The following is a 56,380-nucleotide window of genomic DNA, read 5'->3' on the forward strand; positions in this document are numbered from 1 at the left end:
AGATATTCCAGTGCACAGCCAATAATTGGCCGAGGACCGGGGCGTGCAAAATCTTTGATATGCAAAAAGACTCGCTCTTTTTCAGCATCATCTGGCTGAATAAAGCCATAACCTTTTTCGTCGAACCATTCGACTAATCGCCCCTGATCTCGCATCTTTATTCCTTATCCTTTTACATGGCTTAAACGATCTTGCATCATTGCTCGCATTTCTAGCGGATCTTTTTGCAAAATGTCGTCGCCTGTACGTCCTTCTTCTTTATTTTTTTGAGCAACTTGCAAACGCATCGACCAAAAACGGCACGCCGCCATTGCCAAGAATACATCTAAACATTCAAGTTCATCTGAAGTAAGCGCACGAACTTTTTGATATGCCTCTAAGTAAGCTGCTACTTTCTCTGAGTTTAAATGCGCTGCTGGATATTCGGTACAAAAATCATTGATGGTAATCGCAATATCAAACAGTAATTCATCTTGATTGAGCTCGTAAAAATCTAAAATACCTTGTAATTGCTCACCTTCAAACAATGTATTGTCTCGGAACAAATCTGAATGAATAAAACCTGTTGGTCGATTTGAATACTGCGCTGTTTTAGCATTAAATGCTTGATAGACCTGCTCAAGTAAAGTTTGGTCTTCTTGAGTCATATTTGGTTTAAGCTGTTCTGCAACGCCTGTCCAGTATTGATGATCACGTCTATATTCACGCTCAAGCGGAAAATCTTGCAAAGCGACATGCAGTTTTGCCTGTGCGTCTGCAATTGCGGCAACTTGTGCGACTGTGGTTTGCATGGGATGATGCCCCATTAAACGTGGAGCAATTTGTGCAGGTTTTTCTGCAATAACATGAACCGCTTGTCCGCTATGTTTTAACGGCACAGCAACGGGTACATCATGAGTCCCCAATTGTTCAAGAACTGGAATCAGTTCACCCGCCCCTTGAGCATCTAGCTCTTCAAATACAGTAAGTACATATTGTTTGCGGTTTACATCAACCAGAAAATAATTGGTGTTTTGAATACCTCCCTGAATTGGGTTCAGCTCCAACACCTCTAATCCATAAGGTGCAGCAAAGGCGCGAACTTCATCTAAACTCAACGGGGTATAAACCGACATGGAAAACCTGCAAAAAACATCTGTGAAGTTTGATAGAATACCTCTTCCCTCCATGAAGGTGTAGCGCCTGTGTAGGAACTTTCACCAACGGCGATTATTTTTGGAAAAAGCTATGCTTGCTAAACGTATTATTCCTTGCCTAGACGTTGATAACGGACGCGTAGTTAAAGGCGTTCAATTCCTCGATATTCGTGATGCTGGCGACCCTGTTGAAGTGGCACGTCGCTATAACGAACAAGGTGCAGATGAAATTACTTTCTTAGACATTACCGCTACACATCATGGACGCGATACCACTTACCGTACTGTTGAGCGTATGGCCGAGACTGTATTTGTGCCATTAACTGTCGGTGGTGGTGTACGTAAAGTTGAAGATATTCGTTCGTTATTAAATGCAGGTGCGGATAAAGTGAGTATTAACTCAGCAGCCGTATTTAATCCTGAATTTGTTCAAGAAGCTTCACAGCACTTTGGCGCACAATGTATTGTGGTTGCGATTGATGCCAAAAAGACTGGCGACAATAAATGGGAAATCTTTACCCACGGTGGCCGTAAACCAACCGGTATCGATGCGATTGAATGGGCCGTAAAAATGGCTGACTTCGGTGCGGGTGAGTTACTCATTACCAGTATGGATGCCGACGGTACTAAAGCAGGTTACGATATTGCTTTAATGCGCGCTATTAATGACCGCGTTACCGTTCCAACGATTGCTTCAGGCGGTGTAGGTAACTTACAACACCTTGCAGACGGTATTTTACAAGGTGGCGCCGATGCAGTATTGGCAGCAAGTATTTTCCACTTTGGACAATATACAATTCCAGAAGCTAAACAATATTTAGCTGAACAAGGCATCGAAATGCGCTTGTAAGTTTATTGATATTTAAAGGGGCGATATGCCCCTTTATTTTTTATGCGGCACCGTCTACAACATTCAGATCACCGATGAGTTTAGGCTTTTCTTTTTTCTCGACCCATTTTGCAGGAAAGATTTTTTCTACAGCTTGAGATAAAGGTTTAGCAATCACTGTTGGTAACCATATGCCTAAAGGATTTTGTTCTTTTAAATCTGCCGAAGACACCACACGTGTTCCCATCACATAATCAAACCAAGGCTTGGTCACACACCAATTGGCATCTTGATTAGAGTTCATGTGGTGATCGTAATGCCATGGAATTTTACGCTTTGCCCATTCAGGCTCCAGATGTGCACGGCGATGAATATAATAATAATTTCCAGCACTGTACCAAGCTGCGAGTGCCATACCTTTTGAAAACGGGTAAAAAATAGCGCTTGAAACCGTTGCCACCACGGCTAGTGAAATTAACTCATTTTTAGTCCGCCAATTTCCAACACCTTCCACATAACAATCATCATGAAATTGCTGTTTACGTACTTCACGATGATGTGCCCAATGTGACTCCATGCTTTTTGGCACAGGGCTATATCTCGGTTGTCCAGCACGATGTACCCCATGCAAAATATATTTATGAGCTACCCATTCAAATGCGTTAGCAACCGCAATTCCAGCAATAAACCCTTTTAACATCGCTTTACTCCTTTTTCTTTTTATTCAGAATATAAAATTCGATATGCTATGTATTGACCAGAATTTATGGTTTCATTGACAAATCACGACAAGAAAGAGGTGGTCAGGGATGCCACAACTAAAAAATTATACGGGTTCGGTCTATGGAGGACTCGGACACCTATTAAAAGCTTACTGCGAAGCCAATCAGTTAGCAGTACCAGAGCAATTAGAACAAATTCAAAATCTGGAACGCTTTGACTATGTGGTTTGGCGTGATTTATTAGAAGTCATCTATAAATTAAACCCCAAGCCGGGATTAGGCCTAGAAATTGCCAAATATGTACAACCCAAACACTTAGGAATTATTGCCTACCTTGCACTCTCTTGCGATAACTTAGGCGAAGCTTTAATTCGTTATCATGACTTTCATCGTCTAATTTATGACGGAAGTCCGTTAGTGGTTGAGCTATATGGGCAATATGCTTCTATTCGCTGGGAAGCGACTGAGTTGCACCCTACCCAGCTTACCGATGAAATTGCCATTGCTCTGGTGATCCAATTCTTACGCCTTTTTATGTCTCACCAAGATGTGCATTTGCATGAAGTACATTTTTTAAATGCCCCACCTAAAAACATCAGGGTTTATGAACAATACTTTCAATGTCCGGTCCGTTTTAATCAGCCCCGTACCCAATTACTCATTCCAAGTTCTGAAATTAGTAAGCCTCTGAGCAGTGCTGACCACACGCTACAACAATTACTGGTTCAACAAGCCCAAGCGCTTTTAGAACAATTACCAAATTCGACACAACTTGATCAACGCTTACAGCACTCAATTTTGACTGGGTTACAAAAGGATCAATATCAAATTGAATATATTTCAACTCAGCTAGGCCTTTCTGTTCGACAACTCCAACGTCATTTGCAACAACAAAACACCACCTTTCAGGAACGTGTTCAGCAAGTACGGTTTATGCTCGCAACCGAGTATTTAAAAGATCCGCATTTAAGCTTACAAGAGATTGCTCTTTTGCTTTGTTATTCAGAACAAAGTGCTTTTCAAAGAGCTTTTAAGCATTGGACTAGTCAAACACCACAACAATGGCGAGATCAATTTTCAGACAAAGAATAACCAACCAAAACTTACAAATCTTTTCTTGATTAAAACAACACTGAAAACAAAAATTTCATATAGTCACATGCTTCAAATTTATGTGACGCAATTCACATTAATTAAAATAGATTAAATAAATGAGTAATCAAAATGAATAAATATTTTGCTGAATTTCTAGGTACGTTTTGGCTAGTCTTTGGTGGTTGTGGTAGCGCAGTATTAGCCGCAGCTTTCCCTGAACTTGGTATTGGCTTTGCAGGTGTAGCCCTTGCCTTTGGTTTAACCGTACTCACAGGTGCCTATGCTCTAGGGCATATCTCAGGTGGACATTTTAATCCCGCGGTAAGTGTTGGCCTTTGGGTCGGCGGCCGCTTCGATGTTAAAGATTTGATTCCCTATATTATTGCTCAAGTGGTCGGTGCGACTGCTGCGGCATTTGTTCTTTACATTATTGCTCAAGGTCAAGCTGGCTTTAGCGGTGTTGGTGGTTTTGCTTCAAATGGTTTCGGTGATTTATCACCAAACAAGTTTGGCTTAGGTTCTGCTTTCATTATTGAAGTGGTACTTACAGCTTTCTTCTTAATCATTATTTTAGGATCAACACATGGTCGTGCACCTGCTGGCTTCGCCCCTATTGCTATTGGTTTAGGCTTAACGCTTATTCACTTAATCAGTATTCCAGTCACGAACACTTCTGTGAACCCTGCACGTAGTACAGGCGTTGCGTTCTTTGCTGAAACTGCTGCTTTAAGTCAGTTGTGGTTGTTCTGGGTGGCGCCGATTTTGGGTGCTGTGATTGGTGCACTTATTTATAAGGTGGTTGCTGGGGATAAGGATTAATTCTTTATATCTATAGCTTCAATATGCTATCGCGGTGGGTGACATGGATGTCACCTGTTGAGCAGGGGTACATGGATGTACCCTCTGATCAACAAAGCCTTTTGTTTACTTTTGGGCTTTCAAAAGTAAGAAATGTCTATACAAACTCAATAAGACCTAACTTGGCATTAAAGACTGTATGGCAGCATGGCCATGCTAAACATCACACATAGAATGCATAAATTATAAAAACGGATTATTAATTTCTTGTTCAGCTGGACGTTCAATTTTCTCAGGCAATTCTTCTTTTTCCAAAGCCGCAACCACATCGTTTAAAAAGCTCTGTAAAGCTTTGGCTTGTTCTAACCCGACTTTGTCTTTGGTAATTTGCAAGTTGCCATAAATGCTGACGCAATCGATATCATTTTCTAATGTTAAATCTTCAATTGAAGATGACTCTGTACCCTTTTCAAATGGCTTAAACATAGGTGTTATCTCGTTGTTATATTTTCACAGTGTAATACGACCAATTTAAAAAAAATCAATCAAAATTAAAAGTGCCGACAAAATTAGAAATGCTCCCATCAAGATATTAAAATATTTCAAACGGTTGCCATGATTAAGCACCACCGAAAATTTATCACCACATAGTCCCCAAAAGAACAAACATGCATAGCAAGTGAAAAAATAAATAATGATAAAGATAGGTAAAGACTGCGGATTTTCAATGCTTGTAAACATGGTAATACCCGATACACAAGCTAACCATGCTTTTGGATTGAGCCACTGTAGTAAAAAGCCATCTTTAAAATTGGGGATAATAATATTGTCTACAGGAGCACTTGAAATAGAGATGTTGGTAGCCGAGAGAATAATTTTTATACCGATATAACAAACAAATAGCGTTCCACAAATCGCAAGGATTTTTAATACGATCGGAAACTGAGTTAATAAACTCTGAAGCCCAAATGCCATAAAAATTAATAGTAAAGTAAAACCAATAGTGGCGCCTGAAATATAGGGAAGCGACCTTTTTAAACCATGATTTAAACTGGTCGATAAAATGACGGTATTTACGGGACCGGGGGTAATAGACATTGCAAATGAAAAAAGAAACATCGAGGCAAACATTGTTATTGTCCTTATTAAAATAAAATGAGTATACAGATCTGTATACTCATTTTATTGTATGAATTTAAGACAATGCAATAACTACTATAAAATTGCTTACTTCAATATTTGCAAGAAATAGTTCACCAAGGCTTCAACCAGTTGCTTCACAATAGCTTGGCGTGTTTCTTCATCGATGCTTGGAACTTTTGCTTCCATCGCTTCTGAAGAGCCACTTTTTTGCTTTTTAAACTGGTCTTGTAACGCTTTAATTTGATCAGCGTTTAAGTCCTGCTCACATTGGCTCTCACCATCCCAATGTAAATAGTCTAACTTCTGATTTGGCTTAACCGACGTTGCTGTTAAAGGTAGACGATAGACATTACGCTTTTGCTGCTCAGTTAACTGTGGAAACAGATTAACGCCTAAGCGTTCTTCAAGGTAGCAAACACTCACGACTTTCACTTGCAGAGAGTTATTGTTGGGTGCGTAATAAGCCCCAATAGCACCCGTTTTTGGTATATATACCGCTTTATAAACGGCTGTTGGAACAATTACACCCTGCCCAATCGTTTTAAGGCGTTTGCCCTCAAAAACAGGGCCGGTAACAACATAAACATCTTGTTTTTGCTTGGTCGCAAGGGCGCGTGTGGCTTCTTCAAGTTTACGCCAGACTTCTTGGTTATTTTTAGGCGCTTGCGGCACCATATTACTTAACGAAAAGCTATCGGACTGTGAGCTCTTATTTGGCATATCGCCATTCGGTGCCATATGCCCACGGTCATAGCCTGAACCACGATAGTCACTTAACAGTGCCCGATGCTTTTGATCAACACGAGTTTCTTCATGAAAGTTATCTTCACGCTTAATTTTGACACTCAAACGTTCTGCATTTAAATGCTCAGCCGACCATAACGGCGTTTTAGAGATGCCTGAATACAAAACGTTAAAGCCGTTAAAGCACAGCGGATAACTGTCTTTTTTTAAACTTTCTTTATTTAAAGCAGGAGGAACTTCACGATAGAACTGATTTAAACAAGTCGAGTTAGTACTTAAAGGTGAAAACCACTGCGAAATCTTTTCACTACCAAAAGCAATTGCAAAACTTCCCGCAGCAATACAAGCAAGAATAATCTTGCCAAAATGCTCACTTAGAGAAAAAGAGTTTGTACCTTTACTACGTTTTTTACTTGCCATGTTTCTATCAATACCACTGTCCACACGCAGCTTAACAACCCTGCTTTTTTAAGTATATCTCTTATCTTTCAAATGGTTAAAACATGGTCATCTTTTTTGTAACTCCATTCCCCATTACGTAACAATCTGTTGGAATTATGAGAGGCTTTGGCTATTCAATTACGCCAATTGCGTATCTTTCGTTGAAAAGCACTGATTGCTTATGACATGGTTAGCTCCACAAATTTGGATAAAAATATAATCGGAGTCCACTTAATGATCCATTCAAAGATTATTGGTATTGGCGTAATCACGGGATTATGTAGTATGGCAGCTTTGGCTGAGCCAGCAGTCCAGCCAGGAGATACTTTAGAAAGTTTGTCTAAAGTGAAAGTTACGACAACGGTAAATGGCCAACCTGGTTCCATTAGCGATTTAGTCAATAGCGGACAAGTACAACAAGTTTCTGCTGCACCGACAAATGCAGCGCCTACCAGTGCTCCTATTCCGGCAGATGTTCCACCAGCACCTCCAGCAGGCGGTGAAATAGCACCTCCAGCACCAATTGATGCAGTGCCACCTGCACCAGACCAAGCGTCTCCAGCGCCACAAGATCCGAATGCTGCACCATCTGCGGCAGATTCAACTCAGTCGGCAGACCCGATGGCAAAAGATGGTGCTTTGCCAGCAGATGCACCTGTTCAAGCTCAATAATTTGAGCCATAAAAAAACCAAGACATTTGTCTTGGTTTTTTTATACATCAATATTTTATATCTCGATTTGACTACCTAACTCAACCACACGGTTGGTTGGAATTTGATAGAAATCACTCACCGGACTGGTATTACGCTGCATAGAGATAAACAGTTTCTCTCTCCATGGAGACATACCGTCGCCCACCGAATGAACAATACGATCGCGGGAAATAAAGAAGCTAATATGCATTAAGTCATATTCAAGACCTAACTGCTCGTAAGCTTGCATGAGTGCTTTTGGTACATTCATTTCATCTTTAAAGCCGTAGAAAATCTTAATACGGAAGAAATGTTCAGCTAAGGTTTCTGTTGAAATACGGTCTTCTGGTTCGACAAAAGGTACATCCTCAATCACTACAGTGACCAAGATATTGCGCTGATGCAGCACTTTATTATGCTTAATGTTATGCAACATAGCATGTGGTACGACGTTCGGTGTACCTGTCATAAAGACGGCATCACCCGGAACCCAGTGCACGCTATTACCAATACTTTTCACAAACAAATCGAGTGATAACGTATCGTGTTCGAGCTTGGCAAAAGTGAGCTCACGACCACGTTTCCATGTCATTAAGATGGTCACTGCAATCGCACCAATCAGTAATGGCACCCAACCGCCCGACAAGATTTTAAGTGAAGTTGCACCTACCAATACCGACTCTAAAACAAAGAATGGAATAATGAGGAGTAGCACTTTTGGCATGCTCCACTTCCAAGCTGAATAGATGAACACAGCAACCAGAATCGTGTCACACAGCATAGTCAAGGTTACAGCGAGACCATAAGCACTTGCCAAGTTTGAGCTGGTTTTGAAAATCAAAATTAAGATAATAATTGCGATTAAAAGTAACCAGTTTAAGAAAGGAACATAAATCTGGCCTTCTTCAGACTCAGAGGTATGTTTAATACTTAAACGTGGTAAATAACCCAATTGAATCGCTTGACGTGCAAGTGAAAACACCCCAGAAATTACAGCTTGAGAGGCAATTACGGTTGCCATGGTCGCCATAATAATCATTGGGTAAAGTGCCCACTGTGGCACCAATAAATAGAACGGGTTTTGAATCGCCGCTGGGTCTCTGAGCAACAATGCACCCTGTCCTGCGTAGTTTAAAACCAAACACGGCAACACTACAAAGAACCATGCTAGACGAATCGGAATTGGTCCGAAATGTCCCATATCGGCATAAAGCGCTTCACCACCAGTAACTGTTAACACCACAGCACCCATCACGAAAAAGGTCATTAGGGGTTGGTGGTAGATAAACTGAATCGCCCAATGCGGACTAAACATGCCTAACACCACAGGGGTTTGAATGACGCTGTGAAGACCTAATAATCCTAAAGATAAGAACCACACCATCGTAATCGGGCCAAAAAACTTACCGACAAAGGCCGTACCGTGTTTTTGTACCAAAAACAACGCGATGATAATGGTAATCGCAATTGGCATGATGAACGGGTCAAACACATCGGTTGCAATAGACAAACCTTCGACTGCCGAGAGTACCGAAATGGCTGGGGTAATAATACCGTCACCAAAAAACAGCGATGCACCAATAAAGCCAATGGCAATCATGTAGATTTTTTTGTTATCGGCAATTTTGGCTTTACGTAAGTTCAATGCGAGTAAGGCCATAATTCCGCCTTCGCCATTGTTGTCTGCACGCATGACGATGGCGACATACTTAATACTGATGATCAGCATTAAGCACCAAAAAATAATGGATAAAATTCCTAATACGTTTTCAGGCTTAATTCCCAACCCATGCGCTGCATGGAAGGACTCTTTTAAGGCGTAGAGTGGACTTGTTCCAATATCTCCAAAGACCACCCCAAGAGCTGCCAAAGCCGTGGCAGGCAAGGTTGCTTTTTTGGCCGTATTTTGCATTGTGTAATTAAACCAACATGATTTTTATCGCAATCTTATCACCTCTATTATTTTTTTTCTGTAAAGCTCATCTTAAATCTTGGCAGAACAAGATTTTTTAGTTACTATCGCACGCCTTGGTGAGGTGTCCGAGTGGCTTAAGGAGCACGCCTGGAAAGTGTGTATACGTTTGCGCGTATCGAGGGTTCGAATCCCTCTCTCACCGCCAGAATTAAAAAAAGACCTAAGTCATTTTGATTTAGGTCTTTTTTATTTAGCTAAAAAAAATCAATCTAATCAACTATAAGTAACTTCGCACCATTCAGGCTAAAAGACTGATGTGGCTCAGAGTTATCTCCGACTTGATAACTCATGCCTGAAGTTAAAGTAAATGTTCGCCCGTCTTTCAATCTACTTTCTAACTCACCGTCTAGGCAAAATAAAATATGTCCTTTTTCACACCAATGGTCTGCTAAATAATTTGCTGAGTACTCTACAAGCCTTACCCTAATTTTATTTTTTTCTTCACCAAAAAATTGGGTTTTCCAATAAGCTTTTCCAGTTTCACCGCTATATTCAGTGACTTCAATTTCTTCCCAGTTTGTAATTTGAAATGGAAAAGGTGCGATATTCATAATTTTTCCAAAGACGTATTATTGTATTTTCAACTTATAGACAAAATTGGTTTTTGCAAATGATTTAAAAATAATTATTTATTAGGCCCCACTACCTAACTCAGTAACGAGCCAATTAGATTTTGGATCCTTTTTTACAACAGTTACAAACACAATATAGGTTCCCGCAGGGTTACCAGCAAGATCTGCATGTACTGTTTTTATCTTTATGACGAGTAAAATCATTTTATAAAATTGTTGATAATAATCAGGTCTATTTTTTGCTGATTCGTAACGAACTTTTAGCACTTCTAGAACTTTTGAATCTTTATAAATTTGGGGTATTTCAGCATTTCGAATATTTAAGTTCTCGCCTAACCAAACATATTTATATGCTGTAGCTGCATCTCCATTAGAAAGTGAATTAAAAAAGGAAATAGCAGCTCGACTTGCTTGTTCTTTTTCAACGTTAGCGTTTTTCTCGTATGATTTAAAGGCTGCAAACAAACATAATCCAGCAAGAAGTAGTCCGATAGTTATAAAAATTCTAGACTTTGGCATTTGGCTTCCTTTCTAATTTTTTAAAATGTCATGTTAAAAAATAGTCAGATCAAAATTAAGTTATAGAAAGACCCAAATCGTTTTGATTTAGGCCTTTTTTATTTGAAATAAAATTTAGACTTCTCTAAACAACCTTAATCTAAAATGAACACTTCTAATGACTCTACATAAGGCAAAATAAGATATTCATGCTTAGATAAATGCTGTTCTAATTGGGTATGAGTCGATTGATTGAATTGATAAAATTCACTCAATTCTTTAAACAATTGAGTAGTTTTATTTGCATCGAATTTTGGTGTTTTAATAAAGTATAATAAGCTTGCACCTAAGCCAACATACTCTAAGCCATAGTTCTGATCTAAATGCTGAATTAAGCTAAAAGACTCAAAAGGATTCAAATCACAAGTAAAGTATCCATTGAGGCATGCTGCAAATTTTTGAGTTTCATTTTTACTGTTTACTAACTTTACTTGAATAACGTCATCTAAAATTTTTTCGGGTTCAGCATTAATCTGTAGCAGAGTCGATTGATCTTCATCACAATAACTAATTTTTTGAGGCAAGTTATTAAAGTCTATATAATTTTCTGGCTTTAATAATTGTTCAATATGATGTTGAAGTTCTAAAGGTCGAGTATTATCCCAACTTGCTTCACTGTCATCTTGAGTTAGTTCTGAAGCATCGAAGTAAAGACCATCTCCCATTGAAGCATGCATGGAAGTGTATTGGCATTGTCCAATATCTTCTAAAAGTAATAATACTTTTTTAGGTAAATGCTTCTGCTTAATTTCTGAATATAAGTTAAGAACATCCTTCCATGAGTTTACTTTACTCATTGTTGCGTAGCATATTAATTCATGAGCATCATCAGTTATAAGGGAATTTTCTTTTTCTTTAATACGAAGAATAGTCATAAGTTTTTAAATTAAATCTATATTTAGCTGATATTTATATCATAAATAAATCGTATATTTAACTTAAAAACCCTAACCCAAATCTTTAAAAAATATTCAATATTAAAGACCCAAACCCTCACGTTTAGGTCTTCCCATCTATAACTTACTCAGACAACGCTAATAACTTCTGAACATACTGCGCCGCATTATCCGCTATGTCTTGTTGAGTCGGCACATCGTCATCTTCTGATGGGTTTGTGTCTATACCATAAAATGCATGAAGCGGTTGATAGTCCGCACCCACATATAAAGCCGTTAGCTTAAATGGAGTAAAAATCTGCTCTAAAGAAAGGTTATATCCACCATACTCTGAATAAACTTTTTCTTGCACACCCGCAGATAAAGCCAACATAAACTTTTTATTTTTAAGTTTATCGCCTGTTGAACCATACCCCCACCCATAAGTCACAACTTCATCAATCCATTGTTTCAATAGCGGTGGACAGTTAAACCAATACACTGGAAATTGAAAGACTAAATTTTCGTGTTCTTCTACAAGCGCTTGTTCTTTGGCAACATCAATCACCCCATCTGGGTAGGCTTGATAAATTTGATGAACTGTAAATTGGTCTGGGTGTTTTTCTAATTCCTCTACCCATCTTTTATTTACAACAGATTGGTCTATGTGAGGATGGGTAACAATGACTAATGTCTTTTTCATTATGAAAACACTCTTATCGGAAAGTTGATAAATCGATTATAGAAGTGTGCTTTCCTAAATATAAGTACGGTAATTTATGTTATATACTATACTAAAAGATAGTGTAGATTTTAAAAATGACTGAGTGCATTCCTTCATATACACCATTAGAAGATACGGGTTTTGGCTATACCCTTTCTTTGATTAATGGCAAATATAAAATGATTATTATGTATTGGCTGTATGAAAAAAATGTCATGCGTTTTAATGAGATGCAACGCTGCATTGGCAATATTTCGTTTAGAACACTTAGTAATACACTTAAAGAATTGGAAAGAGATGGGCTGATTACTCGTAAGGAATATCCTCAAATTCCGCCAAAGGTTGAGTATCGCCTTTCAGAAAGAGGACAGTCTTTGATTCCTTTGTTAGATATGATGTGCGATTGGGGCGAGCGTAATAAGCCGTCTTAGTTTTATGACTTGAAGTGATACTAAATATGAGAAATGAATTAAGAGAAATTTTTATTAAGGGATGCGACGATAAGATTGAAAAGAAGGGAGATAATGTCGGTCTATCTTTTTATGCTTTTTTTAAAAATAAGAATGATAACCCTGAGCTACTGATGGAAGCAGCCCATTGGTGGATTATGTTGCATAAGCTGGACCACTTCGAGAAGGCAGTTAAGATTAAAAAGTTGGTTTTGAGTGAACAATAAAAGTTAGAGGAAAAGACTATTCAGAAAGAGGATAGTCTTTTATTCCTTCTTAAATAAATTGATTACCTTATTTATCTTCAACTGTATGAACTTCTTGACTTTTCAAACTATTTTTATCAAAAATATCAGTTCTCTCTTTATATTTTTGAGCCGTTCTTCCACTCTTATCTCTTGGTATATGCAGAAGAGTAAGAGGGATATGACGAATATAATAATCATGATTAGTCCCGCTATGTTTAGCTTTAGAGAAGAAACGTGAATTATCTAACTCACAATCGCTTAACTCTATTCCAGCATATGTTTCTTGAAGATAAGCCTTCCAATTTTCTATGACTGTACTTTCATTCGTTTGTTCGGATTCAGGCTTTATATAAATAAACATTCCTCCATGGTTATTCTTTTTTTCGCCTTTTGAATAGCGTTCTGTCAATTGTAAATAGCCTTCATTAAGGTAACTATTACTTGACCAAATTTTCGCCTCAGCTAACCATTTATACTTTTCAGTTCTTACGGTTATATCAACATTCCCATTAATATCAGAGTCTTTTTCAACATGATAAATTCTGCGTCCTTTCAGATAAAGCCAAATACTTGAACTAATTTGGGTTTCACTGAGTGACAAATGTTTTTCAACATCTTCCAAAATGCAAGAACAAGCTATATCAACATCTTCGTATAGCTGACTCAGAAAATCTTCGTAGCTACAACTCTCTAGCCATGTAACCTGAAGAGACCTAGCTAAAATTAAAGGATTGGACAAATCAAATGGTAAAATACTAGTCATCATCCTTCTTCCTTAGTCTGATTAGATACATTGAAGATAACTTTTCCTTTTTCAGAAAGTTCAAAGTATGGTGTAATCATCTGATTAAATTGACTTTTTGAAATTTCTTTACCATTTAAAGGATTAAAGAACTCATTGAAGTTATAAGCTTGTTCAATAGTTTGATTATCTATGACAATCCATTGTTGTCTAGAATCATCAAAAATTCTAAATCTTTGTATCAAAAGCGAAAATGGATATCTAACAAGTATATAGACAGCTTCTATAAATTTTTCTAATTGAGTTTCCTCTGCTCCGCTAATATTATAAAAGTAATTAAAACTTAGAAAGCCCTTTAACGAGGTCTTTTCTTCCTTAATTAGTTTAGTAATTATATTGAAAACAAAGTAATTTATTTGTTCATCATCTTCAGATGATTCTAAGATACTATTCAAGCTTTCTAGACTCGGATTTTTAAACCAAGTGACTAAGGCCTCTTCTTTCTTGCTATTCATAGCCTATACTCATAATTTTTCAATTATTCGTTCAATTCCATATTCAAAGCTTTCTAAAGATAAAGCATCATCAATTAAAGCTTCATAAATAGGATTCAATGGACTTGCATTATATAATTTTAATGGCAATCGAATTGTTAATGTTACATTTATAGGATCAACTTTTTCCTTATAATTTTTACATATACCAAAATAATCTAATTTTTCCTTTTGATTACCAGTTTTGTAAAAGTTATCGTCTCTTACATCTTCAAGTGATGAAACTTTTGTAGAGTGGTTAAATTTTTGATTTGAACTAGAAAATTGATGTTCAACAATACGTCCTAATTTTTCATTTTCGAATTTAGGCAATGCTGGTTTCAAATCTAATGCTTTTAATTCTGTAGGATGTATTCCTAAGTAAGTGGCAAGCATTACTGTTAAATTAGCATAATCTTTATTTCTCTGGGCCTTGTCCAATAAGGAAGATAAATCTTGCCCTAATACAACTATTGAATTTTTATAATCTACTTTAATAAAATCAAAAGCTGTGACCCAAACCTTAGTATAAGTAATTATTTTAAAAATTTCATTTTTTTGATGAAGATGTAAAACCCCACCAATTTCATTCATTCGGTTTTCGTCTGTAACCTCTTGACGTTCATAGTAATTCCTATCAATATCAAAGTAATAATATATAGAATCATCCGTTTCTAAACTAGTTTTAAAGTGATAGCTTCTATTAACCTCATTATTATCTAAAAGAGTAAAATCTTCTTTCTCATAACTCAAAAAATTAAGAGAAGAATCTAAGGTAGTTTGTATAGTATTAAGCTCAGAAGAGTTAAGACGGAATATAGTAATTCTTTTATTTCCAAATTTAATATAATTATTTAATATTTCATTTAATTCTAAAAAAGTATTTTTTATATTTTTTTCATTAATTTCACTTTCCTCGAGAGATCTAATTTTATTTATAAATCTTGGATAACCATTACCTGTAAGGCCATTTTTTCTTAAGGTATCAGCTGCAATTGTATAAGAAAACTCTCTTTTAGCTAGCTCCTTTAATACATTAATTAGTTGTTCTTTTTTTTCTTCAAAACTTATCATAATAGCTAACCAATCCTGTAAATTTTTTTATTATATATATTTTAAAAAACTCAATCAATTAGCAGAATTAATAATTTCATCTTAACATTAATTTTAGTATGCTTATTTATTAAGGATAAAGAATTTAGAAAAAATAAATTAATATTTTTAAGATATTCTTACCCTACTTAAAAAGCCCAACTCTCGTCAGGCCTTTTCCCCCATCAAACCCAACTTAAAAAATAGTCGAGCAACGCATCCCTTTCATCGGTGTTATTGGTCCCTAAAAGCTGAACCATCGCACCATCAATCACAAATAAAAACATGTGTGCATCTTCAACTGTAGAGGCAGACTTTACGGTTAAAAGCAGTTTATGAATTTCTTTAATGAACCATTTTCGGTAGTCAATGACTAGTTTATAGGCCACTGGATAGATCTTTTCAATTTCAAAAATGGCTTTAAATGGCAACCGATAAAAGCCATCTAAATTTGCATGTAAAAGGTAAATTTTCTTGAGTTTATCGAATGCCATGAGTTCACGGTACGAATGAATAATTGAAAACACCTCATGTTTTAATGCATCTATTTGAAAAGTTAAGCTCATCTGAATGAGCCTTTCTTTGGAGTGAAAATAGTTATAAAAAGTGGCTTTGGGGATTTTGGCTTCCTCAATAATTCGATCTATCCCGATGTAAAACCCATTTTGATTAAATAAATCTTTTGCTGCGTGGAGCACGCTTAATGCTCTAAATGATGCTTCTAAATTTGGCATTTTTATACCGTTTAAAATAATTTTTTGTTGTATGTAAAAGAGATAGAAATGCCGTCACTCTTAAATTGAGCGCTAAAAACAGGCATGCGAAAACGACACAAAAATGGTGTGTTCGCCTATCTCAGGTTTTATTGTTGCTATGATTTTTTAGTCGTAATGACCTATGGCTTAAAACCTAGAGTCGGTTAAACCGTTTTAAAGACCAGTGCGATATAGACGTAAAGATTTTGGCAAAGGTTGCCAATGAGAGAGATGAATTAGTACGCATAACGGCGAACTCCTTTTGATTAAAAAGAGTCTTACCAATTACTGCTAAATAATGGTGGCAAGACTAGAAGGGTTAGCAGACTGGTACAAAAGGAAACCAGCACACCCGAAGGTGTCCCTCCTAGCCTCACCATAAAGGCGTGACTTAAGAGAACGCACAAAAACCAAAACAGCATTGTTGTGCGCCTTTTGTAGACGGTCTGCTAAAACCGACTGGCAATGTAGGCCAGCAGGCAAAGGATAATCCGCGCGTTTTTGAGTGTCAATGTAAGGTTGAATAGAAATTGGTTAAATAATTTTTGTTTTCATTCAATTAGATATTTAAGCTAAACAGTCATTCAACTTAAATTTAAAGATATCACGATAATAGTAAAAATGTAGGATAGTGAATTATGATTGAGTTCATCATTTAAATGAGTAATTAATAATGATAATAAAGGGACCTCCCACCAGTTCAGAAGAATATCAACTTATCTTTCAATGGCTTAATGAACAGTTTTATTATTCTATTGGGGCAATGGCTTTTCTTAATCAAACACAAGCTATCGATGCCGAATGGCAACTCTTACGGTTGTATCACCCACAGAACTCCAAGCAACTTTTAGGAGTCGCGGTCATCCTTGCTGGAGGCACCTGTTTCTGGGTTCCAGCAGAGAAATCTTCATCTGGAGCATTGCTCTCTACATCAATTTTAGAGCTTCAACCGCGTCGGATTGTAACGACCGCAATTGGACGAGACTTACTACATGCCGAGATCAAACAAAAAGGACGCCTTTTACGAGAATATGATCAATGGATAATGGTCTGTTCACGCCAATTTTCTCAAGCTCAAGGCCGCTTGGCTGAACTCTCGGACATTTCCCGTCTTAACGAATATCAACATCAATACAATAAAGAGCGCTCAGTGAATGAAGCACCTGATTGGGAATCTCTGATTCAACAACAAAAAATTATTGTGCTTGAAGCAGACGACCAAATCGTTTCCGTTGTACGTTTGGGAATAGAAACCGATCGACTCGTTTCTATTGGCGGCACATATACCTTCCCTGCTTATCGCCGAAAAGGTTTTGCCGAACGCATCTTACAATTCGCGGTCAATCGAATCGTTGCAACTGGACGGATTGCCCACTTAATTGTCGACATCGATAACACCCCCGCGGTTACGCTTTACCGCCAAATGGGCTTCGAATGCATCGAGTCTTCTTACATTGGTTACCCAGAGTATTTATAAAAAATTATTCATTTTCAAAACTGTTTAAATGAACAGATTGATCACGCTATAAATAAAAGCTACAGTAAATAAAGTTTGAATTTTATAACTTTAAATAAATTGATAACGCATGCAGGCAAAGACATGGAAACCATACATGATTTTTATCGCCGCTTTTCTTTAACCAGAGATAGCGATTACTCGGTTCCATCGACTTCGTTTGGACATTTTAACGTGTTTCAACGCGATGCCTGCTCGTTTCTCACGCCTTATAGCCGCCGCGATTATTATAAAATTTCACTGGTTTTAGGCACAGGTGACCTTCACTACGCCAACCGCTGGATTCGGGTAGACCGCCCTGCTTTACTGTTTTCAAACCCGATGGTGCCATATGCATGGGAAATTAATTCGCCCGAACAGGCAGGCTGGTTTTGTCTATTTACCGAAGAGTTTGTAAACCAAGAATCAAGACAAAGCTTTTTAAAAGACTCACCGCTGTTTAAAGTCGACGGCGACCCACTATATTTTTTAAACGACCAACAGGTTGATGAAATTTCATTTATTTTCAAAAAGATGATGACTGAAATAAATTCAGACTACATTCATAAATACAACGTTTTAAGAAACTATTTGCACCTGATTGTGCATGAAGCTATGAAAATGCAACCGACCCAACAGTTTGAAAAACATAGTAATGCTGCGGTTCGAATTTGCCATTTATTCTTTGAATTATTAGAGCGCCAGTTCCCAATAGACTCACCCCATTTCCAGCTTAAACTCAAAACTGCAAATGACTATGCCTATGGTCTGTCAGTGCACGTTAACCATTTAAACCGAGCTGTAAAAGAAGCCACAGGTAAAACCACGTCTGAACATATTAGCTCGCGTATTACGCAAGAAGCCAAAGCACTGCTACAACACACCAGTTGGAATATTTCCGAAATTGCCTATAGCTTAGGCTTTGAATATTCAGCGTATTTCACCAATTTCTTTAAGAAAAATACAGGCTTTTCGCCTAAAAAGTTCCGTGAAGACTGTGTGGCCTAAAAACAGATTGTTTGAATTTTATAATTATTGGTTTGAATGTTATACGTCAGTTTGAGCCAAAGCATTTTATAGTTTTCCTACTCAAGTGATTTTGCAAAAAAGAGTATGAAAAATGAAATATAGAACTTTAGGACAAACAGGCGAAAAAGTATCAGCACTTGGTTTAGGTTGCATGGGAATGAGCTTTGCCTATGGTGCCTCAGACGACACACAAAGCATTGCAACCCTAGAAAAAGCCTTAGACCTCGGCATTAACTTTTGGGACACCGCCGACATGTACGGCAACGGCGCAAATGAAGTTTTGCTATCAAAAGTTTTAGAAAAACACCGCGACAAAGTATTTTTGGCAACCAAATTTGGCTTCCGCTACAAAGAAGATAACCTCAACCCACAAAACTCTTTAGAGTCTTATATCGACGGCTCTCCAGAGTGGATTAAAGTTGCGGTCGAAAACAGTTTAAAACGCTTAAATACAGACGTGATTGATTTGTATTATGCGCACCGCATTGACCCGAATATTCCAGTTGAAGACACCATTGGCGCAATGGCGGACTTGGTCAAACAGGGTAAAGTTCGCTATTTAGGACTCAGTGAAGCATCGGCTGAAACCATTCGTAAAGCGCATGCGATTCACCCGATTGCAGCGGTTCAACATGAATATTCGCTACTCACCCGCGAGTTTGAGCAAACCCATTTGCAAACCATTCGTGAGTTAGGCATTAGCCTTGTGCCGTATTCACCGCTATCACGTGGTTTAATTACCAACACGCTTGATGTGAGCAACCTAGACGAAAGTGATTTCCGTCGCCAGTTACCGCGTTATCAGGGCGATAACTGGAAAAATAACCAAAGCTTAGCGCAATCATTTAGCGAGTTTGCTCAAAGCAAAAACGCAACAGCGGCTCAACTGGCTTTGGCTTGGATTTTGGCGCAAGGTGAAGACATTATTCCAATTCCAGGTACGCGTAAAATCGAGCGACTTGTAGAAAATGCTGGCGCTGTAGACCTTGATTTAACAGCGGCAGATTTGGCAGAAATCGACGCAATTATTGCGAGATATCCAAACATGGGCGCACGCTATAACGCTGAGCAACTTGCTGCGGTCAATCATTAAAATATGAGCTATAAAAAAGTCCGACTTAGTGTCGGACTTTTTACTTTAGTCTTTGCTATAACTGCCCTGCTGGCGTCCATCGTTCCAAGTTACGTCTAACGATTTTTCAGAAATCGTCAGGCTTTCAGGAAATATACTTAAATTCTTTTTGAATTTAGAGTCTGGTTTTAAACCAATACAGTTGCCATTTTTCCACCATGTCCCTTCGGCATATTGGTCTAAAGCGCCATAAGCTAACATCCATTTAAACTTGCCGTCTGGCTGAAGTAAAAGTTCCGAACCAACTTCCATCACACCATTTAAATAATAGTGTCCACTCCAAGCCTGATCGGCTTGCTGAAATTTCACCTCTTTACATACGCTCGTTGGCTCTGCATAAATTTGAGAAGAAATCGCAATCATAGAAAGTAGTAGCAACCGTGCAAATATATTCATTATTTAATTCCCTATATTTTTAGTGTTATTTTCCAGACTCAACTTTTAAATAAGTTCCATCTGCATACACGTTGTGTCCAAAGCCACAACCCGAGTTACCCTCGTTTTGTTTGACCTGAATGAAGTTTCCTAATTTCGCATTGGTTTTAAAATCGAGCTGAATGCGGCAGTCTTGATCTTTATAGACTATTTGCTTTTTATTACTCGGCATTGTGGTACCAAACTCACCCATGTTCGGGCCGTAAATTAAGCTTCTAAGGCCCATATATAAACCAGCATAGCTGATCGCATATTGCCCCTTCTCACGGCTTACAGTGATGTGGTCCCATTCGCCAAAACCTGAGTAACGCACATATTCACCAGACAAGTCATTTGATGCTTTTGGTGCAGGTAATTGCTTAAGATTAAACTGGCTAGATTTTGATTTGTCATCGAGCATAAACCACGATCTTGCCCAAAGTGGCTGACCCAGTTTTGCATAGGCTAAACCCACGTTATTGTTAGCAACTTCAATATCTCGGTCAGTAAATTTAACCGTGGTTTCATCTGCATTGGCTTTACAAAACGCAGTCCAAGAAGCTTGATTCTGGAAATTTTCTAGGGCTTTTTTATATTGTTTTTGGTCGTAATTTTTCTTACCTAAGCTCGCGTATTGCTTCACTTTATTACAGCTTTGTTGTAGCTCTTGTGCAAAAGAAAATTCTGCATGAGTAACCGACAAAGCCGAAAGTGTCAGAACCGCGCACCCTGAAATAATAGATTTAATCATTTTTAAAATTCTTTAATAATTAACTAATTATATAATATGAGCTAGTTCGACAAATCACAATTCTCTGCAACAAAAGTCCATTACAATGCTAGTTAGCTTAGGCTCTTTTATCAGGCCATATAAAAAGGCCTGAACGTTTAAGTCCAAGCCTTTTGATTTTTAGAGTTTAGCCAAATCTCAACTAAGAAGACTCACTTAGACTCAAACTAGAATGATGATTTTGACAAATTGCGCTTTGTAAAATCTTCATACTATTTTTAATCGCATCTTCGACCTGTATTTGACTCTCTCCCATGAAATGAATTTTTGCAGGAATATTTTCATAACTAAAATTGTTATGGTCGCCACTTTCTTGAATTAACTGATATGTAATCGTTTCATTCTCTAATTCTTTAATGCCATTAAATAAAAAGCCAGAACTATACGGATTGGGCATCATCAGAAAACCAGTGATTTTCGTATTTACTGGCTCTAGCGGAATATTCATTGCCGCCTTAATCCACATTTCATATAAGTCCACTGACTCATTACGTAATGTAATGAACGGAATTTCCCCTCCACCAACTCGCCCGCCAACCTCTAAAAAGACCAGCTCACCTTTAGATTCAATAAATTCAAGATGAATCGCCTGATCTTTTAATTTTAAGAATTTACATACGTCTAAAGTAAATGTTTCTACTTTTTGAATAAACTCAGAATTATCAATCGTGACTGAGCCTAATGGCGCACCGTTTCTGAAGTCTAAACAGGTATTAATATATTTTGAGACTTTAAAGTAAGGCATTTTATTGTCAGAAATAATCGCATCGACGTGATAGATATCTCCCTCAATAAATTCCTCGACTTCGTAGCCTGCATAGGAAGACAAATGCGGAATATCTTGCAATTCACTGATTTTTATTACGCCTTCAGAAGCCGCACCTACCTGAGGTTTTAAAATAATCGCTGAGCCACTTTCTAGCAGAAATTTCTCAATGTCTTGGTGTGAAGACACTTCTGCATATTTAGGGTAACGGACAGTAGAATGAGCTAAAGCATCCTTCATTTTTTTCTTGTTACGGCACAACAAATTGTCTTCAACCGTTGCGCCCACAATATTCAATTCAGTTCGAATGCGAGCGGCAGCATCGAGGTCATATTCCGAGATGGCAATAACATAATCTATTGGCTTTTTTTCATAGATTTTTACGGCTTCTTTTAATACATCCTCTTCATTTAATTGTTCTAAACCCGCTATGTAGTAACAGTTTGAAGAGGTGATATAGCGCATGGTGTCTACTAATGAAATATAAGAGACATGCACGGCATCGTGATCTATATATTTATTAAAGTCAGACAATTCATCGTCATATCTATTGATGATTAATACATGTTTCATATGACTTTCACCTGCTCATGTATATGTGTGACTAAACTACGGATCTTATCTTCACTTTCAGAACGGAGAATGATGTAGCCTAATCGTGAGGTCCAATCATGGTTACACGCCAGTTCATCGTCTGCTTCGTAGTAGAAGTGATGGTGTACACATTCAGGTGCTTCTAACAGTTGCTCTAGCCCACTAAAACCTTTAAAAAGGCGGTGATTGCCTTGAGGAATAAAGGCAATTGCAGAGACGATATTTTTCTCTATTGAAGGTGAATATGGCAGGTCGAGATATTCACTCAGTACAGCTTGTGCGAGATCAAAATTAGTCGCCAGTTTAATTAACTCAACAATATTGTCACCCGGTAAACGTGCAGCTAACTCGATCGCTACGGCTTTTCCCTGAGGTGTTACTCGCAGTTCTAAGTGAAAAGGTCCGATGTTTAATTCTAAGGTTTGAATGACTTTTGCGGCATAACCAAAAACGTGTTCAGAAAATTGACCGTCATATTGATTACCCACAATATGCCCAATTTCGACAAAGTAAGGTTCAGGACCTAATAGCTTCTCTGTCAGTGAAGCGAAGGTTATCTTTCCATCTGTATGGACAATTCCTTCGACACTGTATTCCTTCCCTACAATGTATTCTTCAACAATTAAATCACCACTTGCATAGAAGCCAATATCATTAGGTTTAGATTTCCAGATCGCTTCAACTGTTCGTAAAAGCTCCTCAAAATCTGCAACTTTTTTAACAGACATACTGCCCGCCATATCAACCGGCTTCACTACAGCAGGAAACTTAAATCCTTGAGGTAAGCGAATCTCTTTACCCTGTGAAATCAAGGCATATTTAATATCGCTCAAGCCTGACTTGGTTAGCTTGTCACGAAATTTGAATTTATTTCGAACCGTTTGCGCTGTCGTATATTCAAGAGAGTTTTTAGCAAATGAATTGCCTAGCTGTGCTGCCATAGGTACGGCATATTCAACCCCCGGTAATATCGCTCTTACGGTCTTTAACTCATTAATTTTAGAGAGTTGGCTATGAAAATCACTGGTATCTATTTTTATTATCTCTTTTGCTTTTTGTCGCATTGTTCCATCAATGCTGCACTCTCCTTCGTCAGTAGAAAAAACATATAAATCTATACCTAATTCTTGAGCGGCATTTAAATAAGTGATGCCCGAAGAAATAGGTTCTATAACTACTACAGTCATTGTTACAGTCTCCGTTAGGGACCAAAACTTTCCAACTCACACAGAGGCTGATTTAAAATTTTATTAATTATTGGGGTAGAACCGACACCCACAGTTAACTCGTGAGAGTCCAAATAATTTGAAAAATCAAATCCATTATTCGTCCACGTACAAAACGGGATATTTATAATATTGACCTCAGCTTCAACTTGCTCTCGAAAAACATTGACGCAATGTTGATGGTAATGACTTAAAACTGACCGATTAATCGCATAGATATTCACTTTAGAAATAGGATTTTTTCGGATGAGATCCAATCCCCGAGTAAGTGCAGCACCCATACCACTTCCACCGCTTACAATATTAAGCGTAGATATGGCCTTCTCGTATTCAGGTTCTATATGATTATTCAGGTTATATTCTAATTGGTCACCAATCGCTAGCTTTTGAAATAAGTTAGAAAATATTCCATTTGGTCTTAATTTTATGTGCAAAACAAAAAAATCATAATTTTTCACACCCAGTGAAACCACAGAGTAACTTCGAATTAAAGATTCTGATGGGTGTTTGATATTTACAATTGCTTTAGAACTAAAGAAGGTCCTTTTAATTTTAAATGTGAGCTCAACAATATTTTCAGAAAGAAAATTTCTAGTTATTAATTGAGCCACACTAAAATTATTAACCAATGGTGCGATTTCGACATCGCTCTGAGCATAGCTAATACAAGGTAAGAACTCTTTATCTATGGCAACTTGGTTTCCCGATTCATATACGACTCCACCTTTTAGTTTACATCGACAAACTCGGCACACACCTTTTAAACAGCCTTTCATCACCGTGCTATCAGGCACTGCATTGATAAGAGGCTGCTCAGAATCAGCAATGAAAATATGCTCTTTAATGCGAACATTCACCATTGGCATATTCTAATTCCATTGCTATGAAAGGGTTTCAGCACGCACAGCCTGAAAATACTCTCCTACCATCGGAACAAAGCTATTGATATGCTTGATTGCAAGATCAAAGTCTTCTTGAGTTTTAATTACAGAAGAAAGCATATCTGTCATCATGCCGCTATGGTCTTCAGCTTCATCAAATGCAACATGCGAAGCTGCGCCCGATACAGCCTGATTCCCCATATGAACACCCGCTTTTTGCGTAATAAAATTATTAAATTTGTCGCCATAATATTCGAGGAACCAGTCCCAAACGACTGCTGGCAATGCACCAAATTTCTCTACACAAAAGTTTAAATACCCCATCAGTTTCCATGTTTCAGGAAATGCATTTTTTGAAATAATCTGATCTGAAGAATATCCATATTTAGTCAAGTCTTGACCAAACATTTCATCGTGTCCAAATTCATCATATAAATAATATGAAAGCTGTTTTGCAGCAGAGATATTATTGATTGCTGCAACGCGTACAGCATTTGCATCTAACTCATTATTCATATGAATGCGAATAACGCACTCTAAAATATGTCGTTTATAATATTTTTCATCGAACCAGTCTTCATTATGAAATTTATGCATAATTTCATCTTTTTTAAACTCGCTATGCATAGCATGATCAACCGCACTTTCTAATTTTTTCAGACTTTCCTGTGAAAAAAACACGTTTTATCTCCGTTATATTTAAATTATTATCCAAGTATTAAATACTTATTTAGCTAGAATTAAGATTATTATTAATCAAACTTAAAACAAGCAAATATTATGTTTAAATATATTTTATAAAATGTCAACAAAATATTATTTTTTAGATTTTCTAACTAAAAGAAGTATTATTAATCAAAAATAAAAGTAATAAATTTAATTAACAATTAAGCAACAATATTGTTTAAACAAAAAAATTAATTCCAATTAATATTCACCACCAACAAATTTTAAATAACTTACACTTCATGGAAAAGAAGGAATTTAACAGGGCTATATTATTACAAAAAATAATGTAGAATCCTTGTGGCTAAATATATGGAAGTATTATAAAAGTGAATAATTTAATTATCGGAACCCTATTTGCGCTCTGTGCAGCTGCACTCAATGCCTCTATTGGTGTGATTAGTAAATTACTCATGCATAGTGGTTTAAACCCACAAGATATTGCCTTTTTAAAAACCATTATTGCCTTTTTCTTTTTAAGTGTTTTTTTATTTAAAGTCCCTGTTCGCCAGAAGATTGCATACATAAGTAGCACTCCAAGCAAGCTCAGTGTTTTTGCTCAAATTGCGATATGTGCCTTTTTAGGCATTTTCTCTCTATTCTTTTTCGAGACCATTGCCTACAACCACGGTGCTGCGGCCAATGTGGTCGTGGTATTAATGGCTTCAGCAGCTATTTCAGCTTTATTTTTTGGCAGATTAGTTTTAAAAGAAAGTATTTATATTCATTCAATTATTGGAACATTATTAGCTGTAACGGGTATTAGTGTAATTTCATGGAAAGGTGAAAATAGTTTATTAATGCTTATCAATGCTTCTATTGCAGGTATTGGATATGGTTTATTTTCAGTATTAATTAAAAAATTCAGATTAAATGGTGGTTTATTTCTAACCAAGTACTTATTACTTTTTGGTAGTGTTTATCTTGCTGTTCCCTTTTTAATCAACTTTCATAGCATAAACTTTAATACTGATATCATTTTAGGTTTGGTTGGTTTAGCAGTCTTGCCTACAATTCTTGGCTTTTTCTGTACCACCAAAGCTTTGTCTTATATGAGTGCGGCAAAAGTACAAGTGACTGAGCTTTCTGAACCAATTTTTGCGGCACTCATGGCTTGGGTCTTCATTCATGAGCAACCGACTTTATCTTTTTTATATGGCGCGATTTTCATTATTTCAGGCATCTTCTTAATGAATAGAGCGCCTAAATCATAATTTAGCTAATTTCATTTATATTGCTCTGCGTGGTGGCAAGCCACTTGCACCACACTGGCAAAATTAATCGCCATTTGTGAAGGTGCATGTTTTTTATATGCAAGCGCTAAACCCACCGTAGGTACTGGCGCTTGCAACGACCGATAAGCCACACCCTGTATTTGCAATTGTTTGGTCGACTCTGGAACCAAAGACACCCCCAAGTTTGCAGACACTAACGATAAAATTGACACAATTTGCGGTGCATTTTGCCCAATTCTAGGTTCAAAGCCACAGCTTTGGCATGCTTGTCTGATCGCATCAAAAAGCCCTGCACTAATTGAAGGTGGAGAGACAATAAAATCAAGCTCTCGAAGGGAAGCTAAATCAATTTCTTTTGATGACTCATCTAGTTTAAAAGACTCTGAAGGCAAGGCTGCAATTAAGGGTTCAGCCAATAACTCTTGAATGATTAAGCTCTCTGGAATATGACTTGGAGGCCGAATAATCGCGACATCTAAACGATCTTCAAGCAGTAAATCGATAAGCAGTAAGGTGTTAGCTTCTTCAAGCTTTAAATTCACTTTAGGATATTGCTGCTGAAAATAGCGAACGCATTTAGGAATTAGAGGATTCAACATTGAAGTACCTGTAAAACCTAATCGCAATTGGCCAACTTCACCATTTGCCACTTGTTTGACTAAGTTCGCTGCATCTTCTACACGCTGCTGTACAGGCTGAATGGCATTTAAAAAGGCAAGCCCAGCTTCGGTCAGTTCCACCCCATGCGGAGAACGAATAAATAAATCTGCACCGAGTTCTTCTTCTAAGTCTCTTATTTGCATGCTTAAAGGCGGCTGGCTCATGTTTAAGCGATGCGCCGCTCTGGTAAAGTTTTTTTCTTCTGCTACTGCTAAAAAGTAGCGTATATGCCTTAGTTCCATCGCTATATATAAAACATATCATGATCCCTTGTTAAATATATTAGAAAAATACCATCTAAATTGCTAATTTTAATTTATCGAATTTTCTCGATGAAGCACGCCGAAAGGCGCTGCACCTCTTTTCTGTCATGGTTATGATATGAGCTCTTCATCTACACCCAGTACCTTAAGCACTGAAGCAACTTCTGTCCTTTCCCGCGAGTGGATTCACAAAGGTACTAAAGCCTATAAACATGCAGGCTTCGCTTTATTCTTGGTAGGCTTTGCTAGTTTCTCTCTGATTTATTGCGTACAGCCGCTTCTGCCAGCGTTTAGCCAAAGCTTCCAGATTAGCCCTGCAAGCAGCTCTTTAGCCTTGTCTTTAACGACCGCCTTTTTAGCGATTTCAATTGTCCTATCGAGCGCTTTTTCACAAGCGATTGGCCGTCGTGGTGTGATCTTCAGCTCAATGCTGTGTGCAGCTATTCTTAATATTGTGGCGATGTTTACACCTAACTGGCACAGTTTACTCATAGCACGAGCACTAGAAGGTCTATTGCTTGGCGGTGTACCAGCCGTAACCATGGCTTGGATTGCTGAAGAAATCGCACCTGAACACCTTGGTAAAACCATGGGTTTATATATTGCAGGTACAGCCTTTGGTGGAATGATGGGCCGTGTCGGCATGGGCATTTTGATTGAATATTTTTCTTGGCGCACTGCTTTAGGCTTACTTGGGGTAATCTGTTTTATTTGCTCGATTGCTTTTTTGAACTTACTTCCTGCTTCGCGTAATTTCGTCCAGAAAAAAGGTTTGAATTTAGATTTTCATATACAAATGTGGCGTACCCATTTAAGTAATTTCAAATTGCTACGTCTATTTGCAATTGGATTCTTGCTGACCAGTGTATTTGTGACTCTATTTAACTACGCTACTTTCCGTTTAAGCGGTGCGCCTTATTCACTGAGTCAGACGCAAATTAGCCTTATTTTCTTGTCGTATAGCTTTGGTATGGTGTCTTCATCATTAGCAGGTAGCCTAGCCGACCGCTTCGGTAAAAAAACCATGATGATGAGTGGCTTTGCCTTAATGATTGTGGGCAGTCTCATGACGCTACTCACCTCTCTTTTCGGCATTATTATCGGTATTGCATTTATTACGACGGGTTTCTTTATTACCCACTCACTCACAAGCAGCTCAGTGGGTGCTGAAAGCAAACAAGCCAAAGCCCACGCCAGTTCACTGTACTTACTGTTTTACTATATGGGTTCGAGCATTGTTGGCTCGGCAGGTGGTTGGTTCTGGTTACACGGCGGATGGAGCGCCATAGTCGGTTTAACCGTTGTACTTTCATTACTTGGAATATTTTTAGCGGTTTCTACCTCACACGCAAAAGCTCATTAATTTTTAACTTAAAGGAACCTCACATGTCGAGTTTATTTGTTTATGGCACTTTAGGCCCGGGCCGACCTAACGCTCATATCCTTGAAAATATTGGCGGACAATGGACAGAAGGCTGGGTAAATGGAACCTTACGTAACGAAGGTTGGGGCGCAGATTTAGGCTATCCGGGAATTGTGCTCGATGATGCTGCTAATCAAGTTCAAGGTTTTGTTTTTAGCTCAGAACACTTAGATTCGAACTGGAAATTGCTTGATGATTTTGAAGGCGAAGAATATGAAAGAGTACCTGTTCAGGTCACTTTAAATAGTGGCGAACGTGTTGATTCATTTATCTATGTGTTGAAAACCTAAGTCATTTTCAAGCTAAACTGCATAAGCACTTAAAAATAGAACGAAAAAATTCAAATGCTCATTTTTTGGCTTGTATTTTTTTTAAGAAACTGTAAAATTCATTCCACATCGCCGGCATAGCTCAGTTGGTAGAGCAACTGACTTGTAATCAGTAGGTCCACAGTTCGAATCCGTGTGCCGGCACCATCATTAAACCTCATGAATATTTGATTTATGGGGTTTTTTGTTGCCTGTAGATTTTATAATACTCAAAAATTTATAGGTATTACCAAAAAATTGAGTGCAGATCTATTGATCTACACCCTTCAAATTATTTTTCGTATTTCTCCAATTCAGTAACCATCTCTTTTGCCGCTGCTATAATTTTAGGTAAAACATACTAATAATATTTTTAAAGAATATCTTTTCGAGAAAAAGCTCTTGTCAAAAACTTTGTTTTTTAAATTCGATAAACACTTATTATAAATCTAAACTTCAAAATAACTTTCTAAAACCAATTTATTCTTTTAAAAGCAAAATATGGTGCCGCTAATTTATTAAAAAATATAGGATTAAAATAAGAAATATTAAAAAGATAAGATTATAATGCGCCCCCAAATAAGGTCATGTTAATAAGACCTATTTTATAAACTTTAATTCATTACGATACCAACAAGGAAAAATATGAAACTCCGTTTTATTTTACCTGCTTTATTTCTAACGTTACCTTTAACAACATATGCCCAAGACACCACATCTCAAATTCAAAACGTTGCAAACCCACCAATTTGCTTAATTGAGGGTACTCCTTCAGCAGAACACTATAAATCTATTAAACGTATTAAAGTCGCGAAAGGAACATATGGTGGGTTTGAAGAAATAAAACCTAAATTAGCCATTGTTGCCCGTAAATATGGTGCAGATGTGGTGATTAATTATCATCAAAGCCAAAGATTTGGTTTCTGGCCGTGGCGTATTGTTCGTCCTGTACTTACAGGAACTGCCGTGAAATGGAATACGCCTGTTGATTGTGCAGCCTTAGGTGGAAAAGAAATTCGTTAATACAAAATGAAAAAAGCCCAACATCCTGTTGGGCTTTTTTCGTATTTCGTTACTAGGTACACTTCCTGTAATACCTCACGTCCTGATGCATAAACTTATTATTGTTGTTTTACGTTTTGGAACTTCCTGTTCCCGTTAAGTGCATCATAGGTAATTTATGAAGTCATAGAAAGACTCAAATTTCCCGAATGTATGTAAGAAAAAGCGTACATGGTTCTTTTAAATTTAAAACTCGATTTACCTATTAATAAAAACTGAAAATATGAATTTTCAAAAAGTTCAGTTCGTCAATTAGATAAGAAAAATATATAATGAACCTATTACTTTATTTCTAAAATAAATTTAAAAACAACAAGGAACTTAAATGTTTACTTTACCATCAAATCTTTTTCAACCTTTAGTGATCATACTTACATGCCTTATTTTGATTGTAAGTAAAATGCCTCAGCTAAAATTTAGAAAAACTATATTATTTCTAGCGATGAGTAGCCTTACTTTAATGATTATTTTAGGAATATTTGGCTTCTTTAATTAAGTTTTATTTCTTGCTCTTCTCTATCATTTTTTCAAAGTGTCTAAGGTTTGGGTTGAGCGTATCCCAATTATAGGCTTGGCTCACAAAGACTTCCGCCCTAGGCTGATAGAGACTTGGGTCATCTAAAGTTCCTGCACGTATTGAAATCATTTCAGGGGCAATTTCAGGCAAGCCAAAAAGCTGAGAACCACAAGTCGGGCAAAACGCTCTTTTAATGGAACGACCAGAAGAACCTAACGTCTCAAAATATTTAAGCTCACCACTTACTTTCAATTCAGATTGATGAAAAAAAGCAATTGGCGCATATGCCGAACCCGTCGCCTTCTGGCAATCTCGACAATGGCAATTAAAGCTATAACGTGGCTCTGCTTCGCTTTGGTAGCTCACTGCTCCACACAAACACGATCCCTGATATTTAGCTGACATAGCTCATCCTATTTTTTTATTGCTGTGATTTGAATATAACGTACATATCCAGCTTGGTAGAGTTGTTGGCATAACTTTGCAGTCATTTGAATTTTAAAATTTGCCAATCCGCGGCTTTGGTTTTGTTCTTGTTGATTTTGAATATATTGCGAAAAACCGAGTAATACAGGTTCTGATAAATCTTCAATTTGGATATCTGTAAAACCTTGTTGTTCTAAAGCATTTCTTAGCGTTTTCTCGTTTGGCACATTGTCCCAAACCACGTCTGCCGCTTTAAGCAGATAGCGATACTTCTGTTCTTGTAAGACTGTCATGTTTTGACATGAATCAGCTTTCATTAAGTAATGAAAACCTAATCGGCCTTTTGAATTTAAAACTGGAGTGACTGAGTTAAGAAATGAATTTAAAGAACTGTGATAAGCCGCGTCGATACACAACACCACATCGAAAGATTGTTTGAATTCAAATTGTTTTAAATTTAAAAATGAACCCATGTAAATCTGGTTTATTTCGGGAATAAATTTTTGAATTTTATTAACACATTTAGCTTGCAGGTCAACTGCACTAAGGCTTTTGGGCTGATAGTGTTGTAACCAGTGCATTAAACTTGCACCCTGTCCACAGCCTAAATCTAATAGATGATCTTTTGAATTTAAATGAACTGCTTGTGCCAAATGGTCAGCCAATTGGCAACAAGCTTCACGATAGTTTTGGGTATTTTTCCAAAAGCCCAAATTTGTCCAAGCAAGCTCTCCATCATCTCCCAAGCTTGATGCATCAATTGCATATTTATGAGAAATGAGTTTAGAAAGAGCTGCTTGAACTTTTGTTTTCACAATTTTAGTAACCGAGCTCAGGAGCAACTTCAACCTGAGGCTTTAAACCTACAAATGGTAAAGGTGCACCTAAAATTTCAGCAATGTGCATTGCAGAAGTAACGGCTGACTCTAAAATTGGCAAGCCATCACATGACCATGAACCACAGTAGAATACTTTACGGTTTAAGTCTAAATGACGTTGTTGCAATTCTTTATTTAAAGCAATTGTTTGCGAGTCAACTACTGCACGCGTTAAGGTCACTTTTGAAATAACTTTTTTAGGGTCAATATCAGTGACTGGACGCCAAGTCTGGAATACAGGATTTTTACCAACCAGTGTTGGTTCAACTGCATTCATCCAAACTGTGAATTGCTGACGCGTAAACTTACGATCCATCATATAGCTAAGCACTGACCAGTCTTTACGGCGTGGTGGCATTACTGTGGCATCTGTATGAATCACAAGATCACCTTGCTCAAAACGGAATTGCTTCAGCAACTTCATATCTTCAGCAAATTGTTCAGGGTTTAAAAACTCATCGATCTTAGATGTCGGAGTTGCAACAATCACGCGATCAAATAAATTCTGTTCACCTTGGCTGTTTTCAACCAATACTTTTTCGCCTTGTAATTCAACTTTTTTAATAGCCGATCCGCTATGGATGTCGATATCTTTAATTAAGCTATCTACAAATGCAGGTGTACCACCTTTCATACGTAACAGCATGTCGCCATCAGTTAAGTGACGTAAAAACTCAAGTAGATTTTTTGCAGGCCAGTCGCCAATTGTTTTTGGGTTACACGTACAAATGGTATATAGCACTGGCATTACCACACCATGCCAGAATACTTCTTCTATATCGTTCTGATTAATAAATTCAGCGAGAGTAATATCTTGATTTTTAGATTTGAAAAACTGGTGGATTGCAGTTTTTAATTGCAACATCCCTTTCACAAGACGCCAGCCATATTGCTGGATACCTTTACGGTTATTGATAATCGGGAAATTACCAATACGGCTACGAGATGTGGTTAACCATGTTTCAGTACGGTCTTCAAATAACCAGCTACATGACATATAAGTACGAACCGGAAAAGTTTTAATACCTAAATGAGCAGCAAGGCTGAGTGTGTTTTTCCACAAATGTGGATTCATAACACGCAATGGCGCATCAATAATTCCACCGTCGAACTCAATACTATGGCTATCCATTCCCCGGCCAGGAAGTGCTTCAAATATCGTGATCGTATGCCCTGCATCTTTCAGAATTCTTGCTGCCGCAAGACCTGCCATTCCACTGCCAATAATTGCGATATTCAAAATGATGTCCCATTTTTCGAGAATTTTTTTGATTATCACTCATACCCTAAAAAAACACCGTATTAAAAACTACCAGATTTTTATTTTTTACATGAATTTATATACAAAATATTTAGTTTCTTACCCATCTCTTTTTTTATATTTTCTTACAAAAACAAATAAGCATATAAAACCTTATATTCTTTAGAAATTTAAAAAAAATCTTTTAAATAAATAAGATAATTTAACTATATTTATATCATTTGTTTTACAACTATCTTTTTTTGGGATATCATGAAACCACAATAATGAGAACCAAATCACATAAAACAATGCCGAAACAACAATGCCAACCATCATAAAAACAGAACCTTTACAGCGAAAAAGCCCGCTATTCACACTTGATAGCGGGCTTTTTATTACTTTGCTTTAAGGGTTAATCGAGAGGATTTATCCTTCTTGCATGATTGAACCGAATTTTCCACGATTAAAATCATTAATCGCTTCCATAATCTCAGCTTTGGTATTCATTACAAATGGACCATAACCTTCGATTGGCTCATTAAGCGGTTGACCTGTTAACACCAAAAATTTAGTGTCTTCTTCTGCATTTAGGGTGAACTCAACGCCTTCACGAGATAAAATCGCAACGGTTTTACCTTCAAGACGGTTTGAGTCATTAACCACAACTGTCCCCTCTAACACCACAACAAGCGTGGTATGACCTTCAGGCACATAAAGAGTATGTTTTTGGCCTTTAACCAGTTTGCCATCCCATACATTTAGTGGACTAAATGTAGTTGCTGCACCTTCTGCATCTGCATATTCACCTGCAATCACACGCAAATGGCTACCATGCTCATCTAGTGCAATGTCTGGAATATCTTTGGCTTCAATCGCCTGGTATTTTCCAGGAGTCATTTTTGAATTGGCAGGTAAATTTACCCACAATTGCACCATCTCAAAAAGACCGCCATGCTCTGCAAATTCAGGAGAATGGAACTCTTCATGTAACACGCCTGCACCAGCAGTCATCCATTGCACATCACCAGTTTTAATGGTTCCGCCACCGCCGCTTGAGTCTTTATGCGTCACTTCGCCTTGGTAGGCGATTGTTACTGTTTCAAAACCGCGGTGAGGATGGGAACCTACACCTTGCTGCTCGGTCGTTGGTGAGAAGCTATAAGGCGCTGCATAATCCAGTAGCAAAAATGGGCTTAGGGTTTGGCCTAAACGGTCATAAGAGAATAGGTTATATACAGGGAAACCATCACCCACCCAATGCATCTGGTTATTTTGATATGCACCAAGAAATTTCTTCATCTGATCTCTCCTATATATGTAGGATTTTCTTGAACTGGGATTGATTTTACGCCTCAATAATTGCAGTTTATAGATCAGGATTAGCAACACATTATTTCATCTATGAGACAATCGTGCCTTTTCAGAATATGTCTCGGCTATCGTCCTATTTTTAAAATTCTTAATCCTATTTTTTAGACTTAATCACAACATAAAACTCAACTAGCATAATTTTAGGCAATGATGACCTACTCAATAATTTTTCATCATTCATTTTGATAACATGAGGAAATAAAAAATGGCTCAAGATTACGTGCGTTTAGACAAGGATAATGCTGCAGTTCTTTTAGTTGACCACCAAGCAGGTTTACTTTCTTTAGTTCGAGATATCGATCCAGATAAATTTAAAAATAATGTATTAGCACTTGCAGATGCTGCGAAATATTTTAATTTACCTACTATTTTAACGACCAGTTTTGAAAATGGTCCAAATGGTCCTTTAGTTCCAGAGTTAAAAGAACTTTTCCCAGATGCGCCTTTTATTCCACGTCCTGGCCAAATCAATGCATGGGACAATGAAGACTTCGTAAAAGCTGTCAAAGCGACAGGTAAAAAACAACTGATTATTGCAGGTGTTGTGACTGAAGTTTGTGTAGCATTCCCTGCTTTAGCTGCATTAGCAGAAGGCTTTGAAGTGTTTGTGATTACCGATGCTTCTGGTACTTTCAATGAATTAACCCGTGATGCTGCTTGGGACCGTATGTCAAAAGCAGGTGCTCAGCTTATGACTTGGTTTGGTATGGCATGTGAATTACACCGTGACTGGCGTAATGATGTAGAAGGTTTAGGTGCATTATTCTCAAATCATATTCCTGATTATCGTAACCTGATGACCAGCTATAGCTTTAATACATCGCAAAAATAATGACATGACCAAGATTAGAATGCTTAAGCACTCTAATCTTGCATTTAAATGGATTGATCTGAAATTGATAAGCTCTTTTGATGATTTTTATTATTTCTATTTGGTCGTAAAACACGGCGGCTTTAGTGCGGCCAGTGAAGCCGAAAATATTAGTAAGTCAAAGCTCAGCCGACGCATTATTGACCTTGAAAATAAATTTAATGTCAGCCTGATTCAAAGAACAACCCGCCATTTTAAAGTGACCGATTTGGGCCAAGAGTTTTATGAGGAATGCTGTAAAGTTATTGCTCAAGTTGAATGTGCAGAAAACGTTTTGTTAAAGCAAAAAAGTGAACCTCAAGGGTTGGTAAAAGTGAGTTGCCCACCTCTGATGATGCATTTTCAAATTAGAAAAATTTTAAATCAGTTTTTAAAAACCTACCCTAAAGTTGAAATATCTCTTGAACTTACAAGCCGTCGAGTAGATATTTTGCATGATGACATCGACCTCGCGATTCGGACCAATTTCGAACCCAATGAAGACTCAAATCTTATTGTTCGTGATGTGATTAAAACCGACCACTGTCTAGTGGCTTCGCCTGAATTGCTACAAGGTCGCACGATTGAGCATTATTCCGAATTACAAGACTTTCCAAGTATTAGCTTGGGAACCCAAAAGCAAAATTATATCTGGCATTTATGCAATATTCGCAATGGCGAATCGGTTGATGTGCCTTATCAACCACGTATAAAAAGTAATGACTTGGCAGGTGTCTACTATGCTGTTATGGACGGCCTAGGAATCGCAGACCTTCCCTTTTTAACCGTTGAATCTGAAATTCGTAAAGGCACACTGGTTCATATTCTTCCTGACTGGAAGTCAAATATTGGCATGCTACAACTGGTTTATGTGTCTAGAAAAGGCCAACGTCTTGTGGTTGAAAAACTCATTGAAACACTGATTAATGAATTAAGACATTTGCCTGAAAGTGCTCAAGGTTATTCATTTTCATAATGCATTGAGTACTTCTTTTAGTAGAGAACAGATGCATTCTGTTTAAGTTCTTTAAACTTTTCTACAAGAAAATCAATTAACAACTTTACTGAAGGCAACAATCCACGCCTGCTTGTATACACCAAATGAATCATTTCAGGAGGAAATTGCCATTCAGGCAATACGTTCACGAGTGTTCCTTTAGCAAGATCTTCATAGACCACAAGTTCTGGTAATTTTGCTACCCCTAATCCTTGTAACGTGGCGTTTCTTAAAGCTGTTAAATCCGTAGTGGTGAACCGAGGGTAGCATTTTACTATGGCCTCTTGTTGGTCTTGAGAATAAAGATGCCATGCATATTCGGGTGCAAAAGACTCCATCATTAAAATAGGCCAATCGGCTAATTGCTCAGGTCTTGAGATTGAAAAATATCGACTGGTTAAATTAGGGCTAGCAACAACAAACTGCCGGGCCAAAGCCAACTCACGAACAATAGAATCACTATCAGGCAAAGGTAAAGGCCGAATTCGAATGGCCAGATCAAACCTTTCATCAATCAGGTCGACTCTTCGGTTTGTCGCCTCTACATGTAGTTTAATTTTAGGATAAAGCGCCAGAAATTCATTGAGCATTTCACTCACATTAATGTGCAGTAAGTTTGTTGGACAAGACAATTTAATTAGGCCACGTGGTTCCGCTGTTAAATATTCAATCGCCTCTTCTGCTGCCTCTGCTTCAATCAGCATTGCCTTACAGTGTTGGTAATAAATCTTGCCCACCTCAGTAATCGAGACTTGGCGGGTTGTTCTATTGAGTAACTTCACACCAAGCCGATTTTCTAGTTCTGCCATACGTCGGCTTAATAAAGACTTGGTCACCATCAACTCGTGACTCGCAGCTGAAAAACCGCCGCAATCAATAATCTTTACGAAAAAAAAGAGGTCATTTAAGTCTTTCATCTGGTCATCCTGACATATCACATATTAATCACAGTGTATTTTCAGCAAGCTGAATATAAAACATACCATATTGTTCTTCATGCATGACAATGAGTTCTATTTTAGATATTTTTCGCCATTTATCCTATTTGTAATATGAATTACACCCTTACCAAACAGAGCATATAACAATGACAACTCCAGCAAACTTCAATGGTCAGCGTCCAGTTATCGATCCAGATGATTCAGTCATGCTTTTGATCGATCATCAAAGTGGTCTATTTCAAACTGTAGCAGACATGCCAATGACCGAATTACGTGCCCGTGCAGCAGCATTGGCTAAAATCGCAAGCTTGTCGAATATTCCAGTGATTACAACTGCTTCTGTCCCACAAGGTCCAAATGGCCCCCTTATTCCAGAAATTCACGCAAATGCACCTCATGCACAATATGTCGCCCGTAAAGGTGAAATCAATGCTTGGGACAATCCTGAATTTGTTGCCGCAGTAAAGGCTACTGGCCGTAAGACTCTTATTATTGCAGGGACAATTACCAGCGTTTGTATGGCTTTTCCAGCAATTAGTGCGGTTGCAGAAGGATATAAAGTTTTTGCAGTGGTTGATGCTTCAGGAACTTATAGCAAAATGGCGGAAGAAATTACGTTAGCGCGTGTTGTTCAAGCTGGTGTAGTTCCTATGGATACGGCAGCAGTTGCTTCTGAAATTCAAAAAACATGGAATCGAGATGATGCACTTGAATGGGCACAAGTTTATACTCAAATTTTCCCTGCCTATCAGCTACTGATTGAAAGCTATACCAAAGCTCAAGAAGTGATTAAAAATAGCGAAGTTTTAGACTCAGCACGCTAAGTCCCGATCTTATCTAAAAAAAACCGGTCATGAATGGGCATGACCGGTTTTTGTGAAACATCACATACAGCATAACTGCATGTTTTCGTTCAGAACAAAACGAACTTGTTTTATTCCTTACTCAGATAAGTCTACGCAGAGGTATTTCATTTCAACATATTCTTCAATGCCGAATTTTGAACCTTCACGGCCTAGACCTGACTGTTTTACGCCACCAAACGGAGCAACTTCATTTGAAATTGCACCCGTGTTAATGCCGACCATACCGTACTCAAGCGCTTCACCTACTCGCCATTGACGAGCTGTGCTTTGTGTAAACAAATAAGCAGCTAAACCAAACTCGGTATCGTTCGCCATTGCTACTGCTTCATCTTCTGTTTTAAAGCGGAATAGCGGTGCAAGTGGACCAAATGTTTCTTCTTTAGACACTTTCATGTCTTGCGTTACGCCAGTTAAAACAGTTGGTTCAAAGAAAGTACCGCCCAGTGCTGAACGCTGACCACCAATACGAATTGTTGCACCTTTCTCAGTTGCATCTGCAATATGAGACTGAACTTTTGCAATCGCATCTTCATCAATTAAAGGCCCTTGAGTTGAACCTTCTTGACGGCCATCGCCAACTTTAAGCTTAGACACCGCTTCAACCAAACGCTCAGCCAATGCATCGTAAATACCGTCTTGAACATAAATACGGTTCGCACAAACACATGTTTGACCGCTGTTACGATATTTACTTGCCATAATGCCCTGAACCGCTTGTTCAAGATTGGCATCGTCAAATACTACAACTGGTGCATTACCACCTAGCTCAAGTGAAAGCTTTTTAATAGTTGGCGCACATTGTTGCATCAAGATACGACCAACTTGTGTTGAACCAGTAAAGCTCAGCTTACGAACGATATCGCTTTCACATAAAGTTTTGCCCACTTCAGCCGCATCACCGCTAATGTTAATTAAAACATCAGTTGGTAAGCCTGCTTGTAATGCCAAAACTTCAAGCGCATAAGCTGTTAACGGCGTTTGCTCTGCTGGTTTAACCAACATTGAACAACCCGCAGCAATAGCTGGACCTGCTTTACGTGTAATCATGGCAGCCGGGAAATTCCACGGCGTAATTGCAGCAGTGACACCAATCGCTTGTTTAATCACGAGCAAGCGTTGGTTTGGTAGTGTCGGTGTTAAAACCTCACCATCAACACGGCGAGCTTGCTCAGCAAACCAGCGGATGAATGATGCTGCATAACCAATTTCACCACGAGCTTCTGCCAATGGTTTACCTTGCTCAGCAGTTAAAATCTGTGCCAGATTTTCTTTGTGCTCAAGCATGAGGTTGTACCATGCCAATAACACATCAGCGCGAGCCAAGGCAGTTTGCTTTTTCCAAGCAGCTTGCGCTTTTGCTGAACGGTTAATTGCGGCTTCAACCCCTGTGCGGTCATAGGTTTTCACCCATGCCAAAGTTTCACCCGTAGCAGCATCATTTACCTCGATATAATCATTTGATGCAGGCGCTTCTAATGAAATATCAGGATGTTTTAATAAATACTGCAAATTGTTTTGAATCATGCAGATTGCTCCATTGCTTTTGCACTACCTGCTTTGAGTGTCGCAAAACCTTGTTTCAGGATATCAAGGCCTTGACGGAATTGCTCAGCAGGAATGGTTAATGGATATAAGAAACGAATTACATTACCGTATTTACCACAAGTAAGAAGTAACAACCCGTTTTCCATTGCATAGTTTTGTACAACTTTTGCTTGCTCAGCAGTTTCTAGTTCTACTGCAACCATTGAACCTAATGCACGAATATCAGTCACTACATTGCCTGTTGCTTGCTGAATGTCTTTAAGCGAAACAACCAACTCAGCGCCTAGCTCATTTGCACGGTCGCATAAGTTTTCTTCTTCAATCGCATCAATCACTGCATGCGCGGCAGCAACCGCAATCGGACTACCTGCATAAGTACCGCCTAATCCACCTGGGTTTGGCGCATCCATCACTTCTGCACGACCAACTACACCCGAAATTGGGAAACCACCGCCCAAGCTTTTCGCCATCGTGATCAAGTCAGCTTTAGTCTCGTAATGGTTCATTGCAAACAATTTACCAGTACGTGCAAAACCAGACTGAACTTCATCTGCTACCAATAAAATACCGTGCTTATCGCAAATAGCGCGTAAACGTTTTAAGAACTCGGCAGGTACAACATGGAAACCACCTTCACCTTGTACTGGCTCAAGCACAATTGCTGCAACATCGTGTGGTGCAATATCTTCACTGAAAATATCTTCAACGCTTTCAATTGCCGCGTCTACTGAAATACCTTTAGCAGGCACAGGGTAACGCGCGTGGAATACACCAGCTGGCATAACACCGAAATCACGTTTGTAAGGAGCAGTTTTACCTGTCATTGCCATGGTCATGAATGAACGACCGTGGAAACCGTTACCAAAAGTGATAATGCCGTGACGACCAGTGTAACAACGGGCAATCTTCACCGCATTTTCAACTGCTTCTGCACCTGTTGTGAAAAAAGCAGACTTGGCAGGTCCTGCAATTGGTGCACGCTCATTAATACGCTCAGCTAAAGCGACATAGCTTTCATAAGGTGTAACTTGATAGGCAGTATGAGTAAATTTAGTGAGTTGTTCAGTTACCGCTGCAATCACTTTAGGGTGGCGATGGCCTGTATTTAAAACCGCAATACCACCAGCAAAGTCGATAAATTGGTTGCCTTCCTTGTCCCAAAGCGTGGCATTTTCAGCTTTTTCCGCATACCACTGACACATCACGCCTACGCCACGTGGAGTTGCTTGCTGTTTACGTGCGTTAAGTGCAGAATGTTGATTATCCATTTGATTCCCTCATATTTTCATCATCAGTTGCAGCTTTGGTTTTTACATCCTGTGCTTAATTTTCAGGGTGCTTTACAACAACTGCCTATGCATGTAATTTCGCTCGTCTGGCGGCAACTGACGAGAGCCATTTTTTAACTGTAGGAGAGAGCCAATTGCGTAGTTTACTTGGAGATCATTTGTTACAACGGCTCCAACAGGACATCGAGGGTAAACTCCATCAGCGACTTTTTCGTTGTCTACGCGCTGCCATTATTGATGGAGTGGTTCAACCAAAAACGCGCTTGCCCGCTTCACGGGATTTGGCCAGTGAAATTCATGTTTCGAGAAATACAGTTCTTACGGCCTACGAACAACTACAAGCTGAAGGCTATTTAGAAGCACGTACAGGCCATGGCACATGGGTTGCAGAGAAACTACCCGAAAGCTTTTTAAATACAAAGAATGAAAAAAAGAAAACTAATATTCATAAGGTTCAAAACTCTTATGCGCTATCGCAACGCGGTTCAAATTTATTAGGCTATGCAGCAGCCTCTCCACATCAATGGGGTGCATTTGTGCCTGGAGCTCCGGACGTTACCGAGTTTCCACATCATATTTTTAGCCGTATTCAAGCAAAATTAAGCCGTGAGCCAGACATTAACCGTCTGATTTATAGCAACGCGGGCGGATGTATTGAACTTCGAAGTGCGTTGGCAGACTACTTACGGGTTGCCCGTTCAGTTCAGTGTGATGCTGACCAGATTATTATTACCGAAGGTATTCACCAAGCGATTGATTTAGTCTCACGTGCGCTCAGTGACATTGGTGACCGGATCTGGATTGAAGATCCAGGCTATTGGGGAATGCGTAATACTTTACGTATTAATGGCGTTGATATTCAACCAATGCCAGTCGATGCCGAAGGCATTATCCCCGAAGAAAATCCGGTTAAACCACCTAAACTCATTTTTGTGACGCCCTCACACCAATATCCACTCGGTTCACATTTAAGCCTAGATCGCCGACGCAAATTGATTGAGATTGCCCGCCAGCACAATAGCTGGATTGTAGAAGATGATTACGACAGTGAGTTCCGTTTCTCAGGCCAGCCCTATCCATCTTTACAAGGTTTAGAAAATGATGCGCCAGTGCTGTACATGGGCACATTCAGCAAAACCATTTATCCATCTTTAAGAATTGGCTATTTGGTAGTGCCTAAGCCGCTCTTTTCACCCTTACGGATTGTGGCAGCTGAACTCTATCGTGGTGGGCATTTGCTCGAACAAAAAGCTCTAGCTGAATTTATTCGTGAAGGCCATTATGAAGCACATATTCGTCGTATGCGTCTGCTCTATGGCAAACGGCGTGATTACTTGGTGAGCCTGATTAAACGCTATCTAGGGCCTGAATTTATCCACGAATACGATGAAGCAGCAGGGTTACATCTGGTTTTAAAACTGCCAAACTCTTGCGATGATGTCGCGATTGCAGCGACCGCACTTGAACGTGGTGTCAAAGTTCGCCCACTTTCACAGTATTACATGCAATCACATGCCCACGCGCAACGTGGTTTACTTATGGGTTTTGCCTGCGTCAATGAAAAAGATATGGTGATGGCTTTTGGTGTGCTACTCCAGTGCTTACGTGAAGCAGGTGTATCAACCCTGAATTAATTCTTTAATCTCATCATACTGAATAAAAAAGAGCCTCATAAACAGGCTCTTTTGATTTCTAAAATATTAAACTAACTTTTCTTCTTGAGTATGAGTGAGATGAGTTGTTCTACGGTCTTTACCCCAACCCAGTTTTTCCGACAATATTCCGAAGAACACAATAATGCCGAACAATGCTGTGGTGTAAATCACTTCTTTGAAATATGTGCCTTCAATCAGCATGGTGAGAATTGCCCCAATAATTGCAAAGATCACCACATAAGTCAGATAAGGGAACATCCACATTTTAAAGTCAATTTTCACCCCTTCAGCTTCTAGTTTTTTACGCATACGAAGCTGCGAATAAGCAATGGTCAAATACACATACAGTGTTGCCGCGCCAGTCGTTAGCATGAAAAAGTCATAAACATCCATACTCTTGGTTGCAGTTAAAATCACGGCAATCACAGAGAAAAAGCATGACACAATTACGCCAACCCACGGGCTGCTTTTACTGTTCACAGAACCAAAACTTTTCGGTGCATCACCACGTTTAGCTAAAGAGAACAACATACGTGAACACGTGTAAAGTGCTGAGTTAAAACAACTACATACCGACGTTAACACCACAAAATTCACAATATGGCGAGCCCCCGGAATACCAAGTGCACTTAACGTTACGCTATAGGTTCCCCAAGTCGAATCTTTCAAAAGTTCATTGTTGTGAGGAATTAAGCATACCGCGACAAACATTGAACCTACATAGAACAAAATAATTCGCCAAACCACTGAGTTAGAAGCTTTACGAATTTCTTTAGAGGGATTTGCCGATTCTGCTGCCGCTACAGTAACAATTTCAGCACCAATATAGGCAAACATGACCCCAAGCAAGGCAGTAATGACGGATGATCCTCCATTTGGCATAAAGCCTTGAGAGGTTAAGTTACTAATACCAGAAGCAGCCGGATTACCCCAAGGCCATAAATGCATGATGGCCAAACTACCAATCACAAGGAAAATAACAATCGCGATAACTTTAATGAGCGCAAACCAGAACTCAAACTCGCCATAGTTTTTCACGTTTTGTAAATTGACTGCGACCAATGCGACAATGACCACGACCATATAGGCCCAGATTGGTATAAATGGGAACCAATTGTTGAGAATTTTACCTGCTACATAGGCTTCCCATCCCATGAGCATTGCGAGAGTACACCAGTACAACCAGCCAATTGAAAAGCCTGCCCAACGACCAATCGCGCGGTCTGCATAAGTTGAAAAAGAGCCACTGTCTGGGTTTAAAACGGCCATCTCGCCTAACATACGCATGATGAACCAAACGAGTAGACCACCTAAAGCGTAAGTTAGAAAAACTACAGGGCCCGTATTGTAAATAATGCTACCTGAGCCCACGAATAGAGAACCACCAATAACCCCTGCAATTGAGATCATCGTTAGGTGGCGTGATTTAAGTCCATGTTTTAAACTTTGGGAGTGATTGGCTTCAGAACCATTTTGATGAGCTGCCATATCATTTTCCTTAATATATGGAGGATATCGGCCAATCTCGGAAATCCTCCGAAGCCAACTATATCCCCTAAAAATTTAGCCGTTTTGCCCAATTCCTAAAACAGAAAATTCACTGAGCTTATCCGGCGCTTCCGTATGCATACTTCCAATGGCTTTAATTTGTCGTTTCGGCCCTGAAGAAACGAGAGCCATTTTTGTAATAAAAGAGAGAGCCAATTGCAAAATTTATACGCAAAATTGGCTCTTTTTAGATTGCATGTAGGGAAATGGTTTTTAGTTTTTATTTTAAAAATGAATAAGTTTTACTTTAATTAGATTGGAATTATTTAGTTTTGCTCAGAAATTAATAAAGCTTTCGTACCTTTTTCTAAAGCTCTGAATATATGTTTCTGGTCGGCAGGGTAACAAATATAGTCTCCAACACTGAGTTCAACTGCCTCATCAATTAGACCAACCAAAGCTTTACCTTCCACCACAATAATATGCTCCACAGAACCGACTGGATGTGGTTCTGAAAGACGGTCTTCGCCCGGCTCAACAATGAGTAAATAAACATCTCGACGTGCATGCGGCGGGCAAGTCGCCAACAAAATGGCCTTGTAATTCGCAATTTCAGAGCTAACGGTTGGGCCATCTCCACAACGAATCACTTGCACCTGATTGCTTGGCTCTTCCATCAAACGTGCAAAAGGAATATTTAGTGCAACACAAAGTGCCCATAAGGTTTCAATGCTTGGGTTACCTTGCCCTGCCTCTAATTGTGAAAGTGTAGATTTGGCAACGCCTGCACGACGAGCAACCTCTGCCAAAGAAAGCCCCGCTCTTTGGCGTTCACGGTTTAAACCTTTAGCAATAATTTCAATTGGCTGAGACATTCACCACATCCGTTCTATAAAAAAAACGATCGTTCGTTTTGACAAAACAATCAGACTTATTCATTATAATGGAAAATCGTTCGTTATATCATCCTATGACCACATACACTCTCATTAAGAAACTTAGTAAAGATACTACACGCTCGATTTTCTTTGTGTGTCTAGCGACGAGTGTCGTTGGTATGTCTTTAGGTTCACTCGCTGCAAGTTATGGCTTAGCACTCTGGATTCCACTTTGCCTATCCGTATTTGTGCTCGCAGGAACTGCTGAATTTATCTTTATTGGTTTTTTAGCAGTAGGTGGTAGCCCGATTGCTGCTGCAATTGCAGGACTACTCGTCAATTTACGGCATTTACCTTTTGGGATTGCTGTTAATGAACTAATCAGAGGTAAATTCTCTCGATATTTCGGGGCTCATATCATGAACGATGAAAGCGTTTTGTTTGGCATGGCACAGCCTGATTTTGAGACTAAAAAAGCCGCTTATTGGTTGTGTGGTATCAGCATTATGCTGAGTTGGCCACTCGGTGTCACTGCGGGTTATTTTATTGGAAGTGCTATTCCAGACCCTAAAACATTTGGTCTAGATGCCATTTTCCCTGCCATTTTAATTGCCCTTACTTTTAATGCTTTAAAGAATAAATCTACTCGAAAAGTTGCATTTGCTGGATCAACTTTGGCACTGATTACCACACCTTTTTTGGCCTCAGGACTTCCAATTCTGATTTCACTTTTTGGCTTAATATTTGGTAGAAAAAAATGAATCAACAATTACTCATTATTTTGGGCATAGGCTTGCTAGCACTCGGTACTTACAGCATCCGTTTTGCTGGTTTTCACTTAGGTGCCAAATTTACTTTTTCTGAAAAATATCAAGTTTTATTGTCAAATGGTGCAACTGTTTTGCTCTGTGCGATTGCGGTCACGACGACATTTTTTGAAGGACAACATTTCGCCGGATTCGCGCGTATATTCGGTGTTGGATTTGCGCTTTTATTAGTTTGGAAAAAAGTACCACTGTTATTGGTAATTTGCTTGGCAGCCGCTGGTACAGCACTGTTACGTTTGCTTGGAATTAAGTAATAAAAAAGGCGAGATAAACTCGCCTTTTTCGAAACTTTGCTTAGAACGGTAAATCGTCGTCTAAATCTGCTGGTGCAGAAGCTGGTTGCTGTGGAGCTTTTGGAGCAAAACCACCACCTTGCGGGCTGTTGCCACCATTACCAAAACCAGCTGGGTTGCTGCCATAGCCGCCACCACTATTTTGGTTATAACCACCACCTTGGTTATTATTATTTTGATAACCATTGCCACCTTGTTGAGGTGCGTTAAAACGTGGTTGGTTAAAATCATTGCCGCCAGCGAACCCTTGTTCACCTTGTTGACGACCATCTAACATTTGCATCTGTTCGCCACGAATTTCTGTTGTATAGCGCTCTTGGCCATTTTGATCTGTCCACTGACGCGTGCGTAATGAACCTTCAATATAAACCTTAGAACCTTTACGTAAGAACTGCTGAGCAATTTCCCCTAAACGGTTATGCAAAACAATACGGTGCCATTCTGTTTGTTCTTTACGTTCACCTGAAGTTTTATCGGTCCAAGCTTCACTTGTCGCGATTGAAAATTGAGTCAACGAACCCCCATTTGGAAAGGTTTTTGTTTCAGGATCACGACCCAAAGTACCAACCAAAATAACCTTATTTACACCACGCATTAGCTGTCTTCATCCTATACATTTCTATGTTTTACTTTATAAGAGTTATGCTTAAATGGCTACCTCTTTACCGAACAACTGCGTTAAATCACGTCGCGCAGCCTCATCAAGAGTCTGTTTATCGACTTTAATATAAGCAACTTGCTGGTCAGGCATTACCACAACTTCTTCTATACCACGAATTGCCAATAGCTGTGTGGTCCACTCATTCACCTGTTGCACTTGCGGCAATGGCAACACAATCGATGACAAATACCGCGGCTGAGCTAAACCAAAACTAATTAGCAACCATATTATAGCAATCCCTGTTAAGACACTCCATCCAATCGCAGTATTATGTAACATCAATAATTGACCACCTAGTGTGCCACCAAAAAAAGCACCTAAAAACTGACTACTGGCATTTACACCCATAGCAGTTGCTTTTGACTGGATTGGAGCACATTTTGATAACCACGATGGCAATAATGCTTCCATCACATTAAACGCAATAAAGAAAATACCTAGGCCTGCGAGTAATACATATTTTGATTGATAACCAAATATGAGTAACAGCAAACCTGCAATAATGCCTGTAATTGCCGTTAAGAAAATTCCTCGCATTTTGCGATATTTTTCAGCCACGATAATGCTTGGAAATGCAAAGAACAGACTAATTACTAACAGCGGCAGATACACCAGACCATGACTTGCTAAAGGAATATGTGCAAACTCAATGAGCTGTGAAGGCACATAAATAAACATGGCGGTAAGCAGTAAGTGCAGTGCAAAAACCGAGACATGCAAACGGTTTAAATCACCCATTTGGATGACTTGCTTCAGCTGCGCCATGTAGCCTTGCTGATAATTACGATGATGACGAGTCACTTTAGGTACAAGCAAGAGCATCAAAATCGCGATTAAGCCCATAATGGTCGTGACAAAGAACAAACCAGAAATGCCGACAAGGCTTGTGAGCCAAGGTCCAAGACTAAAAGCCACCACAAAAGACAGACCAATACTCATGCCCATGGCAGCCATGGCTTTAGTGCGCTGCTCTTCGCGTGTGACATCTGCCAAAAGCGCCATCACGACTGCTGAAACTGCACCTGCACCTGCTATGGCACGGCCAATAATCACACCATAAATCGTGTCAGATAAACCGGCAATTGCACCGCCAATAGCAAAGAGTAACAAGCCAAGCACCACAAGAGGTTTCCGGCTAAAACGGTCAGCAAGTAAGCTAAATGGAATTTGTAAAATAGCCTGACTTAAACCATAGACGCCCACAGCCAAACCAATGAGTGCTGGAGTCGCATATTGATATGACTGCCCGACTACAGAAAAGACAGGAATAATCATGAACAAACCCAACATGCGTAGTGCAAAAATACTACTTAAGGCAAAAGTTGAGCGACGTTCCAAAGCATTCATCATATCAATACACGTTTATCAAACTAGGCAAATTATAAGCCGATTCGTTTCTAAAAATACGGGACACCTTATTTAAATTAACGATTTCAGCTTAAAAAAATAAAGAGGCATTTAGCCTCTTTATTCTAAACATCTTTACTGAAAATTAGCTTAAGACGAATGTGAATGGCGTTTACTATATTGAATTGAAGCAAATACAGCCCAAACAATAAATGCTACACCAATTAAACCTGTTACCACTTCTGGTACATGTACGCCTGTACCACTTGCAATCATAATGAATGCTAAAGCACCAATTGCATAATGTGCACCGTGTTCTAAGAACACATAAGCATCTAGCGTGCCTTTTTCAACAAGATAAACTGTCATTGAACGGACAAAAATAGCACCAATTGCAAGACCAAGCATAATCACGACAACATCGCTGGTAATTGCAAATGCACCAATCACACCGTCAAAACTAAAAGAGGCATCTAACACTTCTAGGTATAAGAAACCACCGATACCCGCTTTAACTACACCAGAAGCAGCGCCTGATCCATCTTTCATAATGGCGTTGCCATCTTCATCAATTTCAGGTTCACCGCCTAACATATGGCTTAATACTTCTACACCGATATAAACCACAATGCCCCAAATACCTGCCATAGTCACAACAAGGCGCTGCGACTCATCAACATTTGCTGCCATAATTAACATCGCAATTAAAGCAATAAAAACAGACATTGCCGGTACGCTAGCTAAGCTAGAAAGTTTAGCTTCAAGCCATCTGAACCAATGAGTTTCTTTTTCCTCATCAAAGAAGAAGTTTAAGAAAACCAATAATAGGAAAGTTCCACCAAAAGCTGAAATCTCGGCGTGGTGGGCCATTAAGCGTTCAGAATAAGTTTTTGGATCGTTGAGTGCCAATTTAGCCACTTCAATCATTCCCATATCCGCAGTCACGGCAACAATCGCCACTGGGAAAATTAAACGCATACCAAAAACGGCGATTAAAATACCCACCGTCAAAAACAGCATTTTCCAGAAAGGATCCCAATTACGCAGAACCGATGCATTGACAACAGCATTGTCAAAAGATAAAGAAACCTCCATTACAGCTAAAATGGCTGTAATCGTTAAAGCTTTAAGCATGGTAGACACGCCTGCTTCAGGTCCATGGGTAAAACCCCAATAAGCGGATAGCGCTAAACACACCACCGTAAAAAATATCGAAAATCGGAAATGCTTCATGGATCAGACCTATACCAAGAACTAAATTTAATCTTTCTTAAAACCGTGGCTATTATATCGATAATTAACCACAAAACGATGTTGTTTTGTGCCGTTATTACCTTTACTTTATCTCTCTGTTTAATAAAGAAATTTATAATTTCCAATTAACTTATTAATCGTATTAAATATTTTCTTGCGATATATCTATCATTATTATTTTTGTATTTTAAAATTGATTTAAAATCCGATTCAGCTGTCTTATTTTAAATGGAATGATTTTATGCTTTTTTCTCAAGAACTCTGGCAACGTAATTTAAATTTATATCAGAAAATTCTAGACCTGCCTTTTAATCAGGAACTTGCCAGTGGAACTTTAGATAAAGAAGCGTTTTGTCATTATGTTATTCAAGATGCTCAATATCTTGTTGCCTACGGCCGCGTTTTAGCCGTTGCAGCAGCAAAGGCTTTTGAAGCTGACGATATCATGCAATTTTCAGATGCAGCCAAAATTGCGATTGTGGTTGAACGCAGTTTGCATGATGACTTCATGAAAAATTTTGGCGTAACCAAAGAAGAATTTAAAAATACGCCATTAACGTTGGCCGGCCACCATTACACTTCATTTTTAACCGCAACTGCTTGGTCTGAGAGCTATCCTGTGGTGCTTGCAGCACTTTTACCATGCTTCTGGATTTATGCCGAAGTCGGTAAAGATATTGTAAACAAATCAATTCCTAATAATCCTTACCAAGCATGGATTGATACCTATGCAGGCGAAGAGTTCCATACAGCCGTTCGCAATGTAATTGCGACAGTTGATAAAGTTGCAGCACGTTGTGATGCAGATACGTTAGAGAAAATGCATGCCGCGTACACAATGGGTGCAAAACTTGAGTGGTTATTTTGGGATAGCGCCTACCACAAAAGACAATGGTTAGGTTTAGATCATATTTAAAACTTCAAAAGAATCGGTCAGATGGTTCAACACTCTGATCGATTTTCAATAAAATGCGAGACAGATATGTATATCGGCGAATTAGCATCTTTAACTGGAGCCACTCCTAAAGCCATTCGGCATTATGAGAAATTAGGCTTGCTACCTATGGCAAAAAGAAAGGGAAATTATCGTATTTATGAAGCGATTGATGTTCAATCAGTTAAGATGATTCGCCTCGCGCAAGCTGTCGGATTTAGCCTTTCAGAACTGTATGACTTGTCTGCTTTAAAATATAAAAATAATCGATTTCCTGTAGAAGTTGCACAACAGCTCATTCAGAAAAAGAATCAACAAATTATTGAGCAAAAAGCAGCGTTAACGCGTTTACAAGAAGATTTAAAGCAATTAGAGAATGAGATTATTCAAACTTATATTACCAATAAAATTTCGGCTTAAAACAGCTCATTAAAATTTGAAATAGCTTTCAAAATGAGTGCTTGACTCTGCCCTTAGGGTAAAGGTTTATCGTAATGACTTCGTTTATTACGGATAAATAAAATGAGCGCTCATCTTTCTACATTTAAAAGTTCAACAGCATTAATTACAGGAGCATCTTCAGGAATAGGCAAAGCCTATGCTCAAAAACTTGCATCTTTAGGCATTCATTTAATTTTGACTGCACGCTCCGAACAAAAGCTGAATGATTTAGCTGATGAACTTAGAAAAAAATATAACGTAAATGTTGAGGTTATCGTTTTAGATTTAGCTCAATCCAATTCAGCTCAAATATTATTTGATGAAGTGCAGGCTAGAAAATTATCGGTAGAAATTTTAATTAACAACGCAGGATTTGGAAAATGGACTAAATTCCTAGATCAATCTGTATCTACCTATCAAGAAATGATCACGCTGAATATCAGCAGCGTAACGTCTTTATGTTATTTATTCCTGCCTCACATGCTTGCTAACAAAAAAGGCATCATGATTAATATTTCATCTACAGGAGCATTCCAACCTCTCCCCTATATTGCCGTCTATGGAGCAAGTAAATCTTACGTATTACAATTTACTGAGGCGCTGGCAGGAGAATATGCATCTTCGGGTGTTAAATTTTTGGCAGTTTGTCCGGGCAATACGGAAACCAATTTTACTCAGGTCGCTAATGCCGATACCAGCGGTATGAAAAGCTCTACAGTTGAGGATGTTGTATCTGCAACGGTTAAAGCATTAGATAAGAATAAACCAACTCTTGTTGTAGGTTGTAGCAACTATTTAACGTCTCAACTGCCTCGAATTCTTTCTCGCAAAAAGATGATTAATTTAGTTGAAGGGATGCTCAAAACCCGCGTTATCGATCCGTCATAAAGCTAGTTCAATTTAAAAGATTAAGGGTTATCTCTTAATCTTTTAATGCTGAAATAGTTGCCAGCCATAAATTAAACCTGCCGCGGCAACTACCCAACACAGTGTTGCCAGACCTAGACATGACCACATCGACAGACGCGTTGCAAGTACATAAACCGCCACTAAATAAATGGCATATGGAATAAGTGACCATAGGCCAAACAGAGCTGTTTTCTGTAAAGCCTCAGCTCCTTTTTGCTGATAAACAATCACATGAGCAATCAAAGCAAAGGTAGGAAAAAGCGGGACTAAACCTGCAATATAAAATGCCTTACTTTTCGATAAAACTGAAATAATAAGGACAACCCCAGCCCCCAACATACATTTTAAAAATAACGCCCACATGCGCTTATCCTATCTGGTCATTTCCATATCAAAACGCTGTATTGTGCGCTTTTCAGAGAAAATTAACAGCGACCAAAGCAATCAGTGCTGGAACTGCCTGAATATAAATAATCTTTTTACTGGCTGTCAGTCCGCCATAAATACCAGCAATGAGCACACAGCCTAAAAAGAAGTTGGCAATTGATGTCGCAAACGGTGCATCTGCAAATAAAGCCCAGAATAAACCCGCAGCCAAAAAGCCATTATAAAGACCTTGGTTTTGTGCCATGACTTTGGTGAGTTTTGCTTTTTCTGCATTATTTCCAAAGGCTTTCATGCCATAGGGTTTGTCCCACAAAAACATCTCTAACACTAAAATATAGACATGTAATATTGCAATTAAACCCACTAAAACTTGTCCGATCATACAATTTTCCTTTTTATTTTAAAGATATTAAAAAAAGATCAGTCTCTCGACTGATCTTTTAGTGTTTTACGGCTTTAACAATACTTTGCCTTGACGCGCACCTTGCGTTGCTTTTTGGGCAGCAGTTTTAATCTCATCAAAACTAAATACACCTTCAACAGGAAGGATTAATTTTTTCTGAGTTGCCAACGTTAATAACTCGACAATAAGCTCTTTTTTACGTTCTGCTGGCATTTCTTTGTTGACCACACTCGCCCAGAAACCTTTTACAGTTGCTTGTTTAAAGATGAGATCACCAGATGAAATTTGCATGGTTTCACCTGTCATGCTTCCAAACGAAACCAATAAGCTATTTTCACTAAGCAAGTTCAGCATTTCACCACTCGCACTTCCGCCAATCGAGTCCACACCAGCAATTAAAGGTTGGTCACCGTGAATCTGTTTAACTTGCTCTTTCCAGTTAGGCTGATCGGTTGCTACAACATGTTGAATGCCTAATGCTTGCATCTCTGCAATTGCGTCAGTACGACGAACTAAATTAATTACAGGTAAACCACGTGCCTGCGCAATCATAGCAACAGTTTTACCCACTGCGCCATTCGCCGTGTTTTGAATTAACCATTGACCCGGTTGAACATTTACAAAGTCCAACAGCATGAGGGCACTAATTGGCATACCAATCAGCTGTGCTGCTGTTTCGTCATCAATTTCATTATTGAGTGGAATAAGCCCTTGAGCTGGTGCAATAAAGTATTCAGCCCAACTACCATGCACAGCTGCAACTGCAATACGTTGCCCTACCTGTACATGAGTAACGCCTTCACCCAGCGCATCTACAATACCAACGGCTTCACTACCACCAATAGCGGGTAAAGTAGGCTTGTAGCCATAACTTCCGCGTACCGTCCATACATCATGGTTATGGATTGGAGACATGATTGTTTTAATACGAACTTCGCCTGCTTTTGGTTCTGGCTTTGGCATATCCGCCTGCTCTAAAACGTCTACAGGTTCGCCAAAATTACCATGGATAATACTTCGCATGCTTTATTCCTCTATCGGTTTTAAGAGTTGTTGGGTAGTTTCTAAAGCTAGATATAGATGTGCTTTGTCTTGCGACAATTTTGTGAGTAAAGCGGCACCTAACCATAACTGATACATGACTTGCGCAGTTTTTAAAGGGTCAATGTGTTTTGGAATTGATCCTTCTTGTTGGCCTTCTTTGAGTAGCAAAGCCAAACGTTGCGTTAATTTGTGCACACCGTCATTGAGAATTTGGCGCATATCTTCTGACAAGTCAGAAACCTCTGCCGCCAACTTCACAATCAGGCAGTTTTCAGCCCAGCTACCATTTACCGGATCATCAATCCATGCCTGCCATAACGCCATTAAACGGGCGTGGGCACTTTGTTCACTGTGCTGCCAAAGCTGTTCCATACGAACTTTATAGTCAGCCATGTATTGCTCTAGCAACGCACAGCCAAACGCCTCTTTCGAAGCAAAGTAGTGATAGAACGAACCTTTAGGTACGTCACAAGCCTTTAAGATTTCTTGTAAACCAACGCCAACAAATCCTTTGTGTAATACCAGCTCAAAACTGGTATCCAAAATGTGTTGTCGCGTGGTTTCACTTTTATTTAGTCGTTTCATGCATACACAATACCCCACTATTAGACCAGTCGTCTAGTAAAATTATATTGCTCATTAAAATTTGCTAAGAGTAGAAATCAAAAGAGAGGAATGTTAAAAATACAACCTGCTTAATTAAACAAATTTTGTCGATTGTCGTTTAACCGTCACAATTTGTCGCTTTAAATCATTTTGTACCACTTGAACAATTTTAAATCGTTATCATATATAGGATCTGTTGTTTATAACCAGTCGCACAACACAAGACTGATCAATCAACACCTAAATTTTCATTAATACATAATTGAGATGTTTTATGAGCCAAAGTCATATCCGTATTCGAGGCGCACGTACCCATAATTTAAAAAATGTGTCTCTCGATATTCCACGCGATAAATTTGTGGTAATTACGGGGTTATCAGGTTCAGGAAAATCTTCTCTTGCCTTCGATACCCTCTATGCCGAAGGACAACGCCGCTATGTCGAATCACTTTCGGCCTATGCCCGCCAGTTTTTATCGCAAATGGAAAAGCCTGAAGTAGACTCGATTGAAGGTTTATCTCCAGCGATTGCAATTGAGCAAAAATCTACCAGTCATAACCCACGATCGACAGTCGGTACTATTACCGAAATTTATGACTATTTACGCTTGCTCTATGCGCGTGTCGGTACACCGTACTGTCCTGAACACGACTTGCCGATGGTTGCGCAAACTGTTTCTGAAATGGTCGATGCAGTAAAAACACTTGAAGAAGGCACAGCACTGATGTTGCTTGCCCCTGTAGTTCGTGAACGTAAAGGTGAATACAGCAACTTGTTCGAACAACTACAAGGTCAAGGTTTTGTTCGTGCGCGTGTTGATGGTGAAATCATTGACATTGATACACCACCTGAACTCGATAAAAAGAAAAAGCATACTATTGAAGTTGTTGTTGACCGTTTTAAAGTACGCGAAGATTTAGGTAACCGTATTGCCGAATCATTTGAAACAGCATTACGTTTGGGCGGTGATATTGCGGTTTTGTCATGGATGAATGGCGAACACCCAGACCGCGTTTTTTCTGCAAAACACTCATGTCCTAAATGTGATCGTGCAGTCGCCGAGCTTGAGCCTCGTTTATTTTCATTTAATAACCCGTTTGGTGCCTGCCCTGTTTGTGATGGTCTAGGTACACGCAGTCATTTTAGCTCTGAAAAGCTCATTCCAAATCCTGAACTTGCAATTAGTGAAGGTGCAATTCGTGGTTGGGATCGTCAACGTCCTTATTATTATTCAATGCTGCAAAAAGTTGCCGACCATTTTGGTTTCCAACTTGATACGCCTTGGAACCAGTTAGATAAAGATACTCAAAAGAAATTTTTACAAGGTACGGGCAAAGAAAAAGTCGATTTAAGTTATATCGATGAACGTGGCCGCAAACACACACGCGTACAACCTTTTGAAGGAATTTTGCCGCACCTTGAACGTCGTTACCGCGAAACTGAAAGTAACTATGTACGAGACGATTTAGCCCAATATCTATCGAATGCCGCTTGTGATGCCTGCGACGGTTCACGTCTAAATGAAATTTCACGCAACGTTCGGGTCAAAGATAAGACGATTGCACAAATCACTAAGATGTCGATTGGGGATGCAGAAAACTATTATCAAGATCTCAATCTTGAAGGCGCTAAAGGTGAAATCGCCGATAAAATCTTTAAAGAGATTCGCGAGCGTTTACACTTCCTGGTCAGTGTCGGCTTAAATTATCTCAGTCTCGCTCGTTCGGCAGAAACCTTGTCAGGCGGTGAAGCTCAGCGTATTCGTCTTGCTTCGCAAATTGGTGCAGGCTTGATGGGCGTGATGTATGTACTCGATGAACCCTCGATCGGTCTGCATCAACGTGATAATGATCGCCTACTACAAACCTTAATTCGCTTACGTGATTTGGGTAACACCGTATTAGTGGTTGAACACGATGAAGATGCAATTCGTGCTGCAGATCATATTATTGATATCGGACCTGGTGCAGGGATTCACGGCGGTGTCATTATCGGTGAAGGTAGCTATGATGAGATTGCGAACAATAAAGACTCTCTTACAGGACAATATCTTTCAGGCAGTCTAAAAATTGCGATACCAAAACAACGTACCCAATCACCACGCCCAGATGAATTCATCAAACTTTCTGGTGCAAGTGGTCATAACCTTAAAAATGTTGATTTAAAAATTCCGCTCGGCATTATGACTTGTGTGACTGGCGT

The 56,380-nt window shown here is 38.9% G+C and carries 62 protein-coding genes and 2 tRNA genes (2 of these 64 running past the window's edge); 26 read left to right on the plus strand and 38 right to left on the minus strand.

Going from position 1 to position 56,380, the window contains the following annotated elements:
- Both ACLBWE_RS03445 and ACLBWE_RS03450 read right to left on the minus strand, forming a co-directional pair.
- Positions 1-155, minus strand: partial view of a DUF1294 domain-containing protein gene (locus tag ACLBWE_RS03445; RefSeq protein ID WP_447601186.1) — the start only. 475 nt of this gene lie to the left of the window's left edge; 155 of the gene's 630 nt are visible here — the first part of the coding sequence; the start codon lies at positions 153-155; its stop codon lies beyond the left edge, outside the window.
- Between the two features lie 9 nt (positions 156-164).
- A complete protein-coding gene (locus tag ACLBWE_RS03450; RefSeq protein WP_447601188.1) occupies positions 165-1,115 on the minus strand; it encodes a homoserine kinase in 951 nt (316 codons plus the stop codon).
- 112 nt (positions 1,116-1,227) lie between these two features.
- Between ACLBWE_RS03450 and hisF the strand changes: the two genes are divergently transcribed.
- On the plus strand, positions 1,228-1,986 hold the full coding sequence (gene hisF, locus ACLBWE_RS03455; protein ID WP_005038191.1) for an imidazole glycerol phosphate synthase subunit HisF: 759 nt from the start codon (positions 1,228-1,230) through the stop codon (positions 1,984-1,986).
- 40 nt (positions 1,987-2,026) lie between these two features.
- On the opposite strand, the gene ACLBWE_RS03460 is transcribed toward hisF, so the two are convergent.
- Positions 2,027-2,665: a hypothetical protein gene (locus ACLBWE_RS03460; RefSeq protein WP_005038189.1), complete on the minus strand. Its 639-nt coding sequence runs from the start codon at positions 2,663-2,665 to the stop codon at positions 2,027-2,029.
- 109 nt (positions 2,666-2,774) lie between these two features.
- Here ACLBWE_RS03460 and ACLBWE_RS03465 point away from each other — a divergent pair, with 109 nt between their 5' ends.
- From ACLBWE_RS03465 to ACLBWE_RS03475, 3 genes are all read left to right on the plus strand, one after another.
- Entirely contained in the window at positions 2,775-3,779 is a 1,005-nt protein-coding gene (locus ACLBWE_RS03465; protein WP_447601191.1) for an AraC family transcriptional regulator ligand-binding domain-containing protein, read from the plus strand.
- Positions 3,780-3,911: 132 nt separating this feature from the next.
- A complete protein-coding gene (gene aqpZ, locus ACLBWE_RS03470) occupies positions 3,912-4,601 on the plus strand; it encodes an aquaporin Z (protein ID WP_198078454.1) in 690 nt (229 codons plus the stop codon).
- Positions 4,602-4,648: 47 nt separating this feature from the next.
- Entirely contained in the window at positions 4,649-4,813 is a 165-nt protein-coding gene (locus ACLBWE_RS03475) for a hypothetical protein (RefSeq protein ID WP_447601442.1), read from the plus strand.
- Positions 4,814-4,823: 10 nt separating this feature from the next.
- Here ACLBWE_RS03475 and ACLBWE_RS03480 read toward each other — a convergent pair whose 3' ends face one another.
- The 3 genes from ACLBWE_RS03480 to ACLBWE_RS03490 all read right to left on the minus strand — a co-directional run bounded on the left by ACLBWE_RS03480 (position 4,824) and on the right by ACLBWE_RS03490 (position 6,887).
- Entirely contained in the window at positions 4,824-5,066 is a 243-nt protein-coding gene (locus ACLBWE_RS03480) for a hypothetical protein (RefSeq protein WP_009391931.1), read from the minus strand.
- A 45-nt stretch (positions 5,067-5,111) separates the two neighbouring features.
- Entirely contained in the window at positions 5,112-5,711 is a 600-nt protein-coding gene (locus ACLBWE_RS03485) for a LysE family translocator (protein ID WP_447601194.1), read from the minus strand.
- A gap of 96 nt (positions 5,712-5,807) precedes the next feature.
- Positions 5,808-6,887, minus strand: coding sequence for a DNA/RNA non-specific endonuclease (locus ACLBWE_RS03490; protein WP_447601196.1), 1,080 nt, complete (start codon positions 6,885-6,887; stop codon positions 5,808-5,810).
- 255 nt (positions 6,888-7,142) lie between these two features.
- Here ACLBWE_RS03490 and ACLBWE_RS03495 point away from each other — a divergent pair, with 255 nt between their 5' ends.
- Entirely contained in the window at positions 7,143-7,580 is a 438-nt protein-coding gene (locus ACLBWE_RS03495) for a hypothetical protein (protein ID WP_447601198.1), read from the plus strand.
- A gap of 55 nt (positions 7,581-7,635) precedes the next feature.
- Here ACLBWE_RS03495 and ACLBWE_RS03500 read toward each other — a convergent pair whose 3' ends face one another.
- Positions 7,636-9,513 carry a potassium transporter Kup gene (locus tag ACLBWE_RS03500; RefSeq protein WP_017390917.1) on the minus strand — a complete coding sequence of 626 codons (1,878 nt, stop codon included), beginning with the start codon at positions 9,511-9,513 and terminating at the stop codon, positions 7,636-7,638.
- 118 nt (positions 9,514-9,631) lie between these two features.
- Here ACLBWE_RS03500 and ACLBWE_RS03505 point away from each other — a divergent pair.
- A tRNA-Ser gene (locus ACLBWE_RS03505) sits at positions 9,632-9,721 on the plus strand.
- Positions 9,722-9,785: 64 nt separating this feature from the next.
- On the opposite strand, the gene ACLBWE_RS03510 is transcribed toward ACLBWE_RS03505, so the two are convergent.
- From ACLBWE_RS03510 to ACLBWE_RS03525, 4 genes are all read right to left on the minus strand, one after another.
- On the minus strand, positions 9,786-10,127 hold the full coding sequence (locus tag ACLBWE_RS03510) for a DHCW motif cupin fold protein (RefSeq protein ID WP_447601200.1): 342 nt from the start codon (positions 10,125-10,127) through the stop codon (positions 9,786-9,788).
- A gap of 81 nt (positions 10,128-10,208) precedes the next feature.
- A complete protein-coding gene (locus ACLBWE_RS03515; RefSeq protein WP_311084348.1) occupies positions 10,209-10,667 on the minus strand; it encodes a hypothetical protein in 459 nt (152 codons plus the stop codon).
- Positions 10,668-10,801: 134 nt separating this feature from the next.
- Positions 10,802-11,581 (minus strand): hypothetical protein, encoded by a 780-nt coding sequence (locus ACLBWE_RS03520; protein WP_447601203.1) that lies wholly within the window; start codon positions 11,579-11,581, stop codon positions 10,802-10,804.
- Positions 11,582-11,726: 145 nt separating this feature from the next.
- The gene (locus tag ACLBWE_RS03525; RefSeq protein ID WP_336011613.1) at positions 11,727-12,284 is read right to left on the minus strand and encodes an NAD(P)H-dependent oxidoreductase; all 558 of its coding nucleotides are present in this window, start codon (positions 12,282-12,284) and stop codon (positions 11,727-11,729) included.
- Positions 12,285-12,400: 116 nt separating this feature from the next.
- Between ACLBWE_RS03525 and ACLBWE_RS03530 the strand changes: the two genes are divergently transcribed.
- Positions 12,401-12,736: a winged helix-turn-helix transcriptional regulator gene (locus ACLBWE_RS03530; protein WP_447601205.1), complete on the plus strand. Its 336-nt coding sequence runs from the start codon at positions 12,401-12,403 to the stop codon at positions 12,734-12,736.
- 26 nt (positions 12,737-12,762) lie between these two features.
- Positions 12,763-12,981 carry a DUF6500 family protein gene (locus ACLBWE_RS03535; RefSeq protein WP_004639834.1) on the plus strand — a complete coding sequence of 73 codons (219 nt, stop codon included), beginning with the start codon at positions 12,763-12,765 and terminating at the stop codon, positions 12,979-12,981.
- 67 nt (positions 12,982-13,048) lie between these two features.
- Here ACLBWE_RS03535 and ACLBWE_RS03540 read toward each other — a convergent pair whose 3' ends face one another.
- The 4 genes from ACLBWE_RS03540 to ACLBWE_RS03555 all read right to left on the minus strand — a co-directional run bounded on the left by ACLBWE_RS03540 (position 13,049) and on the right by ACLBWE_RS03555 (position 16,103).
- Entirely contained in the window at positions 13,049-13,768 is a 720-nt protein-coding gene (locus ACLBWE_RS03540) for a hypothetical protein (RefSeq protein ID WP_447601208.1), read from the minus strand.
- Positions 13,765-14,259, minus strand: coding sequence for a hypothetical protein (locus tag ACLBWE_RS03545; RefSeq protein WP_447601210.1), 495 nt, complete (start codon positions 14,257-14,259; stop codon positions 13,765-13,767). The genes ACLBWE_RS03540 and ACLBWE_RS03545 overlap by 4 nt, the downstream gene beginning before the upstream one ends.
- Before the next feature lie 9 nt (positions 14,260-14,268).
- The gene (locus tag ACLBWE_RS03550) at positions 14,269-15,351 is read right to left on the minus strand and encodes a hypothetical protein (protein ID WP_447601212.1); all 1,083 of its coding nucleotides are present in this window, start codon (positions 15,349-15,351) and stop codon (positions 14,269-14,271) included.
- Positions 15,352-15,554: 203 nt separating this feature from the next.
- Positions 15,555-16,103 (minus strand): TetR/AcrR family transcriptional regulator, encoded by a 549-nt coding sequence (locus ACLBWE_RS03555; protein ID WP_447601214.1) that lies wholly within the window; start codon positions 16,101-16,103, stop codon positions 15,555-15,557.
- A gap of 694 nt (positions 16,104-16,797) precedes the next feature.
- Here ACLBWE_RS03555 and ACLBWE_RS03560 point away from each other — a divergent pair.
- The 3 genes from ACLBWE_RS03560 (at position 16,798) to ACLBWE_RS03570 (ending at position 19,741) form a co-directional block, all read left to right on the plus strand.
- Positions 16,798-17,601: a GNAT family N-acetyltransferase gene (locus ACLBWE_RS03560; RefSeq protein ID WP_447601216.1), complete on the plus strand. Its 804-nt coding sequence runs from the start codon at positions 16,798-16,800 to the stop codon at positions 17,599-17,601.
- 123 nt (positions 17,602-17,724) lie between these two features.
- Positions 17,725-18,627 carry a helix-turn-helix domain-containing protein gene (locus ACLBWE_RS03565; RefSeq protein ID WP_004639845.1) on the plus strand — a complete coding sequence of 301 codons (903 nt, stop codon included), beginning with the start codon at positions 17,725-17,727 and terminating at the stop codon, positions 18,625-18,627.
- Between the two features lie 112 nt (positions 18,628-18,739).
- On the plus strand, positions 18,740-19,741 hold the full coding sequence (locus ACLBWE_RS03570) for an aldo/keto reductase (protein ID WP_447601218.1): 1,002 nt from the start codon (positions 18,740-18,742) through the stop codon (positions 19,739-19,741).
- Between the two features lie 45 nt (positions 19,742-19,786).
- On the opposite strand, the gene ACLBWE_RS03575 is transcribed toward ACLBWE_RS03570, so the two are convergent.
- The 6 genes from ACLBWE_RS03575 to ACLBWE_RS03600 form a co-directional block, all read right to left on the minus strand.
- A complete protein-coding gene (locus ACLBWE_RS03575; RefSeq protein ID WP_447601444.1) occupies positions 19,787-20,179 on the minus strand; it encodes a hypothetical protein in 393 nt (130 codons plus the stop codon).
- A gap of 22 nt (positions 20,180-20,201) precedes the next feature.
- A complete protein-coding gene (locus ACLBWE_RS03580; protein ID WP_281835888.1) occupies positions 20,202-20,945 on the minus strand; it encodes a hypothetical protein in 744 nt (247 codons plus the stop codon).
- Positions 20,946-21,126: 181 nt separating this feature from the next.
- Positions 21,127-22,323, minus strand: coding sequence for an ATP-grasp domain-containing protein (locus ACLBWE_RS03585; RefSeq protein WP_447601221.1), 1,197 nt, complete (start codon positions 22,321-22,323; stop codon positions 21,127-21,129).
- Positions 22,320-23,531 (minus strand): ATP-grasp domain-containing protein, encoded by a 1,212-nt coding sequence (locus tag ACLBWE_RS03590; RefSeq protein WP_447601223.1) that lies wholly within the window; start codon positions 23,529-23,531, stop codon positions 22,320-22,322. Before ACLBWE_RS03590 ends, ACLBWE_RS03585 begins: the two co-directional genes overlap by 4 nt.
- 14 nt (positions 23,532-23,545) lie before the next feature.
- On the minus strand, positions 23,546-24,436 hold the full coding sequence (locus ACLBWE_RS03595; RefSeq protein ID WP_003653954.1) for an FAD-binding oxidoreductase: 891 nt from the start codon (positions 24,434-24,436) through the stop codon (positions 23,546-23,548).
- Between the two features lie 15 nt (positions 24,437-24,451).
- Positions 24,452-25,132, minus strand: a complete 681-nt coding sequence (locus tag ACLBWE_RS03600; RefSeq protein ID WP_003653956.1) for a hypothetical protein — start codon at positions 25,130-25,132, stop codon at positions 24,452-24,454.
- A 374-nt stretch (positions 25,133-25,506) separates the two neighbouring features.
- Here ACLBWE_RS03600 and ACLBWE_RS03605 point away from each other — a divergent pair, with 374 nt between their 5' ends.
- A complete protein-coding gene (locus ACLBWE_RS03605) occupies positions 25,507-26,391 on the plus strand; it encodes a DMT family transporter (protein WP_447601226.1) in 885 nt (294 codons plus the stop codon).
- A gap of 11 nt (positions 26,392-26,402) precedes the next feature.
- On the opposite strand, the gene sxtR is transcribed toward ACLBWE_RS03605, so the two are convergent.
- Positions 26,403-27,314: a multidrug efflux pump transcriptional activator SxtR gene (sxtR, locus tag ACLBWE_RS03610; protein ID WP_447601228.1), complete on the minus strand. Its 912-nt coding sequence runs from the start codon at positions 27,312-27,314 to the stop codon at positions 26,403-26,405.
- A 139-nt stretch (positions 27,315-27,453) separates the two neighbouring features.
- Here sxtR and sxtP point away from each other — a divergent pair, with 139 nt between their 5' ends.
- From sxtP to ACLBWE_RS03630, 4 genes are all read left to right on the plus strand, one after another.
- A complete protein-coding gene (gene sxtP, locus ACLBWE_RS03615) occupies positions 27,454-28,698 on the plus strand; it encodes a multidrug efflux MFS transporter SxtP (protein ID WP_198496624.1) in 1,245 nt (414 codons plus the stop codon).
- A 23-nt stretch (positions 28,699-28,721) separates the two neighbouring features.
- On the plus strand, positions 28,722-29,048 hold the full coding sequence (locus tag ACLBWE_RS03620; RefSeq protein ID WP_447601230.1) for a gamma-glutamylcyclotransferase family protein: 327 nt from the start codon (positions 28,722-28,724) through the stop codon (positions 29,046-29,048).
- A gap of 110 nt (positions 29,049-29,158) precedes the next feature.
- Positions 29,159-29,234, plus strand: a tRNA-Thr gene (locus ACLBWE_RS03625).
- 477 nt (positions 29,235-29,711) lie between these two features.
- Entirely contained in the window at positions 29,712-30,089 is a 378-nt protein-coding gene (locus tag ACLBWE_RS03630) for a hypothetical protein (RefSeq protein WP_198496626.1), read from the plus strand.
- A gap of 538 nt (positions 30,090-30,627) precedes the next feature.
- Here the strand turns inward: ACLBWE_RS03630 and ACLBWE_RS03635 are convergent.
- The 4 genes from ACLBWE_RS03635 to ACLBWE_RS03650 form a co-directional block, all read right to left on the minus strand.
- Complete coding sequence (locus tag ACLBWE_RS03635; RefSeq protein ID WP_005038116.1) at positions 30,628-31,050, minus strand: GFA family protein; 423 nt, start codon at positions 31,048-31,050, stop codon at positions 30,628-30,630.
- Positions 31,051-31,058: 8 nt separating this feature from the next.
- A complete protein-coding gene (locus ACLBWE_RS03640; RefSeq protein WP_447601233.1) occupies positions 31,059-31,886 on the minus strand; it encodes an SAM-dependent methyltransferase in 828 nt (275 codons plus the stop codon).
- 4 nt (positions 31,887-31,890) lie between these two features.
- Positions 31,891-33,189, minus strand: coding sequence for an FAD-dependent oxidoreductase (locus ACLBWE_RS03645; RefSeq protein ID WP_044425777.1), 1,299 nt, complete (start codon positions 33,187-33,189; stop codon positions 31,891-31,893).
- A gap of 429 nt (positions 33,190-33,618) precedes the next feature.
- On the minus strand, positions 33,619-34,491 hold the full coding sequence (locus ACLBWE_RS03650) for a pirin family protein (RefSeq protein WP_447601235.1): 873 nt from the start codon (positions 34,489-34,491) through the stop codon (positions 33,619-33,621).
- A gap of 277 nt (positions 34,492-34,768) precedes the next feature.
- Between ACLBWE_RS03650 and ycaC the strand changes: the two genes are divergently transcribed.
- Together ycaC and ACLBWE_RS03660 are read left to right on the plus strand one after the other, a co-directional pair.
- The gene (ycaC, locus tag ACLBWE_RS03655; protein ID WP_003653981.1) at positions 34,769-35,395 is read left to right on the plus strand and encodes an isochorismate family cysteine hydrolase YcaC; all 627 of its coding nucleotides are present in this window, start codon (positions 34,769-34,771) and stop codon (positions 35,393-35,395) included.
- A gap of 19 nt (positions 35,396-35,414) precedes the next feature.
- The gene (locus ACLBWE_RS03660) at positions 35,415-36,389 is read left to right on the plus strand and encodes a LysR substrate-binding domain-containing protein (RefSeq protein ID WP_447601446.1); all 975 of its coding nucleotides are present in this window, start codon (positions 35,415-35,417) and stop codon (positions 36,387-36,389) included.
- A gap of 17 nt (positions 36,390-36,406) precedes the next feature.
- Here ACLBWE_RS03660 and ACLBWE_RS03665 read toward each other — a convergent pair whose 3' ends face one another.
- Positions 36,407-37,327 (minus strand): LysR substrate-binding domain-containing protein, encoded by a 921-nt coding sequence (locus ACLBWE_RS03665; RefSeq protein ID WP_447601238.1) that lies wholly within the window; start codon positions 37,325-37,327, stop codon positions 36,407-36,409.
- A gap of 170 nt (positions 37,328-37,497) precedes the next feature.
- Here ACLBWE_RS03665 and ACLBWE_RS03670 point away from each other — a divergent pair, with 170 nt between their 5' ends.
- On the plus strand, positions 37,498-38,175 hold the full coding sequence (locus tag ACLBWE_RS03670; RefSeq protein WP_003653987.1) for an isochorismatase family protein: 678 nt from the start codon (positions 37,498-37,500) through the stop codon (positions 38,173-38,175).
- Positions 38,176-38,292: 117 nt separating this feature from the next.
- Here ACLBWE_RS03670 and ACLBWE_RS03675 read toward each other — a convergent pair whose 3' ends face one another.
- Positions 38,293-39,741 (minus strand): NAD-dependent succinate-semialdehyde dehydrogenase, encoded by a 1,449-nt coding sequence (locus tag ACLBWE_RS03675; RefSeq protein ID WP_447601240.1) that lies wholly within the window; start codon positions 39,739-39,741, stop codon positions 38,293-38,295.
- The gene (gene gabT / locus ACLBWE_RS03680; RefSeq protein ID WP_017391017.1) at positions 39,738-41,030 is read right to left on the minus strand and encodes a 4-aminobutyrate--2-oxoglutarate transaminase; all 1,293 of its coding nucleotides are present in this window, start codon (positions 41,028-41,030) and stop codon (positions 39,738-39,740) included. The genes ACLBWE_RS03675 and gabT overlap by 4 nt, the downstream gene beginning before the upstream one ends.
- Positions 41,031-41,185: 155 nt before the next feature.
- Between gabT and pdxR the strand changes: the two genes are divergently transcribed.
- Entirely contained in the window at positions 41,186-42,685 is a 1,500-nt protein-coding gene (gene pdxR, locus ACLBWE_RS03685; RefSeq protein ID WP_198078417.1) for a MocR-like pyridoxine biosynthesis transcription factor PdxR, read from the plus strand.
- Positions 42,686-42,751: 66 nt separating this feature from the next.
- On the opposite strand, the gene ACLBWE_RS03690 is transcribed toward pdxR, so the two are convergent.
- The gene (locus tag ACLBWE_RS03690) at positions 42,752-44,194 is read right to left on the minus strand and encodes an amino acid permease (RefSeq protein ID WP_003653993.1); all 1,443 of its coding nucleotides are present in this window, start codon (positions 44,192-44,194) and stop codon (positions 42,752-42,754) included.
- Positions 44,195-44,520: 326 nt separating this feature from the next.
- Positions 44,521-45,069, minus strand: a complete 549-nt coding sequence (locus ACLBWE_RS03695; RefSeq protein ID WP_005044199.1) for a helix-turn-helix domain-containing protein — start codon at positions 45,067-45,069, stop codon at positions 44,521-44,523.
- Positions 45,070-45,137: 68 nt separating this feature from the next.
- Here ACLBWE_RS03695 and ACLBWE_RS03700 point away from each other — a divergent pair, with 68 nt between their 5' ends.
- Together ACLBWE_RS03700 and ACLBWE_RS03705 are read left to right on the plus strand one after the other, a co-directional pair.
- Positions 45,138-45,833 carry an AzlC family ABC transporter permease gene (locus tag ACLBWE_RS03700; protein ID WP_447601244.1) on the plus strand — a complete coding sequence of 232 codons (696 nt, stop codon included), beginning with the start codon at positions 45,138-45,140 and terminating at the stop codon, positions 45,831-45,833.
- The gene (locus ACLBWE_RS03705) at positions 45,830-46,153 is read left to right on the plus strand and encodes an AzlD domain-containing protein (RefSeq protein ID WP_447601246.1); all 324 of its coding nucleotides are present in this window, start codon (positions 45,830-45,832) and stop codon (positions 46,151-46,153) included. The genes ACLBWE_RS03700 and ACLBWE_RS03705 overlap by 4 nt, the downstream gene beginning before the upstream one ends.
- Before the next feature lie 40 nt (positions 46,154-46,193).
- Here ACLBWE_RS03705 and ssb read toward each other — a convergent pair whose 3' ends face one another.
- The 3 genes from ssb to ACLBWE_RS03720 form a co-directional block, all read right to left on the minus strand.
- The gene (ssb, locus tag ACLBWE_RS03710) at positions 46,194-46,787 is read right to left on the minus strand and encodes a single-stranded DNA-binding protein (protein WP_004639902.1); all 594 of its coding nucleotides are present in this window, start codon (positions 46,785-46,787) and stop codon (positions 46,194-46,196) included.
- A gap of 51 nt (positions 46,788-46,838) precedes the next feature.
- A complete protein-coding gene (locus ACLBWE_RS03715) occupies positions 46,839-48,203 on the minus strand; it encodes an MFS transporter (protein WP_348948554.1) in 1,365 nt (454 codons plus the stop codon).
- Positions 48,204-48,350: 147 nt separating this feature from the next.
- Positions 48,351-49,433, minus strand: coding sequence for a DUF475 domain-containing protein (locus ACLBWE_RS03720; RefSeq protein WP_045433654.1), 1,083 nt, complete (start codon positions 49,431-49,433; stop codon positions 48,351-48,353).
- Between the two features lie 262 nt (positions 49,434-49,695).
- Here ACLBWE_RS03720 and tenA point away from each other — a divergent pair, with 262 nt between their 5' ends.
- The 3 genes from tenA (at position 49,696) to ACLBWE_RS03735 (ending at position 51,717) form a co-directional block, all read left to right on the plus strand.
- The gene (tenA, locus tag ACLBWE_RS03725; protein WP_005044207.1) at positions 49,696-50,370 is read left to right on the plus strand and encodes a thiaminase II; all 675 of its coding nucleotides are present in this window, start codon (positions 49,696-49,698) and stop codon (positions 50,368-50,370) included.
- Between the two features lie 66 nt (positions 50,371-50,436).
- Positions 50,437-50,808: a MerR family transcriptional regulator gene (locus ACLBWE_RS03730; RefSeq protein ID WP_348948551.1), complete on the plus strand. Its 372-nt coding sequence runs from the start codon at positions 50,437-50,439 to the stop codon at positions 50,806-50,808.
- Between the two features lie 102 nt (positions 50,809-50,910).
- Entirely contained in the window at positions 50,911-51,717 is an 807-nt protein-coding gene (locus ACLBWE_RS03735; RefSeq protein ID WP_447601250.1) for an SDR family NAD(P)-dependent oxidoreductase, read from the plus strand.
- 42 nt (positions 51,718-51,759) lie between these two features.
- On the opposite strand, the gene ACLBWE_RS03740 is transcribed toward ACLBWE_RS03735, so the two are convergent.
- The 4 genes from ACLBWE_RS03740 to ACLBWE_RS03755 form a co-directional block, all read right to left on the minus strand.
- On the minus strand, positions 51,760-52,101 hold the full coding sequence (locus ACLBWE_RS03740; RefSeq protein ID WP_003654014.1) for a GlpM family protein: 342 nt from the start codon (positions 52,099-52,101) through the stop codon (positions 51,760-51,762).
- Positions 52,102-52,153: 52 nt separating this feature from the next.
- Positions 52,154-52,507 carry a DUF1304 domain-containing protein gene (locus tag ACLBWE_RS03745; protein ID WP_004639914.1) on the minus strand — a complete coding sequence of 118 codons (354 nt, stop codon included), beginning with the start codon at positions 52,505-52,507 and terminating at the stop codon, positions 52,154-52,156.
- Between the two features lie 66 nt (positions 52,508-52,573).
- The gene (locus ACLBWE_RS03750; protein WP_198078413.1) at positions 52,574-53,551 is read right to left on the minus strand and encodes a zinc-binding dehydrogenase; all 978 of its coding nucleotides are present in this window, start codon (positions 53,549-53,551) and stop codon (positions 52,574-52,576) included.
- A gap of 3 nt (positions 53,552-53,554) precedes the next feature.
- Complete coding sequence (locus ACLBWE_RS03755; RefSeq protein WP_447601253.1) at positions 53,555-54,157, minus strand: TetR/AcrR family transcriptional regulator; 603 nt, start codon at positions 54,155-54,157, stop codon at positions 53,555-53,557.
- A 295-nt stretch (positions 54,158-54,452) separates the two neighbouring features.
- Between ACLBWE_RS03755 and uvrA the strand changes: the two genes are divergently transcribed.
- On the plus strand, positions 54,453-56,380 hold the 5' portion of the coding sequence (gene uvrA, locus ACLBWE_RS03760) for an excinuclease ABC subunit UvrA (protein ID WP_447601255.1). It continues 904 nt past the right edge of the window; only the first 1,928 of its 2,832 coding nucleotides appear in the window; the start codon lies at positions 54,453-54,455; the stop codon falls past the right edge of the window.

The organism is Acinetobacter sp. M5A5_2a (assembly GCF_053345265.1).

Coding starts and splice junctions, on each gene's coding strand:
- ACLBWE_RS03555 (WP_447601214.1), bottom strand. CDS start 16,103: ATGCCAAATTTAGAAGCATCATTTAGAGCATTAAGCGTGCTCCACGCA.
- ACLBWE_RS03570 (WP_447601218.1), top strand. CDS start 18,740: ATGAAATATAGAACTTTAGGACAAACAGGCGAAAAAGTATCAGCACTT.
- ACLBWE_RS03515 (WP_311084348.1), bottom strand. CDS start 10,667: ATGCCAAAGTCTAGAATTTTTATAACTATCGGACTACTTCTTGCTGGA.
- ACLBWE_RS03720 (WP_045433654.1), bottom strand. CDS start 49,433: ATGAAGCATTTCCGATTTTCGATATTTTTTACGGTGGTGTGTTTAGCG.
- ACLBWE_RS03485 (WP_447601194.1), bottom strand. CDS start 5,711: ATGTTTGCCTCGATGTTTCTTTTTTCATTTGCAATGTCTATTACCCCC.
- ACLBWE_RS03580 (WP_281835888.1), bottom strand. CDS start 20,945: ATGATTAAATCTATTATTTCAGGGTGCGCGGTTCTGACACTTTCGGCT.
- ACLBWE_RS03550 (WP_447601212.1), bottom strand. CDS start 15,351: ATGATAAGTTTTGAAGAAAAAAAAGAACAACTAATTAATGTATTAAAG.
- ACLBWE_RS03595 (WP_003653954.1), bottom strand. CDS start 24,436: ATGCCAATGGTGAATGTTCGCATTAAAGAGCATATTTTCATTGCTGAT.
- ACLBWE_RS03635 (WP_005038116.1), bottom strand. CDS start 31,050: ATGTCAGCTAAATATCAGGGATCGTGTTTGTGTGGAGCAGTGAGCTAC.
- ACLBWE_RS03585 (WP_447601221.1), bottom strand. CDS start 22,323: ATGAAACATGTATTAATCATCAATAGATATGACGATGAATTGTCTGAC.
- aqpZ (WP_198078454.1), top strand. CDS start 3,912: ATGAATAAATATTTTGCTGAATTTCTAGGTACGTTTTGGCTAGTCTTT.
- ACLBWE_RS03715 (WP_348948554.1), bottom strand. CDS start 48,203: ATGATGAATGCTTTGGAACGTCGCTCAACTTTTGCCTTAAGTAGTATT.
- ACLBWE_RS03525 (WP_336011613.1), bottom strand. CDS start 12,284: ATGAAAAAGACATTAGTCATTGTTACCCATCCTCACATAGACCAATCT.
- ACLBWE_RS03545 (WP_447601210.1), bottom strand. CDS start 14,259: ATGAATAGCAAGAAAGAAGAGGCCTTAGTCACTTGGTTTAAAAATCCG.
- ACLBWE_RS03660 (WP_447601446.1), top strand. CDS start 35,415: ATGCTTAAGCACTCTAATCTTGCATTTAAATGGATTGATCTGAAATTG.
- ACLBWE_RS03450 (WP_447601188.1), bottom strand. CDS start 1,115: ATGTCGGTTTATACCCCGTTGAGTTTAGATGAAGTTCGCGCCTTTGCT.
- ACLBWE_RS03535 (WP_004639834.1), top strand. CDS start 12,763: ATGAGAAATGAATTAAGAGAAATTTTTATTAAGGGATGCGACGATAAG.
- gabT (WP_017391017.1), bottom strand. CDS start 41,030: ATGGATAATCAACATTCTGCACTTAACGCACGTAAACAGCAAGCAACT.
- ACLBWE_RS03465 (WP_447601191.1), top strand. CDS start 2,775: ATGCCACAACTAAAAAATTATACGGGTTCGGTCTATGGAGGACTCGGA.
- ACLBWE_RS03755 (WP_447601253.1), bottom strand. CDS start 54,157: ATGAAACGACTAAATAAAAGTGAAACCACGCGACAACACATTTTGGAT.
- ACLBWE_RS03540 (WP_447601208.1), bottom strand. CDS start 13,768: ATGATGACTAGTATTTTACCATTTGATTTGTCCAATCCTTTAATTTTA.
- ACLBWE_RS03630 (WP_198496626.1), top strand. CDS start 29,712: ATGAAACTCCGTTTTATTTTACCTGCTTTATTTCTAACGTTACCTTTA.
- sxtR (WP_447601228.1), bottom strand. CDS start 27,314: ATGGAACTAAGGCATATACGCTACTTTTTAGCAGTAGCAGAAGAAAAA.
- ACLBWE_RS03670 (WP_003653987.1), top strand. CDS start 37,498: ATGACAACTCCAGCAAACTTCAATGGTCAGCGTCCAGTTATCGATCCA.
- ACLBWE_RS03690 (WP_003653993.1), bottom strand. CDS start 44,194: ATGGCAGCTCATCAAAATGGTTCTGAAGCCAATCACTCCCAAAGTTTA.
- ACLBWE_RS03460 (WP_005038189.1), bottom strand. CDS start 2,665: ATGTTAAAAGGGTTTATTGCTGGAATTGCGGTTGCTAACGCATTTGAA.
- ACLBWE_RS03750 (WP_198078413.1), bottom strand. CDS start 53,551: ATGCGAAGTATTATCCATGGTAATTTTGGCGAACCTGTAGACGTTTTA.
- ACLBWE_RS03510 (WP_447601200.1), bottom strand. CDS start 10,127: ATGAATATCGCACCTTTTCCATTTCAAATTACAAACTGGGAAGAAATT.
- ACLBWE_RS03740 (WP_003654014.1), bottom strand. CDS start 52,101: ATGTGGGCGTTATTTTTAAAATGTATGTTGGGGGCTGGGGTTGTCCTT.
- ACLBWE_RS03475 (WP_447601442.1), top strand. CDS start 4,649: ATGTCACCTGTTGAGCAGGGGTACATGGATGTACCCTCTGATCAACAA.
- ACLBWE_RS03650 (WP_447601235.1), bottom strand. CDS start 34,491: ATGAAGAAATTTCTTGGTGCATATCAAAATAACCAGATGCATTGGGTG.
- ACLBWE_RS03530 (WP_447601205.1), top strand. CDS start 12,401: ATGACTGAGTGCATTCCTTCATATACACCATTAGAAGATACGGGTTTT.
- tenA (WP_005044207.1), top strand. CDS start 49,696: ATGCTTTTTTCTCAAGAACTCTGGCAACGTAATTTAAATTTATATCAG.
- ACLBWE_RS03620 (WP_447601230.1), top strand. CDS start 28,722: ATGTCGAGTTTATTTGTTTATGGCACTTTAGGCCCGGGCCGACCTAAC.
- ACLBWE_RS03590 (WP_447601223.1), bottom strand. CDS start 23,531: ATGACTGTAGTAGTTATAGAACCTATTTCTTCGGGCATCACTTATTTA.
- ACLBWE_RS03520 (WP_447601203.1), bottom strand. CDS start 11,581: ATGACTATTCTTCGTATTAAAGAAAAAGAAAATTCCCTTATAACTGAT.
- ACLBWE_RS03745 (WP_004639914.1), bottom strand. CDS start 52,507: ATGATCGGACAAGTTTTAGTGGGTTTAATTGCAATATTACATGTCTAT.
- ssb (WP_004639902.1), bottom strand. CDS start 46,787: ATGCGTGGTGTAAATAAGGTTATTTTGGTTGGTACTTTGGGTCGTGAT.
- sxtP (WP_198496624.1), top strand. CDS start 27,454: ATGAGCTCTTCATCTACACCCAGTACCTTAAGCACTGAAGCAACTTCT.
- ACLBWE_RS03500 (WP_017390917.1), bottom strand. CDS start 9,513: ATGCAAAATACGGCCAAAAAAGCAACCTTGCCTGCCACGGCTTTGGCA.
- ACLBWE_RS03730 (WP_348948551.1), top strand. CDS start 50,437: ATGTATATCGGCGAATTAGCATCTTTAACTGGAGCCACTCCTAAAGCC.
- ACLBWE_RS03490 (WP_447601196.1), bottom strand. CDS start 6,887: ATGGCAAGTAAAAAACGTAGTAAAGGTACAAACTCTTTTTCTCTAAGT.
- ycaC (WP_003653981.1), top strand. CDS start 34,769: ATGGCTCAAGATTACGTGCGTTTAGACAAGGATAATGCTGCAGTTCTT.
- ACLBWE_RS03700 (WP_447601244.1), top strand. CDS start 45,138: ATGGAAAATCGTTCGTTATATCATCCTATGACCACATACACTCTCATT.
- ACLBWE_RS03565 (WP_004639845.1), top strand. CDS start 17,725: ATGGAAACCATACATGATTTTTATCGCCGCTTTTCTTTAACCAGAGAT.
- ACLBWE_RS03665 (WP_447601238.1), bottom strand. CDS start 37,327: ATGAAAGACTTAAATGACCTCTTTTTTTTCGTAAAGATTATTGATTGC.
- ACLBWE_RS03735 (WP_447601250.1), top strand. CDS start 50,911: ATGAGCGCTCATCTTTCTACATTTAAAAGTTCAACAGCATTAATTACA.
- ACLBWE_RS03560 (WP_447601216.1), top strand. CDS start 16,798: ATGATAATAAAGGGACCTCCCACCAGTTCAGAAGAATATCAACTTATC.
- hisF (WP_005038191.1), top strand. CDS start 1,228: ATGCTTGCTAAACGTATTATTCCTTGCCTAGACGTTGATAACGGACGC.
- ACLBWE_RS03695 (WP_005044199.1), bottom strand. CDS start 45,069: ATGTCTCAGCCAATTGAAATTATTGCTAAAGGTTTAAACCGTGAACGC.
- ACLBWE_RS03705 (WP_447601246.1), top strand. CDS start 45,830: ATGAATCAACAATTACTCATTATTTTGGGCATAGGCTTGCTAGCACTC.
- ACLBWE_RS03480 (WP_009391931.1), bottom strand. CDS start 5,066: ATGTTTAAGCCATTTGAAAAGGGTACAGAGTCATCTTCAATTGAAGAT.
- ACLBWE_RS03675 (WP_447601240.1), bottom strand. CDS start 39,741: ATGATTCAAAACAATTTGCAGTATTTATTAAAACATCCTGATATTTCA.
- ACLBWE_RS03495 (WP_447601198.1), top strand. CDS start 7,143: ATGATCCATTCAAAGATTATTGGTATTGGCGTAATCACGGGATTATGT.